At 64.2% G+C, this 55421-nt stretch carries 52 protein-coding genes, 5 tRNA genes and 1 other RNA gene (2 of these 58 running past the window's edge); 30 read left to right on the top strand and 28 right to left on the bottom strand.

The window, feature by feature from the left end; all coding sequences use genetic code 11:
• The 3 genes from H7R73_RS11405 to H7R73_RS11395 form a co-directional block, all read left to right on the top strand.
• Positions 1-130: the end of an HI1450 family dsDNA-mimic protein gene (locus tag H7R73_RS11405; protein ID WP_029314491.1), read on the top strand. Its footprint begins 197 nt before the window's first position; the window shows 130 of its 327 coding nt (coding positions 198-327); the start codon falls outside the window, past its left edge; its stop codon occupies positions 128-130.
• Positions 131-183: 53 nt separating this feature from the next.
• Positions 184-891 (top strand): monofunctional biosynthetic peptidoglycan transglycosylase, encoded by a 708-nt coding sequence (gene mtgA / locus H7R73_RS11400; RefSeq protein ID WP_080988723.1) that lies wholly within the window; start codon positions 184-186, stop codon positions 889-891.
• A 284-nt stretch (positions 892-1175) separates the two neighbouring features.
• Complete coding sequence (locus tag H7R73_RS11395; protein WP_182951715.1) at positions 1176-1499, top strand: HI1450 family dsDNA-mimic protein; 324 nt, start codon at positions 1176-1178, stop codon at positions 1497-1499.
• A 45-nt stretch (positions 1500-1544) separates the two neighbouring features.
• On the opposite strand, the gene H7R73_RS11390 is transcribed toward H7R73_RS11395, so the two are convergent.
• Both H7R73_RS11390 and H7R73_RS11385 read right to left on the bottom strand, forming a co-directional pair.
• Positions 1545-1856 carry a DUF1289 domain-containing protein gene (locus H7R73_RS11390; RefSeq protein WP_103260077.1) on the bottom strand — a complete coding sequence of 104 codons (312 nt, stop codon included), beginning with the start codon at positions 1854-1856 and terminating at the stop codon, positions 1545-1547.
• A gap of 2 nt (positions 1857-1858) precedes the next feature.
• Positions 1859-2728: a CvfB family protein gene (locus H7R73_RS11385; RefSeq protein WP_103260076.1), complete on the bottom strand. Its 870-nt coding sequence runs from the start codon at positions 2726-2728 to the stop codon at positions 1859-1861.
• A 271-nt stretch (positions 2729-2999) separates the two neighbouring features.
• On the opposite strand from H7R73_RS11385, the gene H7R73_RS11380 reads away from it, so the two are divergent.
• The 4 genes from H7R73_RS11380 (at position 3000) to H7R73_RS11365 (ending at position 5379) form a co-directional block, all read left to right on the top strand.
• Positions 3000-4232 (top strand): UPF0149 family protein, encoded by a 1233-nt coding sequence (locus H7R73_RS11380; RefSeq protein ID WP_103260075.1) that lies wholly within the window; start codon positions 3000-3002, stop codon positions 4230-4232.
• A 150-nt stretch (positions 4233-4382) separates the two neighbouring features.
• Complete coding sequence (locus H7R73_RS11375) at positions 4383-4853, top strand: MarR family winged helix-turn-helix transcriptional regulator (protein ID WP_010674639.1); 471 nt, start codon at positions 4383-4385, stop codon at positions 4851-4853.
• Positions 4850-5038 (top strand): DUF4250 domain-containing protein, encoded by a 189-nt coding sequence (locus tag H7R73_RS11370; protein WP_010674638.1) that lies wholly within the window; start codon positions 4850-4852, stop codon positions 5036-5038. The genes H7R73_RS11375 and H7R73_RS11370 overlap by 4 nt, the downstream gene beginning before the upstream one ends.
• 161 nt (positions 5039-5199) lie before the next feature.
• The gene (locus H7R73_RS11365; protein ID WP_041215220.1) at positions 5200-5379 is read left to right on the top strand and encodes a hypothetical protein; all 180 of its coding nucleotides are present in this window, start codon (positions 5200-5202) and stop codon (positions 5377-5379) included.
• Between the two features lie 95 nt (positions 5380-5474).
• Here H7R73_RS11365 and H7R73_RS11360 read toward each other — a convergent pair whose 3' ends face one another.
• Complete coding sequence (locus H7R73_RS11360; protein WP_039039094.1) at positions 5475-6062, bottom strand: FMN-dependent NADH-azoreductase; 588 nt, start codon at positions 6060-6062, stop codon at positions 5475-5477.
• 226 nt (positions 6063-6288) lie between these two features.
• Between H7R73_RS11360 and H7R73_RS11355 the strand changes: the two genes are divergently transcribed.
• The 4 genes from H7R73_RS11355 to H7R73_RS11340 all read left to right on the top strand — a co-directional run bounded on the left by H7R73_RS11355 (position 6289) and on the right by H7R73_RS11340 (position 9559).
• Positions 6289-7179, top strand: a complete 891-nt coding sequence (locus tag H7R73_RS11355; protein ID WP_039039093.1) for a DMT family transporter — start codon at positions 6289-6291, stop codon at positions 7177-7179.
• A gap of 73 nt (positions 7180-7252) precedes the next feature.
• Positions 7253-8431, top strand: coding sequence for a formate-dependent phosphoribosylglycinamide formyltransferase (purT, locus tag H7R73_RS11350; RefSeq protein ID WP_041211381.1), 1179 nt, complete (start codon positions 7253-7255; stop codon positions 8429-8431).
• A gap of 128 nt (positions 8432-8559) precedes the next feature.
• Positions 8560-9219, top strand: coding sequence for a hexitol phosphatase HxpB (hxpB, locus tag H7R73_RS11345; protein ID WP_010674632.1), 660 nt, complete (start codon positions 8560-8562; stop codon positions 9217-9219).
• A 136-nt stretch (positions 9220-9355) separates the two neighbouring features.
• Positions 9356-9559, top strand: coding sequence for a CPXCG motif-containing cysteine-rich protein (locus tag H7R73_RS11340; protein WP_005336871.1), 204 nt, complete (start codon positions 9356-9358; stop codon positions 9557-9559).
• A 78-nt stretch (positions 9560-9637) separates the two neighbouring features.
• On the opposite strand, the gene H7R73_RS11335 is transcribed toward H7R73_RS11340, so the two are convergent.
• Both H7R73_RS11335 and H7R73_RS11330 read right to left on the bottom strand, forming a co-directional pair.
• On the bottom strand, positions 9638-9928 hold the full coding sequence (locus tag H7R73_RS11335; RefSeq protein WP_103244639.1) for a YciI family protein: 291 nt from the start codon (positions 9926-9928) through the stop codon (positions 9638-9640).
• A gap of 102 nt (positions 9929-10030) precedes the next feature.
• The gene (locus H7R73_RS11330; protein WP_048207609.1) at positions 10031-10642 is read right to left on the bottom strand and encodes a riboflavin synthase; all 612 of its coding nucleotides are present in this window, start codon (positions 10640-10642) and stop codon (positions 10031-10033) included.
• 133 nt (positions 10643-10775) lie between these two features.
• Between H7R73_RS11330 and H7R73_RS11325 the strand changes: the two genes are divergently transcribed.
• The 7 genes from H7R73_RS11325 (at position 10776) to H7R73_RS11295 (ending at position 13280) form a co-directional block, all read left to right on the top strand.
• Entirely contained in the window at positions 10776-10982 is a 207-nt protein-coding gene (locus H7R73_RS11325; protein ID WP_010674629.1) for a YaeP family protein, read from the top strand.
• A 151-nt stretch (positions 10983-11133) separates the two neighbouring features.
• Positions 11134-12513, top strand: a complete 1380-nt coding sequence (locus H7R73_RS11320; protein ID WP_029314480.1) for an MATE family efflux transporter — start codon at positions 11134-11136, stop codon at positions 12511-12513.
• A 194-nt stretch (positions 12514-12707) separates the two neighbouring features.
• Positions 12708-12784 (top strand) — tRNA-Val (locus H7R73_RS11315).
• 11 nt (positions 12785-12795) lie between these two features.
• Positions 12796-12872 (top strand) — tRNA-Val (locus H7R73_RS11310).
• A 17-nt stretch (positions 12873-12889) separates the two neighbouring features.
• Positions 12890-12966, top strand: a tRNA-Val gene (locus tag H7R73_RS11305).
• 121 nt (positions 12967-13087) lie between these two features.
• Positions 13088-13164, top strand: a tRNA-Val gene (locus H7R73_RS11300).
• A 39-nt stretch (positions 13165-13203) separates the two neighbouring features.
• Positions 13204-13280: transfer RNA gene (locus H7R73_RS11295), tRNA-Val, on the top strand.
• Between the two features lie 140 nt (positions 13281-13420).
• Here the strand turns inward: H7R73_RS11295 and H7R73_RS11290 are convergent.
• Entirely contained in the window at positions 13421-15823 is a 2403-nt protein-coding gene (locus tag H7R73_RS11290) for a DNA polymerase II (RefSeq protein ID WP_042014367.1), read from the bottom strand.
• Between the two features lie 243 nt (positions 15824-16066).
• On the opposite strand from H7R73_RS11290, the gene H7R73_RS11285 reads away from it, so the two are divergent.
• Complete coding sequence (locus tag H7R73_RS11285; RefSeq protein ID WP_103260062.1) at positions 16067-16945, top strand: pirin family protein; 879 nt, start codon at positions 16067-16069, stop codon at positions 16943-16945.
• 59 nt (positions 16946-17004) lie between these two features.
• Here H7R73_RS11285 and H7R73_RS11280 read toward each other — a convergent pair whose 3' ends face one another.
• The 4 genes from H7R73_RS11280 to H7R73_RS11265 form a co-directional block, all read right to left on the bottom strand.
• The gene (locus H7R73_RS11280) at positions 17005-17865 is read right to left on the bottom strand and encodes a PA4780 family RIO1-like protein kinase (protein WP_029314478.1); all 861 of its coding nucleotides are present in this window, start codon (positions 17863-17865) and stop codon (positions 17005-17007) included.
• Between the two features lie 94 nt (positions 17866-17959).
• A complete protein-coding gene (locus H7R73_RS11275) occupies positions 17960-18955 on the bottom strand; it encodes an LpxL/LpxP family acyltransferase (RefSeq protein ID WP_029314477.1) in 996 nt (331 codons plus the stop codon).
• Positions 18956-19109: 154 nt separating this feature from the next.
• Positions 19110-20099, bottom strand: a complete 990-nt coding sequence (locus tag H7R73_RS11270) for a lipid A biosynthesis (KDO)2-(lauroyl)-lipid IVA acyltransferase (protein WP_010674623.1) — start codon at positions 20097-20099, stop codon at positions 19110-19112.
• Positions 20100-20320: 221 nt separating this feature from the next.
• Entirely contained in the window at positions 20321-21301 is a 981-nt protein-coding gene (locus tag H7R73_RS11265; RefSeq protein WP_042882704.1) for a TDT family transporter, read from the bottom strand.
• 103 nt (positions 21302-21404) lie between these two features.
• On the opposite strand from H7R73_RS11265, the gene H7R73_RS11260 reads away from it, so the two are divergent.
• Positions 21405-22289: a LysR substrate-binding domain-containing protein gene (locus H7R73_RS11260; protein ID WP_103260061.1), complete on the top strand. Its 885-nt coding sequence runs from the start codon at positions 21405-21407 to the stop codon at positions 22287-22289.
• 85 nt (positions 22290-22374) lie between these two features.
• Here the strand turns inward: H7R73_RS11260 and H7R73_RS11255 are convergent, their stop codons facing one another.
• From H7R73_RS11255 to H7R73_RS11245, 3 genes are all read right to left on the bottom strand, one after another.
• Positions 22375-23352 (bottom strand): Gfo/Idh/MocA family protein, encoded by a 978-nt coding sequence (locus tag H7R73_RS11255; RefSeq protein ID WP_103260060.1) that lies wholly within the window; start codon positions 23350-23352, stop codon positions 22375-22377.
• A 35-nt stretch (positions 23353-23387) separates the two neighbouring features.
• A complete protein-coding gene (nfo, locus tag H7R73_RS11250) occupies positions 23388-24245 on the bottom strand; it encodes a deoxyribonuclease IV (protein WP_041215226.1) in 858 nt (285 codons plus the stop codon).
• A gap of 169 nt (positions 24246-24414) precedes the next feature.
• The gene (locus H7R73_RS11245) at positions 24415-26451 is read right to left on the bottom strand and encodes a glycoside hydrolase family 3 protein (RefSeq protein WP_103260059.1); all 2037 of its coding nucleotides are present in this window, start codon (positions 26449-26451) and stop codon (positions 24415-24417) included.
• A 231-nt stretch (positions 26452-26682) separates the two neighbouring features.
• On the opposite strand from H7R73_RS11245, the gene H7R73_RS11240 reads away from it, so the two are divergent.
• Positions 26683-27693: a helix-turn-helix transcriptional regulator gene (locus H7R73_RS11240; protein ID WP_103260058.1), complete on the top strand. Its 1011-nt coding sequence runs from the start codon at positions 26683-26685 to the stop codon at positions 27691-27693.
• Here H7R73_RS11240 and H7R73_RS11235 read toward each other — a convergent pair.
• Entirely contained in the window at positions 27673-28608 is a 936-nt protein-coding gene (locus tag H7R73_RS11235; protein WP_103260057.1) for a LysR family transcriptional regulator, read from the bottom strand. The two genes, H7R73_RS11240 and H7R73_RS11235, sit on opposite strands and share 21 nt — an antisense overlap.
• Before the next feature lie 130 nt (positions 28609-28738).
• On the opposite strand from H7R73_RS11235, the gene H7R73_RS11230 reads away from it, so the two are divergent.
• Positions 28739-29497, top strand: a complete 759-nt coding sequence (locus tag H7R73_RS11230; protein WP_103260056.1) for an SDR family NAD(P)-dependent oxidoreductase — start codon at positions 28739-28741, stop codon at positions 29495-29497.
• A 95-nt stretch (positions 29498-29592) separates the two neighbouring features.
• Here the strand turns inward: H7R73_RS11230 and H7R73_RS11225 are convergent, their stop codons facing one another.
• Positions 29593-31026, bottom strand: coding sequence for a glycoside hydrolase family 1 protein (locus H7R73_RS11225; protein ID WP_103260055.1), 1434 nt, complete (start codon positions 31024-31026; stop codon positions 29593-29595).
• Positions 31027-31189: 163 nt separating this feature from the next.
• Here H7R73_RS11225 and H7R73_RS11220 point away from each other — a divergent pair, with 163 nt between their 5' ends.
• Positions 31190-32107 (top strand): LysR family transcriptional regulator, encoded by a 918-nt coding sequence (locus H7R73_RS11220; protein ID WP_103260054.1) that lies wholly within the window; start codon positions 31190-31192, stop codon positions 32105-32107.
• Between the two features lie 101 nt (positions 32108-32208).
• Positions 32209-33783: a sensor domain-containing diguanylate cyclase gene (locus tag H7R73_RS11215; protein WP_103260053.1), complete on the top strand. Its 1575-nt coding sequence runs from the start codon at positions 32209-32211 to the stop codon at positions 33781-33783.
• 81 nt (positions 33784-33864) lie between these two features.
• On the opposite strand, the gene H7R73_RS11210 is transcribed toward H7R73_RS11215, so the two are convergent.
• Together H7R73_RS11210 and fdhD are read right to left on the bottom strand one after the other, a co-directional pair.
• On the bottom strand, positions 33865-36162 hold the full coding sequence (locus H7R73_RS11210; protein WP_103260052.1) for an FdhF/YdeP family oxidoreductase: 2298 nt from the start codon (positions 36160-36162) through the stop codon (positions 33865-33867).
• Positions 36146-36931, bottom strand: coding sequence for a formate dehydrogenase accessory sulfurtransferase FdhD (gene fdhD, locus H7R73_RS11205; protein WP_045524794.1), 786 nt, complete (start codon positions 36929-36931; stop codon positions 36146-36148). The genes H7R73_RS11210 and fdhD overlap by 17 nt, the downstream gene beginning before the upstream one ends.
• Positions 36932-37092: 161 nt before the next feature.
• Here fdhD and H7R73_RS11200 point away from each other — a divergent pair, with 161 nt between their 5' ends.
• Positions 37093-37971 carry a LysR family transcriptional regulator gene (locus H7R73_RS11200; protein ID WP_103261126.1) on the top strand — a complete coding sequence of 293 codons (879 nt, stop codon included), beginning with the start codon at positions 37093-37095 and terminating at the stop codon, positions 37969-37971.
• Positions 37972-38033: 62 nt separating this feature from the next.
• On the opposite strand, the gene H7R73_RS11195 is transcribed toward H7R73_RS11200, so the two are convergent.
• Entirely contained in the window at positions 38034-38885 is an 852-nt protein-coding gene (locus H7R73_RS11195; protein ID WP_103260051.1) for a type 1 glutamine amidotransferase domain-containing protein, read from the bottom strand.
• A gap of 129 nt (positions 38886-39014) precedes the next feature.
• Between H7R73_RS11195 and H7R73_RS11190 the strand changes: the two genes are divergently transcribed.
• From H7R73_RS11190 to yjfF, 5 genes are all read left to right on the top strand, one after another.
• On the top strand, positions 39015-39968 hold the full coding sequence (locus H7R73_RS11190; RefSeq protein WP_103260050.1) for a LysR family transcriptional regulator: 954 nt from the start codon (positions 39015-39017) through the stop codon (positions 39966-39968).
• Between the two features lie 283 nt (positions 39969-40251).
• Positions 40252-41211: a galactofuranose ABC transporter, galactofuranose-binding protein YtfQ gene (ytfQ, locus tag H7R73_RS11185; protein ID WP_103260049.1), complete on the top strand. Its 960-nt coding sequence runs from the start codon at positions 40252-40254 to the stop codon at positions 41209-41211.
• Between the two features lie 85 nt (positions 41212-41296).
• On the top strand, positions 41297-42805 hold the full coding sequence (gene ytfR, locus H7R73_RS11180) for a galactofuranose ABC transporter, ATP-binding protein YtfR (RefSeq protein WP_103261125.1): 1509 nt from the start codon (positions 41297-41299) through the stop codon (positions 42803-42805).
• 1 nt (position 42806) lies between these two features.
• Positions 42807-43826, top strand: coding sequence for a galactofuranose ABC transporter, ATP-binding protein YtfT (gene ytfT, locus H7R73_RS11175; RefSeq protein WP_010674605.1), 1020 nt, complete (start codon positions 42807-42809; stop codon positions 43824-43826).
• A complete protein-coding gene (gene yjfF / locus H7R73_RS11170; RefSeq protein ID WP_103260048.1) occupies positions 43819-44826 on the top strand; it encodes a galactofuranose ABC transporter, permease protein YjfF in 1008 nt (335 codons plus the stop codon). The genes ytfT and yjfF overlap by 8 nt, the downstream gene beginning before the upstream one ends.
• A gap of 182 nt (positions 44827-45008) precedes the next feature.
• Here yjfF and H7R73_RS11165 read toward each other — a convergent pair whose 3' ends face one another.
• From H7R73_RS11165 to H7R73_RS11120, 10 genes are all read right to left on the bottom strand, one after another.
• Positions 45009-46028, bottom strand: a complete 1020-nt coding sequence (locus tag H7R73_RS11165) for an MBL fold metallo-hydrolase (RefSeq protein WP_232092771.1) — start codon at positions 46026-46028, stop codon at positions 45009-45011.
• Between the two features lie 637 nt (positions 46029-46665).
• Positions 46666-46762: signal recognition particle sRNA small type (gene ffs / locus H7R73_RS11160), an RNA gene on the bottom strand.
• A gap of 102 nt (positions 46763-46864) precedes the next feature.
• On the bottom strand, positions 46865-47653 hold the full coding sequence (locus H7R73_RS11155; protein WP_042014760.1) for a sulfite exporter TauE/SafE family protein: 789 nt from the start codon (positions 47651-47653) through the stop codon (positions 46865-46867).
• Between the two features lie 91 nt (positions 47654-47744).
• Positions 47745-49181, bottom strand: coding sequence for an arginine-ornithine antiporter (arcD, locus tag H7R73_RS11150; protein ID WP_103260046.1), 1437 nt, complete (start codon positions 49179-49181; stop codon positions 47745-47747).
• A 365-nt stretch (positions 49182-49546) separates the two neighbouring features.
• Positions 49547-50308 carry an SDR family oxidoreductase gene (locus H7R73_RS11145; protein ID WP_103260045.1) on the bottom strand — a complete coding sequence of 254 codons (762 nt, stop codon included), beginning with the start codon at positions 50306-50308 and terminating at the stop codon, positions 49547-49549.
• 71 nt (positions 50309-50379) lie between these two features.
• Positions 50380-51300: a 3-hydroxyisobutyrate dehydrogenase gene (gene mmsB / locus H7R73_RS11140; protein ID WP_103260044.1), complete on the bottom strand. Its 921-nt coding sequence runs from the start codon at positions 51298-51300 to the stop codon at positions 50380-50382.
• A gap of 40 nt (positions 51301-51340) precedes the next feature.
• Complete coding sequence (locus H7R73_RS11135) at positions 51341-52441, bottom strand: enoyl-CoA hydratase/isomerase family protein (RefSeq protein WP_103261124.1); 1101 nt, start codon at positions 52439-52441, stop codon at positions 51341-51343.
• 78 nt (positions 52442-52519) lie between these two features.
• Positions 52520-53311, bottom strand: coding sequence for an enoyl-CoA hydratase (locus H7R73_RS11130; RefSeq protein WP_010674596.1), 792 nt, complete (start codon positions 53309-53311; stop codon positions 52520-52522).
• Between the two features lie 118 nt (positions 53312-53429).
• Positions 53430-54587, bottom strand: coding sequence for an acyl-CoA dehydrogenase family protein (locus H7R73_RS11125; RefSeq protein WP_182951714.1), 1158 nt, complete (start codon positions 54585-54587; stop codon positions 53430-53432).
• 82 nt (positions 54588-54669) lie between these two features.
• Positions 54670-55421, bottom strand: partial view of a CoA-acylating methylmalonate-semialdehyde dehydrogenase gene (locus H7R73_RS11120; protein ID WP_182951713.1) — the end only. 760 nt of this gene lie beyond the right edge of the window; only the last 752 of its 1512 coding nucleotides appear in the window; the start codon falls outside the window, past its right edge — the gene reads right to left on this strand; the stop codon is at positions 54670-54672.

Genomic DNA, 55421 nt, shown 5'->3' with positions numbered 1-55421 from the left:
CGCCGACTATGCCGAGATCTGGGTCGGCCTTGGCAACGAACAAGAAGAGTACGAGCACCTGTTTGCCCGCATGCTGCTCTCCCGCCGCGTCGACGAGAAGTTCTGCCACATCGAATGGCTGCCCCAATAATTCCGGATCCCGATGATCCTGGCCACTATGACTGGGACGGCGGGCCCGAGCCCGTGAGGCCTTCGCACAGACGGCGACTGCTGGGCTGGCTCGGCAAGCTGCTGCTGGCCGCCTTTGCGAGCACCATCGTCTCGGTCGCGCTGCTGCGCTTCATCGACCCTCCCATGTGGACCTGGCGCCTCGAACGCGCCCTGTTTCCCCCTGCCAAGGTGGCCGAGGTGAAGCACGACTGGGTGCCGCTTGAGCAGATTTCCCGGGAGCTGCAACTGGCGGTGATCGCCGCCGAAGATCAGCGCTTTGCCGAACATCACGGCTTTGACATGGACGCCATCAGCTCGGCCCTCAGGCACAACCAGCAAAGCGGGCGGGTGCGCGGTGCCAGCACCCTCAGCCAGCAGACCGCCAAGAACCTCTTCATGTGGAGCGATCGCAGCTTCCTGCGCAAGGGGATAGAGGCCTGGTTCACCCTGTTGATGGAGCTGGGCTGGGACAAGTCCCGCATTCTCGAGGTGTATCTCAACATCGTGGAGTTCGGACCCGGCATCTATGGCGCCGAGGCGGCCGCCAGGCACTACTTCGGCAAACCGGCGATACGCCTCACCCGTTACGAGGCCTCCCTGCTCGCCGCCGCCCTGCCCAATCCCTGGCGTTATCGGGTCAAGCCCCCCTCACCCTATGTGCAACAGCGCTCGGCCTGGATCCGTCGTCAGATGGGTCAACTCGGGCAAGTCACCCTGAACCGGGTTCACGGCACAGAGTAGCGCCATCCTGCGGATCAGAGGCGGGCCCCAGATGGCCGCCGACGGTTTCCCGATGAAGGGGCAGATAGTGCCACCACCAGGTTTCGCGCCGCCGCTTGATCTGCCTTCTGTACTGTCGTCGCTTCATCTTGCCAGGCCGCCCCGTCACGCCGCCCCTGCTGGCGGCTCTGTTAACCTTATCCCCTGATCCCGCCATTTGACAGCACGGCGTCACCGCCCCCGGGCTGGCTGCCCATCCCAATACTTGTTAAAGTGGCGAACCTGGACGTATCTGGAGTGATTTCATGGAACAACGTAGCCCGGATCAGCTGGTCGAGTGGGCCTATGATCAGTTTCTGGAGCAGGCCGCCGACATGCTGGCCCCCGAACAAATCGTCGACATCACCCTCGAGTTCGAGCAACGTGGCGCGGTGGAGGCAACCCTGCCCAATGCCGACTGGTCAACCGAACTCGGCGAGCCGGTGGACATGGCACGTTGGGCCGAGGTCTGGGTCGGCTTGCTGGATCATCAGGACGAATTCGAGGTGATCTACGCCACCTTCCTGTTCCCCCGGGATCAGAGCGAGCACGACGTGCATATCCGCTGGCACCGCCAGCAACAGGCATAAGAAAAGGCGCCCCAGGCGCCTTTTTCGTTTTTTGCGATGCCCGAGTCAGGGGCGTGCCGCGATGGCCTTGGCCAGACAGCGGCGACACCAGCAGGCGCTGGCATCGCTCATGGGCAACGCGGGAAGCTGGTTACACCAGCAGCGCTCGATGGGTTCCCCCGCCGACACGGCGCAGAAGGCTGGCTCGCCGCAGCCCGGGCAGGCATGGGTGCTCTTCGAGCCATCGAGCTCGGCCATGCGGGCCAGCTGGGCCTCGCTGTCCATGACGGGCCACTGGCCTATCTCGGTCAGGGTGCGGCCACAGCCGAGGCAGAGCCCCTCTTTGGCCCGGCAGTCACCGATGCAGGGACTCGGCACCTTTATTCGTCCCCTACCGGCGTGTCGGAGCCCACGAGGCGGATGCTGTGCTCCTCGATGACGATCTTGCCCTGCTTGTAGAGGCCGCCGATCGCTTTCTTGAAGGTGCCCTTGCTCATGCTGAACATCTTGTAGATGACGTCAGGATCGCTCTTGTCTCCCACCGCAAGGCTGCCCCCCTGCTTTTGCAGGCGCAGCAGGATGCGCGCACCGGCGTCATCCATCCGGGCCAGTCCCGGCTTTTGCAGGGTCAGGTCCAGCTTGCCATCTTCGCGCACCTGCTTGACCCAGGCGGTCAGCGGTCGGCCCGTCATCACGCGGCCGAACACCTCGTTCTTGAACAGCATGCCGGCGTACTGGCCATTGACCACGGCCTTGATGCCAAGGGGGGTGTGTTCCCCCGGCAGCACCGTCACCTCGTCACCGCTCTTGAAAGGAGGGTCGATGCGCAGGAAGCGCTCCAGACGGCTGGTGCCGACCATGCGCCCTTCGTTGTCCAGCATCAGATGCACCAGATAGACATGGCCCACCTGCATCGGCTTGTTCTGCTCGCGGCTTGGTACGAAGAGATCCTTCTTCATGCCCCAGTCGAGGAAAGCACCAATCTTGTTGGCGTTGACCACCTTGAGACCGACGATGTCCCCCACCATGGCGAAGGGCTTGTCGGTGGTGATCACCGGTTCGCAATCCGCATCCAGATAGAGGAAGACGGACACCTCGCTCTCCTCGGCGACGCCTTCCGGCAACTGGCGCCTGGGCAGCAGCAGCTCGCCGTATTCCCCCGCCGCCAGCCAGGCGCCGCGCTCCTCAATCTCGACGACGGTCAGGGTGTTCATCTTGCCAATCTGTAACATGGTGATCTCTTCTTTCAATATCCGGATGGGCCCATCTCATGGAAGACCCGTCATATAGAGGTGCATCGCCGCCGTCGGATGAGAGAGGACGGGGCCGATTTATGTCATGCAGGCGCGCATGTTACCCCAGAGCGGCAGCAGGACCTAGCCCCTCCCCCCTGTGTCTGACCTCTTTTCCCGCTCCCGGGCGGCCAGATTGACGATATTAGCAGCATTCAGTTTCCCCTTTGCTGCAAATAACCCCACTTTTAGGTAGACTTCGCGGCCGTCAAATCCAGAGGAAGCGCCGATGAACCCAGCCACTCGTACCCGTCATCTCAATCAATGGATCCAGACCCACAGCCAGCAGGAGATGAGTTACCCCGCCCTGCACGGCTTCCTGTGCGCCCGTCTGACGGGGCCCGTTGCCCCCGACTGGCAAGATCCGCTGGCCGGCCTGCTGCCTCATGATGCAGCGCTGGACGAGAAGAGTGCCGAGGCGCTGCATCACCTGATCGCCGAGCTGGAAGCACAGGCCGACGACGCGCAGCTGGCCCTGCCGAGCCAATGTCGCCTCTCTACCGACAACCCGGAGCAGGTGTTTGACAAGCGCCATCCTCTGGGCCAATGGAGCTATGGCTTCAGTCAGGGGGTGGCCTGCTGGCCGGCGCCGACCGATCTGAACGATCCGGCGACCCGCCATCGCTTCAGCCTGGTGGCCGAGCTCTGCCTGTTTCGCGACAAGCCCATGGCCATGATGCTGCACCAGGCTGCGGCCAGCGAGCTCCCCTTCCTCGATTTTTGCAAGCGTCAACGCCAGCAGATGAAGACGGCCCTCAACCTCCTGCTCGGCCAGGATCACTACGAGGCCGAGCCTGAAGAGAGCCCGTCCCTGGACAACGAGCAGACTCGCCAGTGGCAGCAGTGGTTCGAGCTGGCGGCAGAGAGCCGCGATCCCCTCCCTCGCCTTGGCTGGTTCGAGCGCATCATTGCCGATGCCAACCTCCTGTTCGATGAGGCATTCTGGCAAGCCCACGCGGGCCATGGCTGGCAGGTCCCCGAGGCACGCCCTCTGATCGCGGCCAGGGCCGGTCGAGCCGATTGCCTGCTGCGACTTGGGCAGCTTGGGCAGGCACGGGATGAGTACCTGTCCCTGCTCGCCCTCTGCCGCGCCGACGAGCCCGCTTGCCGCCACCCCCTCTCCACCCTCTATGCCTGGCAAGGGGAGTGGGATGCCCTGCAACAACTGCTGGTGCGCTTTGATGAAGCCTCCTGCTGGCTGCTCTACAACAAAGCCTTGATGAGCTTTGTCTGCGAAGGGGAAACGGCGGCGCGCCCTCATCTGGCGGCGGCAATGAGGATCAATCCCCATGTGCCCGCCACTTTGCTGGGCCAGCGCCGCTTGCCCAAGCAGGAGCCTCGCCGCTGGCAGGGAGGCAGCCGTGACGAGGCGGCGCTATACGCCTTGCAGAGTCGCGAGGCCTGGCTGACCCACAACGCCTTGATATGGCTGCGAAAGAGTGCGGGCAAGCAGGCCAGTTGAGACCCCAATTGCCGATTCGATGACAGAACACGTGCGCAAACGCACATTTTTCTGGTGACTGGTCAGACAAATGCCCCTGTGTTACGTATCATCAAGGCCAAAGTATCAAGAGAAACTGCACCCGATGCAGCCGCCACAGCAGGATGTCATATGTCGAAGATCATTGAGCTGCTCGCGCACTACCCTCCTTATCAGCTGGTTCACGCCGCTGAGATGGTGCGCGATACCTTTGAACAGTTTTATCAGCAGCGGTACCAACTCACCGTGCCCCAGTGGCGCCTGATGATGGTGCTCGGCCCCCACTACCCCATCAGCCAGAAGGAGCTGGTGGAGGCGAGCGGCATGGACAAGGTACGGATCTCCCGCGAGATCCATCGTCTGGTGGAGAAAGGCATCCTGTTCACCGAGAACAGCGTGCAGGACAAGCGCATCAGCCTGGTCTCCTTCACCCCGGCGGGGCTCACCCTGTTCCAGCAGCTCAAGACGGAGGCGGGAAGCTGGCAGCACACCCTCACCGACTATCTGCCGGCCGAGGCGCGCCAGAGCATTCGCCTGCACCTGCAGAGCGTCAGCGATGCCATCGAACAACTTCACCTGCTGGACAACGAGCAACCCTCATGAAGCTGAACAACTTTGCCACCATGGATGTCAACATGCTGCTGAGCCTGGTCAACATGCAGCTGCGTGATCACTACGAGGATCTCGATGATCTTTGCCGGGCGCAGGATCTCGATCAAGAGGCCCTGGTTGCCAGGCTGGCCAGTGGCGATTTTCACTATCAGGAAGATCAGAAGCAGTTCAGATAGGGATCCGGATCACAACCCGACCCATGCCGCTGGCTCCGTCGGCAAAAGCTGCTAAGGTGGTGGCTACCCGGTCAGTTGATCTTCGCAAGAGGTATGGATACATCTTGTTGTCACAGACCGCGGTTAGCCTCTCGTTCACCACCCGCAGCCAAGGATGACCCATGATGCGCCTCATTCGACCAACCAGCCTGATCACCCTCTGCACATTGCTGGTGATCAGCCTCTTCCTCCCCCAGGTCCCCAGCAGCGCCGAGCAGTGGCTCACCACCCTGCTGCTGGCCTCCCTGGTGGCGGTCTTTCTGATGGTCGGCAGCGGCTGTCGCCACTTCCTGCGCGAATAACGACGCCAGAGCGTAATGCCTGCCCTGAAACAACAACGCAGCCCGAGGGCTGCGTTGTTGTTTCAGGATACTGGGGGCCAAGACCCCGAGTGGCATCAGTAAGCCAGGGTTTCCAGCTGCTCCTTGGCCTGCTCGATCCCCTTGGCTTGCGCCTCCGGCCCCATGCCCATGCCTTCGGCATAGATGAAGTCCACTTCGTTGATGCCGATGAAGCCCAGCACGGTACGCATGTAGGGGGTCACCAGGTCGGTGGCATTGCCCACGTGCATGCCGCCACGGGGGCTGACCACCAGGGCGCGGGTGTTCTCCACCAGGCCGACCGGACCGGTCTCGGTGTAACGGAAGGTCACGCCGGCACGGGCCACCAGATCGATCCAGTTTTTCAGCTGGGTCGGGATGTTGAAGTTGTACATGGGGGCCGCGATGATCACCAGATCGCTCGCCTTGAGCTCGGCGACCAGCTCGTCGGACTGGGCCAGCACCGCTTGCTGACGCTCGTTCAGGTTCTCGCCACCACGCAGGCCCATGGCCAGCTCGCCGTCCAGCACCGGCAGGTTCAGGGTCGCCAGATCGCGTACCTGGATGGTGTCACCCTGGCGCTCGGCCAGGTAGCCGTCGATCAGGGCGTTGGATTGGGAATACTGGCCCAGGATGCTGGACTTCAGAACGAGGATATTGGCCATGGTGAAACTCCATTTGATTGTCAATTGAACAGCCAGGCTGTCGATGGAGGTCACTATAAAGACTGGCATTAAAGCCTGATAGCGAAAATAGATGCTCAAGTCATTCAAAAAATTTGATGTCTGTGCATTTCCTCGGCAGAGAGGGGCTCATCAAACTCCGCACCCTTGGCATGACAAACGATTGCCGTTATGATCCGCCGCACTTTTTGTACGTGATCCGGATCTCATGACCTCCTCCCGCAGGCACTCCCCCTTTGCCGGCGCCGTCTGGATGATGGTGGCAGGCCTCTGCTTCGCCGCCGTCAACAGCCTGAGCCAGTATGTCAGCTTCACGCTCGGCCTCCCCTCGACCCAGGTCGCCTTTCACCAATATCTGATCGCCCTGGTCTGCCTGCTGCCCTGGCTGGTGCGCCACGGTCTGCGCCAGTCCCTGATGACGAACCAGCTGCGCCTGCACCTGCTGCGGGTCGCCCTGGCGGTGACCGGCATCCAGTTCTGGCTCTGGGCACTGGCGGTCCCCGTCCCCATCTGGCAGGGGATCGCGCTCTTGATGACCTCCCCCCTGTTTGCCACCCTGGGATCAGCCCTCTTTCTCAAAGAGCAGGTGAGCCGGGCCCGCATTCTCGCGACCCTGGCCGGCTTTGTCGGCGCCATGCTGATCCTGGCCCCCTGGACCGACGACTTCACCCTGGCCTCCCTGCTGCCGGTGGCGGCCGCCCTCTTCTGGGCAGGCTACTCCTTGCTGGTGCGCTATCAGGCAGCCAGCGAGTCGTCCCACACCATCGTCGTCTACCTGCTCGTCTTCAGCACCCCGTTCAACGCCATGCTGGCGATCCCTGAATGGCAGTGGCCGAGCGAAACCCAGTGGCTGCTGGTGGCCTCCTCGGGCGTACTGTCGGCACTGGCCCAGATGTCCATCGCCCGCGCCTACAGCGTGGCGGAGGCCTCCTTCGTGCAACCTTTTGATTTTGCCAAGCTGCCCATGAACGTGCTGGCCGGCTGGCTGGTATTTGGCTGGGCCCCCCCCGGTCGCTTGTGGCTGGGGGCGGCCATCATCATCGGCGCCATCACCCTGCTCACCCATCTGGAGCAGCGCGCCCACCCACCCACTTCCTGAGGTACGCCATGCGTGCCTCTTTTTTTGCTCACCCGGATCAGCCCTGCTGACCACCGACCTCAGGAGAGATCAGATGTTTGGAACCGCCACCCGCCCCACTGCGACCCGCGCCCTGCTGCTGGGATCAGGCGAACTCGGCAAGGAGGTCGCCATCGAGCTGCAGCGGCTCGGTATCGAGGTGATCGCCGCCGACCGCTATGCCAACGCCCCCGCCATGCAGGTGGCCCACCAGGCCCGCGTGCTGGACATGCTGGATGGCGCCGCCCTGCGCGCCCTGGTGGCCGAGGTCAAGCCCGACCTCATCATCCCCGAGATTGAAGCCATCGCCACCGACACCCTGGCCGCCCTCGAGCAGGAAGGGGTCAAGGTGGTGCCCAATGCCCGCGCCACCCAGCTCACCATGAACCGGGAGGGGATCCGTCGCCTCGCCGCCGAAACCCTGGGGCTGCCCACCTCTGCCTACCGCTTTGCCCAGAGCAAGGAGGAGTTTGTGGCCGCCGTCGAGGCCATCGGCCTCCCCTGCGTGGTCAAACCGGTGATGAGCTCCTCCGGCAAGGGGCAGAGCCTGCTGCGCGATCTCGCCAGGCTGGATGAAAGCTGGACCTATGCCCAGGAGGGGGGCCGTGCCGGTCGTGGCAAGGTGATTGTCGAAGGCTTCGTTCCTTTCGAGTACGAGATCACCCTGCTCACGGTGCGCGCGGTCGATGGCATCCACTTCTGCGAGCCTATCGGCCATCGTCAGGAGGATGGCGACTACCGCGAATCCTGGCAGCCCCAGGCCATGAGCGAGCTGGCCCTGGCCCGCTCCAAGGAGGTGGCGGCCAAGGTGGTCGAAGCTCTTGGCGGCTATGGTCTGTTCGGGGTCGAGCTCTTCATCAGGGGCGACGAGGTGTGGTTCAGCGAAGTCTCCCCCCGCCCCCACGACACCGGCATGGTGACCCTGATCTCCCAGGATCTCTCCGAGTTCGCCCTGCACGTGCGCGCCATCCTGGGGCTGCCCGTCGGCACCATCACCCAGTACGGCCCGAGCGCCTCTGCCGTGGTGCTGCGGGAAGGCCACAGCCAGGATATCCGCTATCAGGGGATTGGCGAGGCACTGGCCCTGGTGCCCGGAGCCCAGTTGCGTCTCTTTGGCAAGCCGGAGATCGCCGGTCGTCGTCGCCTCGGGGTGGCGCTCGCCCGTGGGCAGGATTGCCAGGAAGCCGTGGAGCAGGCCAAGACGGTGGCAGCCCGGGTCGAGGTACTCTTCTAGGCAATCCGCTTTACCACGTAAAAACAAACGTTTATCTGCGTGATCCGGCGCAAGGGGCAGGTGACTGCCCCTTTCCCATTGAAGCACCGGACTTATAATCCCCCCTTCACCTATGTCAGGAGTACAAGATGTTAACTGCCGTGATCTTCGATATGGATGGTGTTCTGATCGACTCGGAACCCTTCTGGCAACGGGCCCAGATGGCCGTCTTCGCCGAACTGGGCCACTTCCACACCGAGGAGGACTGCAACTCCACCATAGGGGTGCGCATCGATCAGCTGGTGGCCCACTGGTACCGGATCCGCCCCTGGAGCAGCCCCAGCCAGGAAGAGGTGGTACAGCGTATTCTGGATCAGGTGATCGCGCTCATCCTGCAAGAGGGGCAGCCCAAGGCCGGGGTGCTGGAAGCGCTCGACCTCATCGAGGCCCAAGGGCTCAAGATCGGGCTCGCCACCTCCTCCCCGTTTGCCATGGTCGAGGCGGTGCTCGGCAAACTCGGTATCCAGGACCGTTTCATGGCGGTCCACTCCGCCGAGGTGGAGCGCTTTGGCAAACCCCACCCGGATGTCTATATCCACGCCGCCGAGAAGCTCGGCGTCGAGCCTGTGCACTGTCTCGCCATCGAGGACAGCTTCACCGGCCTGCTGGCGGCCAAGGCAGCCTCCATGACGGCGCTGATCGTGCCAGACCCGGCGCTGGTCGGCGATCCCCGTCTGGCCATCGCCAACCACGAGCTGCGCTCTCTTGCCGAGCTGAACGCAGAGATGCTGGCCGGCTGGGTCAAGTAGGCAACATCCTGGCGGACTGACCTCCTGCCTCCCTTGAGCCCGCTCATAAACGTGCGCTTGCTCGCGGTTGCGCCGCCTTGTGGCGACTAGAATCAGCAGGAGCACAGAGACGGCCCACGGGCCCGAGGAGGTCACCATGATCGAATACACCAGCAAGCGTATCGTCTGCCCCCACTGCGGCCACCACACCCGGGTCGAGCTGGATGCCAGCCAGGGGGATCAGGAGTTCTACGAAGATTGCATGGCCTGCTGCAACCCCATTCACCTGCGGCTGCACCGGGATGAAGCTCGCGACTGCCTGCAACTCTTCGTGGATGCCGACGACGAGCAGCTGTTTTGAATCCCCCTGTCCAGACACAGACAAAAACAAACGGGACCCTGTGGGTCCCGTTTGTTCTGGTGCCATCGTCAGGCTGGATCACGCCTCCCTCAAGCACGCCGCCTTCGCCGACGTCATGGTCGGAACAAACTCCACTACCTGATAATCGGCCGCCTCTGCCTGCTTGAAGGGATCCTCTGCCAGCATCGCCTCCAGGGCGTCTCGGCTCACGCCCTGCGCCAGTATGACGCCCCCGACTCGGGGTACCTGACGCCCGAATGCCAGAAAATGGCCTGCGGCATACTGCCGCTCCAGCCACGCAATGTGGGCCGGGATCAGGGCATCGATCTCCGCCAGCGGTTTCACATAAGTCAATGTCACGACAAACATAGGGAAGTCTCCAAGGCTCTGGGGCGGCGCCTCTTCCACAAGAGGGCGCCTTTCCCGTGATGCCGCCCTCCTCTTCGAACCCTGGGGGCAGCGCTCAGGTGGTTACTGGCGCGCCGCCAGCACCCGCTCCACCGTGTCGACGATGGCCTGGGTCTGGGGGTCAATCTCGATGTTGGTCTGCCAGCCGGCCTTGACCCAGCCCAGGTTGGTCCGGGCCAGGGTCTCGGGGATCAGGTTGACGCAGAACTCGCTGGCGCGTACCTCGCCCACGGTGAGGCTGATGCCGTCGATGCCGATGTAGCCCTTGGTCAGCACGTACTTCATGAGCGCAGGATCGAGGCGATACCACACCTGGCGGTTGTTGGGGGTGTCGATGACCGAGGTCACCTCGGCCGTGCCCATGATGTGGCCGGACATGGCATGGCCGCCAATCTCGTCCCCAAAGCGGGCGGCCCGCTCCACGTTGACCTTGTCACCCACCACCAGTTGTCCAAGGTTGGTGAGGCGCAGAGTCTCTTGCATCAGATCGAAGCTGACCAGATCCCCCTCCACCCGGGTGACGGTCAGGCAGCAGCCGTTGTGGGCCACCGAGGCCCCCAGGGCCAGCCCCTCGCCCCAGGCCGGGCTAGGCATGCGGATCACGTGGGTGCGAAAATTGGGCAGTGAATCGATGGCCACCAGTTCGGCGGTCCCTTGTACGATGCCGGTGAACATGAGTCTCTCCAGGCTGTGAAAATTGTCGGCAGGTTACCCCCGGCCACCTTGCAAGACAAGGGTGCCGGCTGACAAGGAGAAGCGCGATCGCTATAGTGACCCCAATCAATCCAGACTGAATGAGGAAACAAAAATGCAGGTATATCAATGCTGTGAAGCCATTCGCATCGCCTACAACCAGATTGGCTCCGGTGAACAGGGTTATGTGCCCCAGGCCATCGCCGCCAGCATACGGGCGCTCAACGCCGTGGCCTCCGACGAGCGGGTACCGGCGGATCTGCGCGAGCAGGCGGCCTATGCCGCGGCCAACCTGCTGATCAGCGATCACGAAGACGCCTGATCCCGGCTACAAATCTGCCGCCGACCTTCCCCGTTGGCGGTTTTTCAGGCTAGAATGACACCCCCGCATTTTGTCTCCTCAGGACGAGGAGGCAAAAGCCCATCTCTCTTGCCCGCTCTTTCTCTTTTATCTGATCCACTCGGAGGTGTCAGTGCAACGTTATTGGTCCGAGGCGAAGCAGCTCGTTCGTCTAGCCAGCCCCATTCTGGTCGCCCAGGTGGCCCAGATCGCCATGAACTTCGTCGATACCGTGATGGCGGGACAGGTGAGCGCCGTGGATCTTGCCGCCGTGTCGGTGGCGTCCAGCTTCTGGCTGCCGATCATCTTGCTGGTGCAGGGCATCATCATGGCCCTCACCCCCATCGTTTCCCAGCTCAACGGCGCCCGCAAGCAGGACGAGGTGCGCCCCGCCGTGCACCAGGGCTTCTGGCTCGCCCTCATCGTCACGCCCATCGCCATGGTGGCACTCTACTTCAGCCCCCTGGCACTGCAATTCATGGACGTGGATCCCGTCATGGCGGCCAAGACTGCCGGCTACCTGCACGCCATCCTGTGGGGCCTGCCCGCCTTCGTGATGTTCCAGGTGCTGCGCAACTTCAGTGAGGGGCTCTCCCACACCATGCCGACCATGGTGATCGGTTTCGTGGGGCTCGCGGTCAACATCCCCGCCAACTACATCTTCATTCACGGCCACTTCGGCATGCCGAAACTCGGCGGCGTCGGCTGCGGCGTGGCCACTGCCATCGTGCTCTGGGCCATGCTGCTGGCGATGATCGTCTATGTGAAGTGCTCTGCCCACTTCAAGCGCATCAACCTGTTCGCCCAGCTGGCACGCCCCAACGGCAGCCGGATCTGGCGCCTGTTCCGCCTGGGGTTCCCCATCGCCATGGCCATCTTCTGCGAGGTGACCCTGTTTACCGTGGTGGCCCTGATGCTGGCCCCCTTCGGCGCGGAGACGGTGGCGAGTCACCAGATTGCGCTCAACTTCTCCAGCCTGGTCTTCATGCTGCCCCTGTCCATCGGTGTCGGTGTGACCATCCGGGTCGGTCACAACATAGGGGAAGGTCAACCGGATCAGGCCAGGGTCGCCGCCCGCACCGGCCTGATGCTGGGCATGGGCGTCGCCGCCGCGACCGCCGCCCTCACCGTGCTGCTGCGCGACCCCATCGCAGGGATCTACACCGACGACCTGCAGGTGATCGGCCTCGCCGCTACCCTGCTCTTCTTCGCCGCCATCTACCAGATCTCCGATTCGGTGCAGGTGGTGGCCGCGGCGGCCCTGCGCGGTTACAAGGATACCCAGGCCATCTTCTACGTCACCATCGTCGCCTATTGGGGGCTGGGTCTGCCCACCGGCATGATCCTGGGGCTGACCGACTGGGTGGTACCGCGCATGGGCCCGCAGGGCTTCTGGATAGGCTTCATCGTCGGTCTCACCTCCGCCGCCCTGATGCTGGGCGCACGGCTGCGCGTCATCTACGGCCGCTTCGCCAGCCCCGCAGCCTGCACCGCCCTCTCTCGGGCGCAATAGGGCGCGGCCAGGGGCACGGGGAGCCGCACTTTTGGGGCGGCTCGCCTGTAAAATCAACAGGCTGCACAAGAACTGGGCAAACAGTCTCCTTTGTGCATGTCCCTTGTTGACAGCCTTGGGGGCCATGGGTAGTATGCCGACCACGCCAGCAGTGCTGGCGGGATAAAACGGGTTTTCAACCCGGTTTATGAAGTGGGTTTATAGCTCAGTTGGTTAGAGCACTACCTTGACATGGTAGGGGTCGTTGGTTCGAATCCAATTAAACCCACCACTTTTCGTGATGCGTCCTTAGCTCAGCTGGTTAGAGCACCACCTTGACATGGTGGGGGTCGGTGGTTCGAATCCACTAGGACGCACCATCACGAAACCCTGTTATGCGTCCTTAGCTCAGCTGGTTAGAGCACCACCTTGACATGGTGGGGGTCGGTGGTTCGAATCCACTAGGACGCACCATAACAGTTTGAATAAATTGCAGATATGAATTTGATGTGGGTTTAAAGCTCAGTCGGTTAGAACAGTACTTTGACATGGCGTAGGCAATGTCGTTGGTTCGAATCCGGTTGAACGCAGATGTGGGTTTATAGCTCAGTTGGTTAGAGCACTACCTTGACATGGTAGGGGTCGTTGGTTCGAATCCAATTAAACCCACCACTCCCCTGCAATGACACACAAAGTCGCCTTGCGCACCCTGCGTCCTTAGCTCAGCTGGTTAGAGCATCACCTTGACATGGTGGGGGTCGGTGGTTCGAATCCACTAGGACGCACCAGATTTGAAAAGCCCGCTTGATAGCGGGCTTTTTGCATTGCTCGGCTCTGACATCCGCTCTCCCCCGTCATCTGCCTCCTGTCCCCTCTGGCCCGCGGGCCGCCATTGTCGTGCCATGGCGGCCGCGTTTACCTCGCGTTGTCAGAAGAGATCGAGCTGCTGGCCGCAGATCCGCTCGAACGACTCCCCCACAAAGGGAAGGATGGCGTCGGCGATGGGCCTGAGCTGCTTGTCGATGTAGTGCTCGTAGTCGACGGCGCTGCGCCGGTACTCCAAAGGCTCGGGGCCGTTCAGGGTCATCAGGTAGGCGATGGTGCCCCTGTGCTGATAGCGCTGGGGCAGGCCGCGGCGCAGGTTCTCCTCGTCCGCCAGGCGCGCCGCCCGCACATGGGGTGGCACGTTCTTCTGATACTCCTCGAGCTTCTGGCGCAGCCGCTTGCGGTAGATGAGCAGATCGTCGTGACGGCCCGCCCGGGTCTCGTCCACCATGGTGCGCACATAGCTGCTGGGATCCTGGTCGTGGAACACCATTTCGTAGAGCCGGGTCTGGAATGCCTTGGCAAGGGGTGTCCAGTCGGTGCGCACCGTCTCCAGCCCCTTGAACACCAGGTGCTCCCCTTCCCCTTCACCCACCAGTCCCGCATAGCGTTTCTTGCTCCCCTTCTCCAGCCCGCGAATGGTGGGCATCAGGAAACGGCGGTAGTGGGTCTCGTACTGGATCTCCAGATGGCTCGGCAGGTCGAACTCCCGCCTGATCAGCGCGGCCCAGTTGTCGTTGATCATCTTCGCCAGCCGTTGGCCAATCTCGTCCGCCTGTTCGAGACGGATATCGCTCCCCAGGTGCACGAAGGTGGAGTCGGTATCCCCATAGATCACCTCGAACCCCTCTGCCTCTATCCACTCCCGGGTCTGCTGCATGATGCCGTGGCCCCGCAAGGTGATGGAGGAGGCGAGCCTCGGGTCGTAGAAGCGGCAGCCCCCCGACCCCAGCACCCCGTAGAAGGAGTTCATGATGATCTTGATGGCCTGGGAGAGGGCCTTGTTACTGGCGGCCTTGGCCCGATCACGCGCCGCCCACAGGGTGGCGATGAGATCCGGCAGGAAGTGACGGGTTCGGGAGAACAGGGCGCCGCGAAAGCCTGGAATGGCGTTATCCGGGTGTTTGAGCCCCTCCACCAGCCCCATGGGGTCGATGCAGAAGGTGCGGATGATGCTGGGATAGAGGCTCTTGAAGTCGAGCACCAGCACGTGGCGATAGAGCCCCGGCTTGGAGTCCATCACATAGCCGCCGGGGCTTGCAAGCCCGCCGTCTGCCGGCAGGTTGGGCGCCACATAGCCACCGCGGTGCAGCCGTGGCAGATAGAGGTTGGTGAACGCCGCCACCGACCCGCCCACCCGGTCGAGCTCGAGACCGGTGAGGGAGGCGCGCTCGATGGCGAAGGGGATGAGGTGGCAGAAATCGAAGATCTCCCACACCAGCCTGCAATCTTCCAGGTTGTAGCGGGCCAGCGCCTCCTTGTCGGAGTGGAACAGCTCGGTGATCTTCTCCCCCCGGTTGGCCACGTCCTCGATGTCCTTGCCCCGCCCGAGCAGCTCGCTCGCCACCGCATCCAGGCTGTAGCTCGGGAACTGCCAGGTGGCGCTCTTGAGGGTATCGATGCCGTCCAGCACCATGCGCCCCGGGATGATGACGTTGCCGCTCTGGGGGTCGTTTCGGGACGAGCGCCAGAAGCAGAGCTCCCGCCCGCGCCCGAGCCGCAGCCGCCGCTTGTGGAGTTCGGCGCGGCGCAGCAGCAGGCGAAAGTCGAAATTCACCACGTTCCAGCCGATGACGAGATCGGGATCGTGCAGGCTGAACCAGCCCTCCAGGGCAGCGAGCAGGGCTGGCTCGTCCGCCACCCACTCGACGGGGGTCTCCCAGTCCTGCGAGCCCGGCTCCGGGGAGCCAATCATGATGACCCGCGCGTCCTCTTCGCTATGGAGCCCCACCGAGAAGAGGGTGCCATCCATGGCGCACTCCACGTCCAGGGAGACCCAGGAGAGGGTCGGCGTCACCGCCTGCGGCGCACAGCGCGCCTCGTTTACCTCCCAGTAACCCTGCCTGCCCCCCTTTCGCCTCGCCTTGCCGTCAAAGCGCATCCCGGCGGTGATGAAGCGCTCCATGAGAAAGCGCTCGGGCAGGCGGATATCTGCCTCGAAGTGCTCCAATCCGCGGATGAGCAGCAGCTCGATGGCGCGGTGAAAGGCACTCAGGGTGGCAAAGTAGCAGCCCACCACCCGGCTCCCCTCGAAGGTGTGCATGGGGAGGCGACGAAAACGCCCCCTCACCCCGGCCCCCTTGAAGAGCTCTGCCGCCTCCTCCAGGTGGCGTTCCGGCAGGAAGAAGACAGGCTCCTGCCCCGGCACCACCACCCGTACCGGTCCCTGTGCGCTCCAGAGCCACATCACGATCTCGGTACGCCCCTGCACATCCCGACCATGGCGGGTCAGGATGAAGCCGTCGAGCGGCGGGGTCACGGGAGGGAGTGGCTGGATGTCGGTCATGCAGGTGGTCGAGCTCAAGAGTGGGATGGGACTATTGTACGTTCATACAGTACCCGGCTGCAATTGCCGGGCGGGGCCCTCAGGGCAGGCGCTGTGCCCCGTCTTTGCCATCCGGCGCCGGATTGGGGCATAGTAACCTCGGCATCACTCACCGGCACCGGGCGAGACGGCATGTCCGTCCCCCTGCAGACGCTGCGGCCTGCTCGCGCGTGCGCCAACCTTTTCCTCGACAAGGAGCACCCCATGACACAACAGTGGCAACGCATTGCCTCCCGCCTCACAGATGTGGGCGGCATCCCGGTGGCTCGCGCCATCCCGGTCAAGGAGCGGCGCACCATCGGGCCCTGGTGTTTTCTCGATCATATCGGCCCGACCCGCTTTGCCCCCGGCGCCCCCGGCATGGATGTGGGGCCCCACCCCCACATCGCCCTGCAGACCTTCACCTGGATGCTGGAGGGGGAGATCCTCCACCGGGACAGCCTGGGCAGCAAGCAGGTGATCCGTCCGGGCCAGGTGAACCTGATGACCGCAGGACGGGGCATCGCCCACACCGAGGAGTCGGTCCCGAACCAGCCCGATCTGCACGCCGCCCAGCTCTGGATAGCCCTGCCCGAGGCGGATCAGCATACCCCGCCCCGCTTCGATCACTACCCGACGCTCCCCCGCTGGCAGCAAGGGGAGATCACCCTCACTCTGCTCATCGGCGAGCACGGCGGCCGGCGCGCCCCCACTCTGCACTTCTCCCCCATTCTGGGGCTGGATCTGCACGCCCCCGAGGGAGGCGAGATCATCCTTCCCCTGGATCCCGCCTTCGAGCACGGCCTCTTTCCCCTCGCGGGGGAGACCATCGTCGCAGGGGAGGCCCTGGCCCCGGAGCAGCTCCTCTACCTGCCCCCCGGCAACCGGGAGGTGGCGCTGACCCTGCGCCCGGGCGCCCGGCTGCTGCTCATCGGCGGCGAGCCCCTGCCCAGACCGCTGCAGATCTGGTGGAACTTCGTGAGCGTCGACAAGGAGGCCATTCGCACCGCCGCCGCCGACTGGGAGAGCGGTCATCCGCGCTTTGGCGAGGTGACGGGTTACCAGGGGCCCCGTCTCAAGGCGCCGCCCCTGACCGGGCTCTGAGCCAGGGTCCAAAACAAAAGAGCGCCCATGGCGCTCTTGTTGATTGGGATGAAGGCCCGTCAGGACTCCTCTTCCTGCTCCGCCTGCAACCTGGCCCGGCGGGCCATGGCCTCCTCCTGAGCACTTTCTATCTCGTGCAGCACGCCATCCAGATCGATGGCCTCCCGGCTCTCTTCGAACAGGCCGGTGAGCTCGGTCTCGGGGCCCAGCTTGCCATCCTCGAACAAGGACCACATCTCCCGGGCATACCGGGTCTTGAGCAGCTCGGGGGCATACATGCCGTAGTAGTTGCGCATGTTGTCGACATCCCGCTCCAGCATGGCCCTGGCCTGGTTGTTGGCGGCGGCATCCACCACCTGGGGCAGGTCGATGATGACGGGCCCCTCTTCGTCCACCAGCACGTTGAACTCCGAGAGATCCCCGTGAATGAGCCCGGCGCAGAGCATGCGCACCACGTAGCGGATCACCTTGCCATGATCCACCAGAGCCTGCTCACGGGTCAGGGCCACGTCGTTGAGACGGGGAGCGACGTTGCCGTCGGCGTCGGTGATGAGCTCCATCAGCAGCACGCCATCGAGGCAGACATAGGGCCTGGGCACCCGCACCCCGGCCGCCGCCAGCTTGAACAGGGCATCCACCTCGGTGTTCTGCCACACCTCTTCGTGCTGCTTGCGACCGTACTTGGAGCCCTTCTCCATGGCGCGGGCATCGCGGCTGCTGCGTACCCGCCGCCCTTCCTGATAGACCACGGCCTGCTTGAAGCTGCGCTTTGACGCCTCTTTGTAGACCTTGGCGCAGCGGATCTCGTCGCCGCAGCGCACCACATAGACGTCGGCCTCTTTGCCGCTCATCAGCCGGCTGATGACATCGTCCACCAGGCCGTCATCAACCAGAGGTTGGATTCGATTTGGAATTTTCATGACCGCCCTTTTACCCTATTTGCACCTTGTTTGCACCTGTTTGCTGGTGGCCTGCCACCCCTGTCAGAAACGGCCCGCAAGGGGGCCGTGTCGATCAAGGTTCCGGTGGCAGCCCCTGGCGGATGCGGCGGATCCCCGCCTCGTAGAGACCGTCCTCGCCCTGATCGTGCTCCTGGGTTTCGAAGATCTTGAGAAACCACATGTACTGCTCGGGGAAGCGGCCAAGCTGCTGCTCCACCATGCGGTTCATCTGGTTGACGTCCGCCACCAGATCCGCGGTGGGATAAGGGTCGAACGGCGCCTCGATCTCCAGCCGGTAGCACCCCTCGTCCTCGTCGTAGCAGGCCAGAATGGGCACGGCGCGGGCACCGGTCAGCTTCACCAGCTTGGGCAGGGCCGGCAGGGTCGCCTTGGGGTGGTTGAAGAAGGGCACGAAGAGGCTCGCCTCCCGGCCGTGATCCTGATCCGGCAGATAGAAGAAGCTGTCGCCGCTGCGCAGGGCCTTGATGGCGGGCTTGATGCCGACGCTGCGCTCGTAGATACGCCCGCCCTTGCTGCGCTCGCGGTTGATGTACCAGTCGAACACCGCATCCTTGGGGCTTTTCATCATGGTGCACATCTTGATCCCCTGGAGGGGGAAGTAGCGGCCAATCATGTCCACCGCCCAGGTGTGGGGCACCACGAAGATCATGGGGCGACCGGCTGCCCGCTCCGCTTCCACGTGCTCCCAACCGCTCACCTTGACGCGCCCCTTGAGGAAGTCGGGGCTGCGCCAGGTCAGCTCGCCAAAGCCCAGGAAGGTCTTGAGCCCCACCCGGATGGATTTCAGCAGCAGGGCCTGACGGCCCGCCTCGTCGAGATGGGGGAAGCAGATCTTGAGGTTGGTGTCGGCGATGTAGGCCTGCTTCCTGGAGACGCGCAGCAGCAGGGGGGCCAGGTAGTCGGCCAGCTTGTCCCGTGCCCTTGCCGGCACCCAGGCCAGCAGGGAGAGCAGGGCGACGGCCAGCCAGCTGCCCCACAGACGGGGGTGCAGCAGGCGCGGATGAAAAGAGGTATCAAACACCGGATCTTGTGCGGACATGGTCGCCATCGAATCATCAAAACAGACCGTCATTTTAGTGATCCTGACAGCTTTTTCTACCCTGCCCTGCACAGCGCCCTCGCGCCAAGTCACTGATCAGACAAGTTAGAAATAAAAAGTGGCCCGCTTGGGGCCACATTTTTGCACCGGGTGAGCGCAAGGCTCAGGGGTGAGGAGCAAGGCCCCGGCGGATGCGCCGGATCCCCTCTTCGTAGAGGCCATCCGGCCCCACCTGATCCTCACGGGTGTCGAAGATCTTGAGGAACCACATGTACTGGCCCGGGTGGCGGCAGAGCTGGCGCTCCACGCTGTCGTTCATGCGGCAGGTATCTGCCATCAGATCCCCGCTCGGGTAGTCGGCGTAGGGAGCCTCGACCTCCAACCGGTAGCCGTGCGCCTGCTCGTCATAGCAGGCCAGCACCGGCAGGGCCCGGGCGCCGGTCAGCTTCACCAGCCGTGGCAGGGCCGGCAACGTCGCCTTGGGGTGGTTGAAGAAGGGGGCGAACAGGCTTGCCTCCCGGCCGTGATCCTGATCCGGCAGATAGAAGAAGCTCAGACCGGATTTCACCGCCTTGATCACCGGCTTGATGCCGGCGCTGCGCTCATAGACGCGGCAGCCGTGCCGGGCCCGCGCGCCGTTGATGTGCCAGTCGAACACCGGGTTGCGGGCGCTCTTCATCATGGTGCACATGGGCAGGCCCCGCTGGGCAAAGTAGTAGCCCGCCGCGTCGATGGGCCAGCTGTGGGGCACCACCAGGATCACCGGTCGGCCAGCGGCCTGCTCCGCCTCGATATGTTCCCAGCCGCTGACCTGGATCCGCCCCATCACGTGGGCGGGGCTGCGCCAGGTGAACTCGCCAAAGCCCAGCAGGCTCTTGAGGCCGACCCGGATGGAGGTCATCAGGATGGCCTCCCGCTCGGCCTCGCTCTTCTCCTTGAAGCAGATGGCGAGGTTGGTCCTGGCGATGTAGATCTGCTTCTTCGAAATGGCGCATACCAGGGGCGTCAGAGCATCGGCCAGGCGATCCCGCCAGCGCGGGGGCACGAAGGCGAGCACACCGATGGCGCCGAGGGCGAGCCAGCTCAACCAGTAACGGGGGTGCAGCAGACGAGGCTGGAATCGGGCGTCAAACACGGGATCAGATGAGGACATGGGGCACGACAAAACAGTGGGAAGATAAAGTGGCGCGCATCGTGACAGGTATTACCAGTTAACGCCAACTGAATGTCGCCTGTATGGGCAACTATTTAAGCCACTTCACGGATTGACAAAATTAATCTGCTTCATTTGATTCCCCTCTGTGTCACTGCATCACGAACGGCAGACCCCGCACGGGCGGGGTCGATGACGAGGGGGGGATGAAAACCTTGTGCCTAGCGGCGTGCGGGCTGCCCCGGCAGGTCATTCTGCACCGCCGGCAGGAAGAACATCAGGTAACGCAGGGCCACGTAACCCACCACCAGGGTGGCCACCCCCAGCTCCAGATAGGCCAGCTGATGGAGCTGCTCGGCATAGCGGGCCGCCTGTGGCCACTGCGACAGCAGGTGACTCACCTTGAACAGGGCGGTGGCCCCGATCACCAGGGGGAAGGTGAAAGCGGCGTAACCCGGCGAGAACGGCAGGCGCAGCAGCTTGATGAAGGCCAGGTAGATGATGCCGGTCATCAGCACGGCGATCCCGAGCAGCACCGCCACCAGCAGCAGGGAGGGGTCCTGGCTCACGGTGAGGTAGCCGGCCAGCGACAGGCTCGCCGGGGCGGCCAGGATGGCGATGGTGGGCTTGGCGGCATCCGGCACCTCGTGGCTGAAGATGAGGCGATAGAGCATCAGCGGCAGCATCAGGCCGTAGCAGGCCATGCCGAACCAGAGCAGGCCGGTGGCCAGGGATGCGAAGGGACCGCCCGGGTAGGCCACGTCAGCCACGATGATCCCCACCGGCGGCACGAACCAGCTCGGCACCATGTGATGGATTTCGAACGCTCTGGCCCTGTGCCAGACGAAAGTGGCGAGGAAGACGAGGTGGATGATGACCGCAAACAGCCAGAGCCCCTGCCCCAGGGTCGGGGCGAGCAGGCCGACCGCCTTGGAGACCACCATGGTCCCCATGGCGTAGGTGGGCACCACGCTGCCCACCACGGGATGGGCGAGATCCTGCCACAGCAGGCGCGGGTGGATCAGAAACTTGAAGGTCAGGACGAGGAGCAGCACGGCGGCGATGGCGGCCCCCAGCAGTTGCAGACGGCCATCGAACTGACCGGCATTTTCCCAGCACCAGCCGAGGCTGGCGATCCCCAGAGCCAGACCGGCCATGGGGGTCGGGGCGGCGGCCAGGGAGCGGCGGGTTCTTGCGATCATGGCGAATACCCTCTTGATGATGACGATGGGCATAGGATAAAGGGGGTCTATCGTTTACGATATCTAAATGAATTGAACTTAGCGTTTAGGAAAATCAAACGATATGAAGCTCACCCTGCAACAACTCAAGGTGTTTGCCACCATCGCCCGCCACGGCAACCTGGGGGGCGCCGCCAATGAACTCTGCCTGAGCAAGGGGGCCGTCTCCCAGTCGCTGCAGGAGCTGGAGCGCCAGCTCGCCACGCCCCTGTTCGACCGGGTGCACCCGAGGCTCCAGCTCAACAGCGAGGGGCGCCTGCTGCAACCGGCCGCCGAGGAGCTGCTGACCCGGATGCAGGAGATAGAACAGCTCTTCAGCCCCGATGCCGAGCCAAGCGGCCAGCTGCACCTCGGGGCCAGCCAGACCATCGGCAACTACCTGCTGCCCGCCCTGCTGGCGGAGGGAGCCCAGGAGCTGGGGGCCGCCCCCAGGGTTACCATCGCCAACACCCACCTCCTGTGCCATGCCCTCGCCCACTTCGAACTGGATCTCGCCCTCATCGAGGGGGAGAACCACCACCCGGACCTGGTGAGCGAACCCTGGCTGGAGGACGAGATGCTCATCATCGCCGCCCCCGGTCACCCCCTGGCGGATCAGCTCGAGCTGCCCCTGCGCCGGCTTGCCGGGGAAACCTGGGTGCTGCGCGAGGCGCAATCCGGCAGCCGCGAGCAGTTCGAGCAGCAGCTCCAGCCTCACCTGCCCCGCTGGCAGGCGGGGATAGAGCTCAATACCCTGGAGGCGGTGATGCTGGCGGTGGAGAAGGGGCTCGGCCTCTCCTTCATCTCCCGCCTCGCGGTGGCGGACCGGCTGGCACAGGGGCGCCTGGTGGCCCTCACCCCGAGTCGCCGCTTCCCCCGTCAGCTCTCCCTCGTCTGGCACAAGCAGAAGTTCCACTCCGTCGCCCTGCGCCGCTTCCTGGCCTTCTGCCGCGCCCAGACCCTGGCGTGAGAACCCCTTCGGATACGACAAGGGCGCCGTTGGCGCCCTTGTCGTTCAGCCGATGAACCCCTCGGCCCTCCGCCCTTCCCCGGCCTCAGCCGGCGAGTCCCCCTTCAATCCAGCCGAGCACCTGCCGGGTCACGGCCTGGGGCACCCAGGGGGAGTCCAGCAGCCGGTGGCGCAGGCAATCGGCGAAGTGATCCGCCTCGTGCTGCATGCCGCCCCCCTCCACCGGCAGGTAGATGTCAGCCGGCCAGATGACGGGAGCAGGCCCCCCTTGCCAGCGAATGTGCTGGGGATTCCACCACTTGCCCTCGATGACCAGGCGCCACCCCTCCCCGGACAAGGACGCTTCCCGCTCGAGATCCTCGATGATGGAGGCCTCGAGCTCGGCCCGAAACGGCTCATCGAACGTGAAGCTGGCGGTGAGATCCACCTCCCCCGGAGCCCGCGTCAGCGTCACCTCGGGGGCGGGGCAGCCCAGCCCCAGCCGATGGCAGAGGGCGGCATGGAGCCAGAGGGGATAGACCCCCACGTCCCAGGCGGCGCCGCCATCCAGCGCCGGATCGAACAGCTTGCCCACCCTGGGCTGGGCCGAACCGAACGCCGCCCGCAGCTCGCGCGGCGGCGGCAGCAGGGGCAGGCGCTGCAACAGGGCGCGCATGGCGGGAAAGCACATCACCTTCATGGCCTCGAGCAGCAGCAGGCCCCGTGCGTGGGCGAGCGCCACCAGGGCGTCCCAATCCGCTACCCGGGTCACCGCCGGTTTCTCCACCAGTACGTGCTTGCCCGCCAGCAGCATCTGCCTCACCAGGCCCGCGTGCTCCGGGTGGATGACCGCCACATAGACGGCCTCCACCTCGGGGCTGACGGCCAGGGCCTCATAGCTGCCATAGGCGTGGGGCAGCCCCAGATCCCGGGCGAACTCGTCCGCCCGTCCCTGGTCCCGGGCGGCGATGGCCACCACCTCGGCTCCCCTGGCGTGCCCGTTCACATCGCGGCAAAAACGCCGGGCGATGGCCCCCGCCCCGGCAATGCCAAAGCGCAGGGGCGCCCTTGTCTCGTCGTGCATCGTCTCTCCTTGCTACCCAATGGTGGACCCCGGCATCACGCCGGGCGCGGGCTCCCGGCCAGGCTGCGCAGCCAGCTTATCTCCTCGCCCCAGATGGACTCGTCGATGGTCTCGAGGATAAGCGGGATGCCGTCGAAACGGTCGTCGTTCATGATGTGGTGGAACACCGCCTCGCCGAGGTTGCCCTCCCGCAGGCTGTGGTGACGGTCGACCCGACTACCGAAGGTACACTTGGCGCCGTTGATATGCATCCCCTTGAGGTACTCGAACCCCACGATGCGGTCGAAGTCGGCAAACACCGCCTCGCACCCCTCGGGGGTACGCAGATCGTAACCGGCGGCGAAGGCGTGGCAGGTGTCAAAGCAGACGCCGACCCGACTCTTGTCCTCTACCCCGTCGATGAGGGTGGCCAGGTGCTCGAACGACCAGCCGAGGTTGGTACCCTGGCCTGCGGTATTCTCGATCACCGCCGTCACCCCTTCACTGCGCTCCAGCGCCCAGTTGATGGACTCGCTCACGAGCTTGAGGCTCACCGCCTCGGGGATCTGCTTGAGGTGGCTGCCCGGGTGGAAGTTCAGGTAGCACAACCCCAGTTGCTCGCAGCGCTTCATCTCGTCCAGAAACGCATCCCGGGACTTGGCGAGGGCGTCGGGGTCGGGATGACCCAGGTTGATGAGGTAGCTGTCGTGGGGCAGGATCTGCTCGGGACGAAAGCCCTCCTTCTCGCAGGCGGCCTTGAAGGCGCGAATGCTGGCCTCGGAGAGGGGCGCCGCCTGCCACTGGCGCTGGTTCTTGGTAAACAGGGCGAAGGCATTGGCCCCGATGGCTTTGGCCCGGGCGATGGTGTTTTCCACCCCGCCCGCCGCACTGACGTGGGCTCCGATAAATTTCATCTCATCTCCTGTGCACTGTGACCGGGTGCCCGCCACACTGGCCACCGCACCCGTTGCCGGGGCGCCATTATGCCCAAGCCAACCCCTTGCGCCAAACCGGGATTGTCGATGGGGGCAATGGAAAAGGCGCCCGCAGGCGCCTTGATGAGAGACAGAACATCCCTGTCCGTCAATAGGCCAGACCGGCCCCGTAGGGATAGAGCGGGCTTTGTGAGTCTTTGGCCACGTCCGGGGACTGGGCCAGCACCGCCTGCCAGCTCGAGGGCAGCTCGAAGGGGAGCTTGCCGCGAGCCTTCTGGGTGCCGCTCATGACATCGAACAGCGCCTGATCCAGGGCACCGAAGTTGGCGAGCAGCACCCGGGCCGCCGGGGCCACCTCGGTCAGGATGGCGGGCCTGTCCAGATAGACGGAGAGCACCAGAGGCACCCCGGCCTGCTCGATGGCCTGGATGGCGGCATAGTCATCCGCGCCGCGGTAGACCCCTTCGTGGGCCGTCTCCTGCACCACCTGATCATTGCTGGCAAAACCGAGCTGGCCAAAGTGGATGCTGCCAAACGGGAAGCGGGGATCCTGCTCGCCCGGGGCGTTGACCCGCACGATGGCAAGCTCCGCGTCGGCCAGGTTCGTCACCACCGTATAGCCGTTGGCCCTGGCCACCTCGGCGTTGACATTGTGCAGATAGACCCGCTTGCCGTCCGCCTTCAGCGGCAGCAGGGCCCCCTCGTTCTTCAGCAGTACGTGGGACGCGGCCTGGGCGGCCTGGGCGGCCTGCTGGAACTCGGTCTTGCCCACCAGGGCCACCGCGGCCTCGGCATCCACATAGGGATTCTCGAAGAGCCCGAGGGCAAACTTCTGGGCCAGGATCCGCTCGGCCGAGGTGGTGATGGCCGCCTCGGTCACCAGACCGCTCTGCACCGCCGCCAGCAAGGGAGCGGGATCTTCCACGCCACCGAACTGATCCACCCCGGCGTCGATGGCCTTGGCATAACGCTCGGCCTTGGTGAGCTTCTCCACGCCCCAGGACATGCCAAAGGGCACGGTCCAGGGGCTCACCCCGGCATTGACCTCATCCTGGGTCAACCCCTGCTCGCAGCGGCTGTCACAGTCATTGACGATGCCCCAGTCGCTCAGCACCACGCCGTCAAACTTGAAGTGGCCCCGCAACAGATCCGTGATGATCTGGCGGTTGAAGCCAAACCCCACCTCCTCGACGGGCTGCCCATCCTGGGTCAGGCCCAGGGGCATGGCGTAATAGGGCATCACGGCCCCCACCCTGGCCTCGAAGGCGCCCTCGAAGGGCACCAGGTGGTAGGCGAACTGGCCGCCGGGGTAGACCTGCTCCTTGCCCCAGGGGTTGTGGGCATCCAGCCCGTCCTTCTGGGGACCGGCCCCGGCGAAGTGCTTGACCACGGTGACCACGCTCTCCTTGCCTATCCCCTCGCTCCCCTGCTGGAAGCCCTCGATGTAGGCCTTGACCAGAGACTTGGCGAGCAGGTTGTCTTCCCCGAAGGTGCCGTTGATGCGCCCCCAGCGCGGCTCGGTCGCGAGATCCGCCTGGGGCGAGAGGGCCTCGTGGATGCCGACGGCCCGGTACTCCTGACGGGCGATGTCGCCAAAGCGCTGCACCAGGGCGGCATCGCCGATGGCGGCCAGCCCCAGGGTTTCGGGCCACTGGGAGAAGGCCCCGGCACCGATGCTGGTGGCGTTGGGATCATGGGTGAAGTGGTTGCGGGGATCCGTGCTCACCGTCATGGGGATGCCGAATCCCACCCCTTCCAGCAGGGCCTGCAGGGTGTTGTTGTCCGCGGCGATGGCCGCCGGATCACCGGCCATGCGGGTGATGAAGGTGTTGACCCCGTCCTCGCGCAGCATCTTGTCCATGGCCGCGAGGTTCACCCGCCCCGCCCCGTCCAGCACCAGGGTGCCGTGCATCATCAGCCCTGCCTTCTGGGCCAGGGTGAGCCTGCCCACCAGATCCCGGGCTCGCTCGGCGGCGCCGAGGCGCCAGTCCTCGTAGGGGGTCAGGGTGCCGCTGCCATCGAGATCCTTGAATTGCAGGCCGTCCTGCTCGATGAGGGTGACGGTGCGGTGGCCCAGAACCGGCTGCTCGGGCTTGGGGGTGGAGTCGTTGTCGTTGCACCCTGCCAGCAGCAGGGCCCCGATGGCGAGGGCGACACGGGTTCGGGAGAGCGAGTGGTGTTTCATTGTTGTTATCTTCCTTGTGTGTGTAGGAGTCGCCACTCTATGCAAAAGCGGCCCCTCTCACTTGCCCGTCGGGTGCAGGAAGTTGCCGGTTGGGAGCAGGATTGAAAAGTGTGAAAAGGATTGCAGGGTTACCCTTGGTTACAAATCTGAAACATGAAAGCGGCGCTGGCTCACGGCAATCCGCCGCCGTTGGCCGATGATGGTGGGCCACCGCTGACAAGGATTTTTGCCGTGAAGACCGTCTCCAACCGGATTGCCCTGCACTGCCTCAACCACTGGCAGGCCCGCGGGCGGGATCCTGCTGCCCTCCTGCACCCCTGCGGCATCGCTCACGAAGAGCTGCTGATCCCCCAGGGGCGGCTCGACACCGGGCGCCACTTCCGTCTGCTGGCCGGGGCAGCCCCCCACATGGATCTGGCCCTCGATTGGACGCCCCCCGCCCTCCCCGGTCTCTTTGCCGACTTCATGTCGCTGGCGAGCCTGTGCTGCAACGCCGCCACCCTTCGCCAGGCCCTGCACTTCTTCCTCGCCTACCGCCCCCTCATCGGCGAGAGCGACGAGATCCGCCTGCAAGAAGAAGAGGGACAGGCCAGGATCAGCTACCACTCGGAGTCCGATCATCCGGACGTCATCGCCCTGAGCAGCCTGGCCAACCTCTGCCATCTCTATGCCCTGCTCCAGTTCTACCACCCGGGCCAGGGGCTGCTGGTGCTGCCCACCCCGGTACGCCCCAGGCTGTGGCGTGAGCTGGCAGGCTGGCTGGAAGGGCGGTTGCAACAGGGGGCGGCCTTCGAGCTACGCTTTCCCGCCGCCTTGCTCGATCTCGCCCACGAGCAGTGCAACCTGCCCCTGCAACCCCTGCTGCTCGGGGAGCTCGACCGGCAGATGGCCCAGCTTCGCCCCAGCAGCCGCTACCGGGACAGGGTGATGACACTCATTCGCCAGCAGCTGTGGCAAGAGAGCACCGAGGCCTCCTCTCTGCTCGATGGGGTGTGCGAGCACCTCAAGCTGACCCGCTGGACCCTCAACCGCCATCTGCGGGAGGAAGGGTGCCACTTCTCGGGTCTGCTGGAGCGGGTGCGCCGGGAGGAGGCCTGCCGCCTGTTGCAGGATCCCGCCCTCCCCCTGCAGACAGTGGGGGAGCGCCTGGGTTTTGCCCGCCAGAGCAGCTTTACCCGCTTCTTTCGCGAGGCGTTTGCCCTCTCGCCCCGCGAGTTTCGCTCAAGGCGCAGCCGCCTCTGAGGCGCCCCCGAGATGGGCCGCGAGCAACCCCGCCAGCCAGTGGATGAAGAGCTGGACCCTGGGGGCCAGTTGGCGGCGATGGGCATAGAGGGCGTGGATGGGGAGCGGCGGCGGCTGCCACTGGGGCAGGATGCTCACCAGCTCGCCCCCCGCGATCAGGGATTCGACCCCCACCCGCGGCATCTGGATGATGCCGAGCCCCGCCAGCGCCGCCGCCAGGTAGGTCTCGCTGTCATTGACCATGAGGGCCCCCGCCATGGGCAGCAGGGCGCGGCGGCCATCTTCCGCCAGGTATTCAAAGCCGGGCTCGCTGCGCCCCTGCCCGGCACCAAACCCGGGACCATAGTGCACCAGCCGGTGGCCCGCCAGATCCCCAAGGGTGCGGGGCACCCCGTGGCGAGCCAGGTAGCCTGCGCTGGCACAGTTGATCTGGCGATAGTGACCAAGGGGCCTGGCCACCAGGCTGGAGGGCTCAAGCCCCCCGACCCGCACCACGCAGTCAAACCCCTCGCGCACCAGATCCACCCGCCTGTCCGTGCTGCTCAGCATCAGTTGCAAGGCGGGATGCTGCGCCAGAAAGTCCGGCAGGGCCGGGATAACCAGGTGGCGGGCCATCCGGCTTGGCATGTCGACCCGCAGTTGTCCCGAGATCTGCCCGCCCTGGCGAAACAGGCCGTCAAACTCCTCCATGTCCGCCAAAAGCTCCCGGCATCTGGCATAGCAGAGCTGGCCGTCCGTAGTGAGCTGCACCCGCCGCGTGGTACGCAGCAGGAGCCGGGTCCCCATGCGCTCCTCCAGCCGGCGGATGGCGGCAGAGAGGGTCGCCTTGGGGATGCCCGTCTGCTCGGCACAGCGGGTAAAACTCTCCAGCTCGGCAACCCGCACGAAGGCTCTCATCGCATCCAGTTGATCCATGGCCTGATTGTCTCGATAAACGGAACAGTGATTCTATTATCACGCTATTTATCCAGTTTAAAAGGAACAATACAGTGATCCGGTCGGCTCGTATCGAGCCTGTGTCCGCCACCCTGACAGGAGTCATACCATGACCAGACCCATCGCCCTCATCACCGGGGCCAGCCGCGGCCTTGGCAAGCACGGGGCCCTGGCCCTCGCCGCCAAAGGCGTCGACCTCATCATCACCTACCGCAGCCAGGCCGCAGAGGCGGAGGCGGTGGTGACCCAGGCCCGCACCCTCGGCGTCCGGGCCCACGCCCTGGCACTGGACGTGGGCGAGAGCGCCACCTTCGCGGCCTTTGCAGAGGAGGTGACGCAACTGCTCGCCCGAGAGTGGCAGCGCACCCATTTCAACTTCCTGGTCAACAACGCCGGGATCGGCATTCATGCCAGCTTCGAGCAGACCACGGAGCAGCAGTTCGACACCCTGCTCAACATCCACCTCAAGGGGACCTTCTTCCTGACCCAGGCGCTCCTGCCCCTACTGGCAGACGGCGGTCGCATCCTCAACCTCTCCACCGGTCTCACCCGCTTCGCCATGCCGGGTTATGCCGCCTACGCCGCCATGAAGGGGGGCGTCGAGGTACTCACCCAGTATCTGGCCAAGGAGCTGGGCCCCAGGGGCATCGCGGTCAACGTGCTGGCCCCCGGCGCCATCGAGACCGATTTTGGCGGCGGCGTGGTGCGTGACAACAAGGGGGTCAACGACTTTCTCGCGAGCCAGACCGCCCTTGGCCGGGTGGGTCAGCCCGACGACATCGGTGGCGCCATCGCCGCCCTGCTCTCCGATGACTGCCGCTGGATCACCGCCCAGCGCATCGAAGCCTCGGGCGGCATGTTTATCTAGGCGGCCATGGTTGCCTGCTGCACAAACAAGGAAGGCCCCCTCCGATGAGGGGGCCTTCCGGCATTGGGCAGACGAGGTGCGGCGAACCGGGACCGTTACAGGGTCTTGCCACCGCTTGCAATGACCTGGCTGTACCAGTGGAAGCTCTCTTTCTTGATGCGACGAAGAGACCCTCCCTGCTCGTCCCTGTCCACGTAGACAAAGCCGTAGCGTTTCTGGTAGCCGTTGAGCCAGCTCAGGATGTCGGTGAAGGACCAGGCGCAGTAGCCCAGGAGCTCAACCCCGTCCTGCATCGCCTCCTGGCACGCCTTGAGGTGGCTGTGCAGATAGGCGATACGGTAGTCGTCGTTCACCTTGTCCCCAGCTTCCAGCTTGTCGAACTCCCCCAGGCCGTTCTCGGTGATCATCAGCGGCAGGGCGTAGCGGGAGGAGAGCCGGCGCAGGGCGATGCGCATCCCGGTGGGATCGATGGCCCAGTCCCAGTTGCTGGTCTCAAGGTGCGGATTGGGGGCCGTCTTGTAGAGGCCGGGAATGCCGCTGGAAGGCGTAGTGCCCTTCTTGCCCGTGGTGTTGATGCGCTGCATCGTCTGGCCGCCGAGGGGGTTGTCGGTGAAGGTCAGGGTGTAGTAGTAGTTGACCCCGATGTAGTCGGGGGTGCCTTCGCGCAAGAGCTCGAGATCGCCCGGCAGGATCTCCGGCGCCTCGCCGGTCTCCCGCAGATAGGCGAGCGCCGCCTGGGGGTAACGGCCGAAGCAGTAGGCATCCAGCCACCAGAGGTTGGTGAACTCCTCGGCATTCTCGAACGCCAGCATGTCGCTCGGGGCGCAGGAGGCCGGATAGGCGGGGGAGTACGCAAAGCTCGGCCCGATCAGGCCGTTTGGCACGTGCTGGCGAAACGCCTTGATGACCCGGGCATTGGCGAGAAACGCGATGTGGTTGGCGGCGAAGAAACGCTTCCTGTCCTGCACGGCGGGAGGATGGGTGCCAAGCTGGTAGGCGTTGGTCAGGTTGTAGTTCTGCTCGTTGAGCGACACCCAGTACTTCACCTTGCCGGCGAAGCGCTGATAGAGGGTCACGCAATAGCACTCGAAGTCGTCGATGATCCGCCTGTCTTCCCAGCCGCCGTACTCATCCTGCAGGGCCTGGGGGAGATCCCAGTGATAGAGGGTCAGCACCGGCTCGATGCCGTGGGCCAGCAGGGCGTCGATGAGCCTGTCGTAGAAGGCGAGCCCCGCCTCGTTCACCTCGCCACGCCCCGTCGGGTAGATGCGCGGCCAGCTCACCGAGAAGCGATAGGCCTTGAGCCCCATCTCGGCCATCAGCGCCACGTCCTCTTCCACCCTGTGGTAGTGATCCACCGCCACGTCTCCGTTGCTCCCTTCAAAGGTCTTGCCCGGCAGCTTGGTGAAGCTGTCCCATACCGAGGGGCCCTTGCCCTCCTCGTTCCAGGCCCCTTCCACCTGATAGGCGGCGGAGGCGGCGCCCCAGAGGAAACCGTTCGGGAAGCCATTGAACTTGTGATGATGCATCTGGTGTTGCTCCTTCTGCGCGGATGGCGGGGGCCATCCCGTGATACGTCGGCCCCGTACAGGGGCCCGAAATGAGTTGGCACCAGCATCCAACACTTCTAGAATTCCGTCCAATGACAATTATGGCCACCTATCATTCCTATCTGGAATCAAGCGAGGCACCATGGAGTTGAGAGACCTGAAAGCCTTCGTCACCCTGGGGGAGGTATTGCACTTTGGTCAGGCGGCGGCGCGCCAGCACGTCACCCAGTCGGCCCTGAGCAAGCAGATCCGCCGGCTGGAGGCGGACCTTGGCGGCGAGCTGTTCGAGCGCAACGCCGGCAGCACCCGGCTGACGGTGCTCGGGCGCGCCCTCTATGCCGACGCCTGCACCCTGGTGGCCCAGAGCGAGCAGCTCGCCCGCAGCGCCCGCGACGTGCTGGCGGGCCACGCGGGTACCCTGCGCATCGGCTTCGGGGTCGCCACCAAGCTGCTGGTGCCCGCCGCCATCGCCCGTTTTCGGGCCAGCCGCCCCAGGGTCGCCATCGAGCTCAACGATCTCTCCACCCATCACCAGTTGCTGGCGCTGGCGGAGGGTCGCCTGGATCTCGGCTTCTGCCGCCTGCCCGCCCCCAAGGGCTGGCCGGTGCTGCCCGTGGTGCGCGCCCATTTCGTCGCCGTGCTGCCCGCAGGCTATCAGGGGGTGGCAGGGCTCGCCGATCTGCAGGAGAAGCCGCTCGCCATCCTGCGCCGGGACAAGGCCCCCTCTTTTTACGATCAGTTCATCCATTACCTCGCCCAGAGCGGCCTGCGCTTTCAGGACATCCAGTACGTGAACGACTTCGCCGCCGGCATCGCCACCGCGGCGGCCGGCATCGCCTGGACCCTGGTCCCCTCCTCCACCACCATTGAGCATCCCGATGTGCTGACCCTGCCCCTCGGGGAGGCCGACGCGAGCTGGATCATCGGGCTCATTCGCCCGCCGGGCAACGACAATCCCCTCGTCGCCCCCTTCTGGCAGACGGTGGCGGAGCTGGCGGATCCCGCCCTCACCGGCCTCATGACGACCGGGGACGGGGCTCCCACCTGGGACACCCCATGAAAGGGAACCATTCGAGAATCACATTAACGATGGCATTGGGCGGACACCCCCCTTAAAATTGCCGCACTGCCCCGACGCCACGACAAGGATCCGTTTCGTTCATGCACTCTCACTGGCTGCTGAGGTTTGATCTGCATCGCCTCATCCTTGCGCTGGCCGTCATCGGCGTGCTGGCAACCTTTGGCAACAGCTTTTACGCCATCTATCAGGCACAAAGACAACTGCTCATCGACAGCACCCTGGAAGCAAACCGGGTCTATGCCACCAAGCTCGCCGCCTCCACCGAGACCATGCTGCGCTCGGCCCAGGGACAGCTGGCCTATGGCGCGGCCCGGCTCGCCCCCTTGCTACAGGGCAACGACCTTCATGGACTCGAGGAGGTGGCAGGCCAGTTGCGCCAGCAGACCAACACCTTCAACTCGGTGGCCATCGTGAACACCGATTCCGTCATCGTCGCCGTCTCTCCCGAGGCGTTGCATGTGAAAGGGGTCAAGCTCACCTCGGCCAATGCGAGCCGGACCCTGGCAAGCCAGCAGCCCCTCATCGCGGATCCCCTGGTCTCCCTCACTGGCAACTACCTCATCAGCCTCTCCCACCCCATCTTCTCGGCAGACAAGCGCTACCTCGGCTATGTTGCCGGCACCATCTATCTGGAGTCCGCCAGCGTGCTCTCCAGCCTGCTGGGGCAGCACTACTACCAGGATGGTTCTTATCTTTATGTGGTGGACCGCCAGCGCACCCTCATCTATCACCCGAACCCGGAGCGCATCGGCCAGAAGATTGGCAAGAACCGGGTGGTGGATGCGGTGCTCAAGGGACAGGATGGCGCGCAAAGCGTGCTCAACTCCCGGGGCAGCGAGATGCTGGCAGGCTTTGCCCCGGTGGCGGACGCAGGCTGGGGGATAGTGGCCCAGCGCCCCCGCAGCGCCACCCTGGCCGGCCTGGATGAACAGATGCTGGAGATCCTCAAGAGGATGATCCCGGTCACCCTCTTCATTCTCTTCGTCATCTGGCTCTCGGCCACCATCATCGCCAGACCCCTGCGACAACTGGCCAACCGGGCCGGGCTCATGGATCAGCAGGGGGCCGCCACCAGCATCTCGGGGATCCGCGCCTGGTATTTCGAAGCGGCCCAGTTGAAGCAGGCCATCCTCAAGGGGCTGGGGCTGCTCAACACCAAGATCGACAAGCTGCACACCGACAGCCACACCGATCCCATGACGGGCCTGTTCAACCGCCGGGCCATGCAGCAGATGCTGGACGAGTACGAGGCCGAACGTCAGCCCCTGACGGTGATTGCCCTGGACATCGATCACTTCAAGGCCATCAACGACCGCTTCGGTCACGACGTGGGGGATGCCGTCATCGTCTCCCTCGCCACCCTGATGCAGCAGGATCTGCGTTCCGATGCCGCCTTGTGTCGAAGCGGCGGCGAGGAGTTCCTGCTGCTGCTGCCCGGGGTCTCCCTTGCACAGGCACAGAAGATCGCCGAGCGCCTGCGTACCCGGGTGGCGAGCCACGACATGGAGATAGCAGGCCACATCACCATCTCCCTCGGCGTCGCACACTGGGGGGCGGATGCCACCAGCATCGCCGCCGTGCTCAAGGAGGCGGACAAGGCGCTCTATGATGCCAAGAGCCAGGGCCGAAACTGCGTGGTGGTGGCCCTGGGCTGATGGCCCAGGCTTTACCGGGCACCGTTCGCCCATAAAAAACCCCTGCCATGGCAGGGGTCGGACGGTATCCATGTCAGGGGATCAGAGCGTGACGGCCAGGCTCTCGACCGAGGCGGCGCTCGGGGTCACCAGTACGGGCACCGATTTGGAGGTGGGGGTGAAAGAGCCCTCCCCTATGCTCTCGATGGCCACCAGGGGGTTGGTCTCGGGGTAGTAGGCGGCGATGTTGCCTTTCGGGATCTCGTAGAAGATGACGCTAAAGCCCCGCACCACCCGCTCGCGCCCATCGTTGCACACCGCACTCATGTCCACCCGCTGCTCCTCGGCGAGCCCCAGCCTCCTGGCATCCTCCTCGTTCATGAAGACCACGTTGCGTCGCCCCTTGATGCCGCGATAGCGGTCATCCATGCCATAGATGGTGGTGTTGTACTGATCGTGGGAACGCAGGCTCTGAAGCAGCAGCACGGGCTGGTCCACCATCTGCTCCGCGTGGCTGGTGCACTCGGGCAGGATGGAGTCCGGCAAACGGCTCGCCCTGAATTCGGCGCGCCCGCTCGCGGTGTTCCAGCACAGCAGGGCGGCGCTGTTCTCCAGATGGAAACCGCAGGGCTCCTCGATGCGGCGGTTGAAGTCGCCAAAGCCCGCGATGGTCTCCTCGATGAGATCCCGCAGCAGCCCGTAGTCATCCCGCAGCGCCAGCCAGTCCACCCGATCGCTGCCGAGCGTTGCCTCGGCCATGCGGGCCACGATGTCTATCTCGGAGAGACAGAGCGGCGAGACCGGCTCGTTCATCCCGGTGGAGGCGTGCACCATGCTGAAGGTGTCCTCCACGGTGATCTTCTGCACCCCGGTGCGCTGCTGATCGAGCTCGGTACGGCCCAGGCAGGGGAGGATCAGGGCATCTTTTGACACCATGAGGTGGCTGCGGTTGAGCTTGGTGCTGATCTGCACGTTGAGCTCGCTCCTTCGCATCGCTTCATAGGTGAACTCGGTATCCGGCGCGGCGGCTGCCAGGTTGCCCCCAAGGCAGATGAGCACCTTGCTCTTGCCGCCATGAAGGGCTTTGAGGGCCTCGTAGACGTTGTGCCCCGGCGTGCGCTTGAAGCCCACCGGGAAGCGGCGCTCCAGGCGATCGAGGAAGGCGGCATTGGGTTTCTCGTTGATCCCCATGGTGCGGTTGCCCTGCACGTTGCTGTGACCGCGCACCGGACAGAGTCCGGCCCCCGGCTTGCCAATCTGGCCGCACATCAGGTGCAGGTTGACGATTTCGCGAATGGTGTCGACCGAATGCTTGTGCTGGGTGATCCCCATGGCCCAGCAGCTGATCACGCTCTCGCTGCTTGCGAAGATCTGCGCCGCCCGTGTGATCGCCTCCCGACCGAGGCCGGATTGCGCCTCGATTTGCGTCCACTCCGTGGCCTTCACCTGGGCCAGGTAGTCGTCAAAGTGCGCGGTGTGCTGCTCGATGAAGGCGAGATCGATGCGCCCCCCCTCCTCTTCCAGGATGTATTTCGCCATGCCGCGAATGGCCGCCATGTCACCGCCAAGTTTTGGCGTGAGGTACTGGTGGCTGATGGTGGTGGCCGCCGGGGTCAGTAGCTCCGCCGGGCTCTGGGGGCTCGCGAAGCGCTCGAGGGCCACCTCTTTGAGGTTGTTGAAGGTGACGATCTGGCACCCCTGGCGCGCCGCCTTGCGCAGGGCGTTCATCATGCGCGGGTGGTTGGTGCCCGGGTTCTGGCCAAAGACGAAGATGGCTTTGGCGGCGTCGAAATCATCGAGCACCACTGTGCCCTTGCCCACCCCGACGGACTGGATGAGCCCCACCCCGCTCGCCTCGTGGCACATGTTGGAGCAGTCGGGGAAGTTGTTGGTGCCATAGAGGCGGCCAAACAACTGATAGAGGTAGGAGGCTTCGTTGCTGGCGCGTCCCGAGGTGTAGAACTCCACCTCGTCGGGGCTGGCCAGGCTCTTGAGTTTGTCGGCGATGAGGGCAAACGCCTGATCCCAGCTAACCGGCTCGTAGTGATCGGTGGCCGGGTTGTAGCGCAGGGGCTCGGTCAGTCGCCCCTGGTATTCGAGCCAGTAGTCGCTCTGGGTGGCGAGGCGACGCACCGAATGCTCGGCGAAGAAATCGGCCCCCACCGTCTTGCCGGTGGATTCCCAGGCCACCGCCTTGGCGCCGTTCTCGCAAAACTGGAAGGCCCCCTGCTTGTTGTCACCCCAGGCACAGCCGGGGCAGTCAAAGCCGTCGGTCTGGTTGACCCGCAGCAGGTTCTTGATGTTCTGGCGGGTCTTCTGGCTGCGCAGCACCTGCTTGAAGGTGGACTGCAGGGAGGAAAAGCCGCCGGCCTTGGCCGGTTTCTCAATATGACTGGACATGGGAGTCTCCAACGTGATCCTGGGCGCGGGGGCTGGCATAGCAGACCGGGGCATCGGATCGGGGCACATGGATCAGGGTCAGGTTGTACTTCAGGGCCAGTCGCACCGCGAGCTGGCTGGGTGAAGCAAGGCTGATGAGGTGAGCGGCGCCAAATTGCACCGCCTTGTGAATGAGTTCGCTGCCGCAGCGGCTGGTGATGACCAGGGTGGCGGCCTGCACCGGCTGGCGCAGTTGCATGCCGATGAGCTTGTCCAGGGCGTTGTGCCGCCCTATGTCCTCCCGGCAGGCCAGGATCTCGCCGCGATCATCCAGCGCCAGGGCGGCATGAAGGGCGCCGCTCTGGCGGGCCTTGCTCTGCCAGGGGACGATGCGCTCCCGCAGATCCTGCAAAGAGGCGGTGTCGAAGGGGGCGCCCGGGGTCAGCGGGGTGAGCACGGGCAACGCATGTTCGATGGCCTCCACGCCGCAGATGCCACAGCCGCTGGCACCGGCCAGGCGGCGCTTGCGTTGACCCAGCACAGCCAGACAGCGGTTGGCGATGGTGACATCGAGCACGATGCCGTGCTCGGACGGGGTGCTCTGGATATCGTGTACATCGTGGTTGCCCCCGATGATCCCCTCGCCAAACAGAAAACCGATGGCGAAATCGTCGAGATCGTCCGGGGTGGCCATCATGACGGCATGGTTGATGCCGTTGATGTTGACGGACACGGCCACCTCCTCCACCAGCTCATCCAGACTGGGCAACCGTGAATTGAAAGGGATCATGCGAGACGCTTATAAGCTGTATTCGGGCCTCAAGTTTAGATAAGCCGCCGCGCCAAAACCAATGAAACAAATCTATTCACCAATAGATAACTTCTATTGCTATAAGGATGTCGATTGATTAAATTTGTCGCTCATTGCCTTTGTCTGCTGCCATTACCACGATGAATATCAAGCAGTTGCGCTATTTCTACGAGCTGGCCCAGCACCGTCACTTCGCCAAGGCGGCCAAGGCTTGCTTCATCACCCAGCCGACCCTGTCGGCCAGCATCACCGCCCTGGAGAAGTCACTTGGCACCGAACTGGTGGTGCGCAACAGCCAGTTCGTAGCCCTGACCCACGCGGGGGAACTGGTGCTGCACCACGCCGAGCGGATGCTTCAGGAACAGGATGCCATGCGCCAGGAGCTCAGCCTCTTTCGGGGCGGGCTGTCGGGGGCGCTGCGCATCGGCGTCGTGCCCCAGTCGAGCATCGACATCATGCCGCTGCTCAAGGGGTTCAACGACGCCTACCCCAAGGTGGGCCTGCACCTCTGCGTGATGACCCATGCCACCCTGATGGAGCAGCTGGATCTGCATCGCATCGACATCGGGCTCGGCTTTGACGAGTTGCTCACCGAGCATCAGCGCCGGGCCCTCGACGTCCAGCTTCGCCACCCCAACCCCATGGCCCTGCTGGGCCCCCTGCCTGCCCACTGCGCCCCGACCGGGCTGCTGACCCTGGCGGACCTGCAAGATCTCCCCCTGATCCTGCCAAGCACCACCATGCAGTTTCGCCGCTACCTGGACGAGGCCGCCGCCCGCCAGCAGATCAGCCTGCGGGTGGTGCTGGAGACCGACTCCCTGTTCCACCTGGTCAACGGGGTGAGCCACGGCCTGGGCTGCGCCGTGGTCAGCGCCGGCATCGCCGCCACCGCCCAGCAGCTCTTCAAACTGCCCTGCCACCCCTTGAGCGATGCAAGCGCAGGCACCATCGCCTTCATCACCCGAAAACACAGTGTCACCCCCGCCATGAAGGCGTTTCTCGCCAAGGCAGGGGCATGAAAAAGGCAGCCCATGGGGGCTGCCTGCACTGATCAAGGGGGGAACTTGCGCCTCTCCTGGCGTCAGTCTGCCCCTTGCTGTTTGTCCAGCGCCGCGATGAAGGCGCTCGCCAGGGCGTGGTCGGAGAAGGGATTCTGGCCTGTGATGAGCTCGCGATCGATCACAACGCCAGGCTGCCAGGGTGCCACGAACTGCATGCTGCCGCCGGCCTGGGCCATGGCCTTCGCCGGGTAGTAGCGCAGCTTGTCACCCCCAAGGGAGCCTTCAAACACCGCCTCTTCCTTGTCGGAGAAGATGGTCATCCTGTAACCGTCGTAGATCCACTCTCTGGCGCCGTCTGCCTTGCCTGCAATGACCGACTGCTCGAACCCGGCCGGATCCGCCTGCGCCGCCAGCAGCGCGATGGGGCCATGGCAGATGGCGGCCGTGGGTTTGTGGTTGTCATGGAAGTGGCGAAGCAGGGTCCCCACCTCGGGATCCTTGGCAAGATCGATGAGGGGTGCGTGGCCGCCGGGAATGAAGAGGCCGGCATAGCGCTCGGGACCGGATGCCAGCACCTCCCTCAGGGAGAGCACCTTGCCGGCGCCAAGCAGCCCCTCCACGACGGCGCCGATGCGCACCATCTCCTGCGGGTTGCCACCAAAGTACTGGGGATCGACGGAGTGTTTGTCGACAACGGGCCGGTTCCCTCTCGGGGTCACCGGGGTCAGGGTATAACCGGCCTCCAGCAGGGCGGCGGCAGGCACCCCCAGTTCATTCTGGTAGAAGCCGGTGGTCAGGCTCTTGCCCCCTTGCAGCGGCAGTTCGGTCTCGCTCGAGAGCAGCACCAGGATCTCGCCTTTCGGGGCGGCGCTGGCCGCAGCGGAGGTCGCCAGCAGCAGTGAGGCCAGCACGGCCTTGAGGGTGTTCTTCATCGTGATCTTCCTTTTGATGGCAGTGATCGATCGGGCGGCCACCGGGCCGCCCTCGATGGGCAATTTACTGATTACCCACGGACGAATAAACTCACACCATTGAACTTGATTATTTACATGGATGAACATATGTCCCGTGCCTTCGACCCCGTCCAGCTCGGCACCATAGAGCTCTTTTGCAAGGCAGCCGAACTTGACAGCTTTACCGCCACGGCTCAGGTACTGGGGGTAACGCCCGCCTCGGTGAGCCGCTCCATCCAGCGTCTCGAGGCCAGGCTCGGCGTCAAACTCTTCCATCGCACCACCCGCAGCGTGCGCCTCACCCATGACGGGGAGCGCTATCGGGAGCAGTGCCAGCAGGCGCTCGAGCAGATTGCCGAGGCCGAGCGGGCCATCACCGGCCGCCAGCGCCACCCCAAAGGAGTGCTGCGCATCAGCGTGGGCACAGTCTATGCCCACCACCGTCTGGTGCCCCTGCTGCCGGGCTTCATGGCGGCCTATCCCGAGGTCGAGCTGGAGCTCAATGTCTCCAACAGGAACATCGACTTCGTGGAGGATGGTTACGATCTGGCCATCCGGCTGGGGGAGCCACGCGATGGGCGGATCATCGCCCGCAAGCTGGAGGATGCCAGCCTCGGGGTCTTCTGCGCCCCCGATTATGCCGCCCGCCGCCCCGCGCCAACCTCCCTGGAGATGCTGTCGCAACATGATCTGATCCAGTTCATCACCCCGAGCACGGGTCGCCCCTTCCCCTGGCAGTTCGTGAACGAGCAGGGGGACCCTGTCGACCTTCATGTTCAGAGCAGACAGCGGGTGCTTGACGATGTGCTGGCGGGCCTGGGCTGGGCGGTGGCTGGGGGCGGTCTGTTCCAGATCTACCATTTCGTGGCGGCCGAGGCGCTGTTGCAAGGCAAGCTGATCGAGGTGATGACCCCCTTTGCGGGGCGATCCCGCCCCTTCTACGCCCTCTATCCACAGCACCGTCACCTCTCGGCCCGGGTCCGGGCCTTCGTGGATTATCTGCTGGCAGCGGTGCACCCAGAGGGGTCGCCTGTGCCAGGGGAATATCCCCCTCTTCGTTGACGAGGGCCCCTCATCTGCGTGCCTGCACCCCCGATACCGGGGGCAAAAAACAGGTGGCACTCTGGACACAATGGTTGCCTAATTAAATAAATATGCATAAAAATCAATACAGGCAGAGCTAGATATATGAACTCTTCTGCTGTTTGTATGAAGCATCATGCTGCCGAAAATTTTCTGTGAGCCACCTCCCGCCGTTTAATTCAAGAGCCTATAACCTTGACCCGTACAATAAAAACCTGACGTGTTCCGGTTTATTTCACCATGCATCACAAAGGAGTGTCATATGTATAAAAAAGTGAAACTGGCGAGTATTATCAGCACCCTTATTCTCTCGGCCACTGCATATTCTGCAGAGATGACCGTGGGCTTCTCGCAAATTGGTTCTGAATCCGGGTGGCGAGCTGCAGAAACCTCGGTCGCCAAGAGCGAAGCCCAAAAACGCGGCATCATCCTGAAAATTGCCGATGCCCAGCAGAAACAGGAGAACCAGATCAAGGCCATTCGCTCCTTTATTGCCCAGGGGGTGGATGCCATCTTTATTGCCCCCGTGGTACAGACTGGCTGGGAGCCGGTATTGCAGGAGGCGAAAGAGGCCGAGATCCCGGTCTTCCTGCTGGATCGCAATATCACGGTAAAAGATGACGGTCTCTTCATGACCGGGGTCGCCGCCGACAGCGTCCACGAAGGGGAAGTGGCAGCCCAGTGGCTCATCAAGCAGCAGGATGGCAAACCGTGCAACGTGGTGGAATTGCAGGGCACAGTGGGTGCCAGCGTGGCGCTGGATCGCAAGAAGGGCTTCCTCGACACCGTCTCGGCCGTGCCCACCATCAAGATCATCCGCACCCAGTCCGGCGACTTCACCCGCAGCAAGGGCAAGGAGGTGATGGAGAGCTTCATCAAGGCGGAAAATAGCGGCAAGAATATTTGCGCCGTCTACGCCCATAACGATGACATGGCCATCGGCGCCATCCAGGCCATTAAAGAGGCCGGGCTGAAACCGGGCAAGGATATCAAGATCATCTCCATCGATGGCGTGCCGGATATTTTCAAGGCGATGATCACAGGCGAAGCCAATGCCTCGGTGGAGCTCACGCCGAATATGGCGGGACCGGCCTTCGATGCCCTGCTGGCCTATAAGAAAGATGGCACCCTGCCCCCCAAACATATCAAGACGGAGTCCAAACTGTTTGAGCCCGGGAGTGCCGAGGCGCAGCTCGAGCTGAAAAAAGACATGGGTTATTAATCCCGCTCCCCCGCCAGACTGTCACATAGCGCGCCATATAAGTGATTGAACTTGTATGGCGCGCTATATCGGAGAGCCAATGTTCATGTCAGAGAACACTCACGATGTCGTATTGAATGCCCGCGGAATATGCAAGGCGTTTCCCGGAGTACGGGCCCTGCATCAGGTGGACTTCTCCCTGCGCCGGGGAGAGATCATGGCGCTGCTCGGCGAGAACGGGGCCGGCAAGTCCACGTTGATCAAGACCCTCACCGGTGTCTATCAGCGAGACGCCGGCCGTATCGAACTCGATGGCGTCCCCATCTCCCCGACGGACACCGCCCATGCCCAGCGTCTGGGGATAGGCACCGTCTATCAGGAGGTCAACCTGCTGCCGAACATGTCGGTGGCGGACAACCTCTTCATCGGCCACGAGCCACGCCGTTTCGGCTTCATCGACCGGGGCGCCATGACCCGGCAGGCCAGCGCCATCATGGCCAGCCACGGCTTCGAGATGGATGTCACCCAGCCCCTCGACCACTACTCGGTCGCCATGCAGCAGATCGTGGCCATCGCCCGGGCGGTGTCACTCTCCGCCAGGATCCTGATCCTGGACGAGCCCACCGCGAGCCTGGATGCCAGCGAAGTCCAGATGCTCTTCTCCCTGATGACGCGCCTGCGGGATCAGGGGGTAAGCCTCATCTTCATCACCCATTTTCTCGATCAGGTCTACGCCATCAGCGATCGCATCACAGTGCTGCGCAACGGCGAGCTGGTCGGCACCCGCGACACCCAGGCACTGCCACAACTGGAGCTGGTCAAGATGATGCTGGGACGCGAGCTGGACGACAATGCCCTCAAGCGGGCGGGCAAGACACTGCGCAGCAACCAACCCATGGTGTCGTTCAGGGACTATGGCAAGCGGGGAGTCATCACCCCTTTCAGTCTCGACGTCATGCCCGGGGAGATAGTGGGCCTCGCCGGCCTGCTCGGGTCCGGTCGTACCGAGACCGCCGAGCTGATGTTCGGCATAGTCCCGAGCGATAGCGGCGAGTGCCGGGTGCGGGACAAGCCGGTGACCATCCGCTCTGCACGCCAGGCGGCCGCCAACGGCTTTGGTTTCTGCCCGGAGGATCGCAAGAGCGCCGGCATCATCGCCTCGGCCTCGGTGCGGGAGAACATGGTGCTGGCCCTGCAAGCCCAGCGGGGCTGGTTGCATCCCCTGTCTCGCAAGGAGCAGGACGAGATCACCGCCCGCCTCATCGAGCAGTTGGCCATCAAGACCCCGGGACCAGAGCAGCCCATCCAGTTTCTCTCCGGGGGCAACCAGCAAAAGGTGCTGCTCGCCCGCTGGCTGCTCACCAAACCCCAGTTCCTGATCCTAGACGAGCCTACCCGGGGCATCGACGTGGGGGCCCACGCCGAGATCATCCGCCTCATCGAATCCCTCTGCGCCAACGGGCTGGCCCTGCTGGTCATCTCCTCCGAGCTCGAGGAGCTGGTGGGCTATGCCGATCGGGTGATCGTCCTTCGTGACAGAAAACAGGTGGCAGAGCTTGCGACGGACGCCCTGAGCGTCCCTGCCATCATGAACGCCATTGCATGTGAGGCCTGATATGACGTCATCCATTCTCCCCCTCGCCAAGGGGTCGCGCGCCCGCAGGGAGTGGCCCACGGGCTCGGCCCAGTGCGCCGCCCTGGTGTGCGTGCTGCTCATCAATGCCCTGGTCGCCGACAACTTCTTCGCCATCCACATCCAGGATGGGCGGCTGTTTGGCAGCCTCATCGACATCCTCAACCGCTGTGCCCCGGTGGCCCTGCTCTCCCTTGGCATGACCCTGGTGATCGCCACTGGCGGCATCGACCTGTCGGTGGGCGCCGTCATGGCCATCAGCGGGGCCACCATGGCTAGCCTGGCCACCGGCGGTCACAGCCTGCCGGTCATCTTCGCCGCCGTCATCGGGGTGGGCCTTCTGTGCGGCCTGTGGAACGGCCTGCTGGTGGCGGTGTTCAAGATCCAGCCCATCGTCGCCACCCTGATCCTCATGGTGGCGGGCCGGGGAATCGCCCAGCTCATCACCGAGGGGCAGATCATCACCTTCAACAACGACGCCCTCGCCTGGATCGGCAGCGGCTCCCTCTTCTATCTGCCCACCCCGGTCATCATCACCCTGGGCATGGCACTGCTGCTCTGGCTGCTGACCAAGCGCACCGCCCTCGGCCTCTTCATCGAAGCGGTGGGGATCAACATCAAGGCTGCCAAGAACGCCGGGCTCAACACCCCCATGGTGGTGATCGCCACCTACCTGTTGAGCGGCATGATGGCCGCCGTCGCCGGCATGATAGTCGCCGCCGACATCCGGGGTGCCGATGCCAACAACGCCGGGCTCTGGCTCGAGATGGACGCCATTCTGGCGGTGGTGATAGGAGGCACCTCCCTGATGGGGGGGCGCTTCAACCTCGCCCTCTCCCTGATCGGCATACTGATCATCCAGGGGGTGAACACCGGGATCCTGCTCTCCGGCTACCAGCCCCAGTGGAACCAGATCGTCAAGGCCCTGGTGGTGCTGGCGGTGCTGGTCATGCAGTCACCGGCCCTCAACCACCTCTTCCAGCGAGGGACTCGCCATGTTTAAACGCAACCTCCCCCTGATGGTGACCATCATGGTCTTCGTGCTGGGCTATCTGCTCTGCCTGGCCTCCTTCCCTGCCTTCATGTCCACCCGCATCATCTGCAATATCCTGACGGACAACGCGTTTCTGGGAATAGTGGCGGTGGGCATGACCTTCGTCATCCTCTCGGGGGGCATCGATCTGTCGGTGGGGGCCGTCATCGCCTTCACCGGCGTGCTGCTGGCAACCCTCATCGGGAGGCTGGGGGTCAGCCCCGTGCTGGCCATCCCTCTGGTGCTGGTGCTCGGGGCAGGCTTTGGCGCCCTCATGGGCTGGCTCATCGACACCCTGAAGATCCCCGCCTTCATCATCACCCTGGCGGGCATGTTCTTCCTGCGGGGGGCCAGTTTTCTCATATCCGAGCAGTCCCTGCCCATCGATCACCCCACCTTCACCTACCTGTCGAGCCTGTCGTGGAAGATACCGGGTGGCGGTCGCCTGAGCCTGCTGGCCCTCATCATGCTGGCGGTGGTGGTCTTCGGCATACTGCTCGCCAACCGCACCCGCTTTGGCAACAACGTTTACGCCATCGGCGGCAACGCCACCTCGGCAGCCCTGATGGGGATCTCGGTGCGCCACACAACCATTCGCATCTACCTGCTCTCCACCACCCTGGCGACTCTGGCAGGCATCGTGTTCGCGCTCTATACCTCGGCGGGCTATCCGCTCGCCGCCGTCGGGGTGGAGCTCGATGCCATCGCCGCCGTTGTCATCGGCGGCACTCTGCTGAGCGGCGGGGTGGGCACCGTCTTCGGTTCCCTGTTCGGGGTGCTGATCCAGGGGCTGATCCAGACCTACATCAACTTCGACGGCACCCTCAGCTCCTGGTGGACCAAGATCATCATCGGCCTGCTGCTGTTCAGCTTCATCGCCCTGCAGCGCCTGCTGATCCTGGTCTCGGAGCACCGCAAGGCCAACAAGCCAGGTCCCTTCAAGCGCCAGGTTGCCGCCCAGCCCGAGTGAGGTATCAGTAAGACTCTGGTGGCAGAAGATAACGCGGCAAGGCGCTCCCGTGCGCCCTCCCCGCCTGGCCGTCGCGGGTCCGGCGCAGAGGATGGGGAGGCAGCGGGGGCGCTCACAGGGCCCGGCCCCAACCTCCCGCACGCCCCTTTGAGGGGTGACACCGTCTTTGGAAGGCACTCAGGTCAATCGCGCCACCAGGGGCTACCCTCATGGGGGCTCAGCACCTCCAGAGGCTCCCCCATGACAGGCGTGGTCAGGGGGATCTGTTGCTCGGCAGCCAGTCGGGCAATCTGCTCAAGCGGGTCGTTCCAGCGGTGCATGGCCAGATCGAAGGTGCCGTTGTGCACCGGATAGAGCCATTTCCCCCCGAGATCGTGAAACGCCTGCGCCGTCTGCGCCGGGAGCATGTGCACCAGCTCCCAGCGCTTGTCGTAGGCCCCGGTCTCGAGGAAGGTCACGTCGAACGGACCGTAGCGCCTGCCAATCTCCTTGAAACCGTCGAAGTAGCCGCTGTCACCGCTGAAGAAGAGGTTGACCCCCTCGCCGCGAATGACCCAGGAGGCCCAGAGGGTCTGGTTGCCGTCCCCGAGGCCACGGCCGGAGAAATGCTGGGCCGGGGTCGCTACCAGGGTGACACCGCCCACCCGGGTCTGCTGCCACCAGTCCAGTTCGCGGATCTTCTCCTTCGCAATCCCCCAGGCCATGAGGCGCGCCCCCACCCCGAGGGGCGTGATGAAGTGGCCGACCTTCTCCTGCAGCGCCAGTATTGCCCCGTGATCGAGATGGTCGTAGTGATCATGGGAGAGGATCACCCCCTCGATGGGGGGCAGCGCCTCCATGGTGATGGGCGGTTGATGCCAGCGCTTGGGGCCGAACCACTGCACCGGCGAGGCCCGCTCGCTGAACACGGGATCCGTCAGCCAGAACGTACCCTGCAACTTCAGCAGCAGAGTGGAGTGGCCGAGGCGCCACACGCTGTTGTCCGGCGCCGCGATGAGCCCCTCCCGGGTCATGACCTGTACCGGAATGGCGCGATCCGGCACCGTGCCCTCAGGCTTGGCAAACAGAAAGTCCCACCAGAGCCTGGCCCCTTCCCAGAGGCTTCGCGCCTCGGGTGTCACGGCATTGTTGAACCGCCCCCCCTGATATTGCGAGGAGTCCGGGTGTTCGGGCAGGCCCGGTTTGAGTAGAGATGCGATCATGCCAATCATCAGGGCTCCTTTGAGCAACCACAGAAAACGACGCCCCTCAGGGGCGCAAAAAGAGGCTGGCGGGGTCTGCATTCATGCCACGCCTGTCAGCTTGGTCTCTGGTGAGTCGAGAGCAGCCCCTGCACGGGGCCGCACCTTCCATAAAACAGAACGGGAGAATCGCACGGTATGAAACCGGTTCCCGACATCTCCGGTAACGGCAAGATAGCCTGCCCGGGCTCCCGCCACCAGAGGGGTTCGCGTTGCCGCGTGACCCCGGCATGGTGTCGCGTCAAGCGCATGGCCTCACCTGCTCTGCCGGCGCCAACAAAAGGAGGCGCCGGATGGCGTATTGCAAGAGCTTGCAGTGCTTAAAGTCAGAAGATGGCTGGGCCATAGAGGCCACGGGAGGTGACTGAGGGAAAGCATGATCTCAAGGGGACAGTGAGGACGTTTGAGCCAGGCGCGGTCTGAAGCCGGATAAACGCCCATGGGGCACAGGCTCACCTTGCGGTAGAGCAAATAGCATGTGAAGAGAGCTGAAAATTCACTTTGAATACTCCTGATTCATCCACACAAAGTGGATTACCAAGAGGTCTGAAGGGGGGCTATTAGCTGTAACTTATTGAATTGCAGAAACAAGTGGTGGCCCTACCAGCCACATCCCGGCACTCGAGTCCCCCGCCTTGGCTGCTACCTTCCGGTCCTGACCAGGTCGACGGGTTATCAATGCGAGAGGACCAATAGGACCACCGGCGAGGAGAATAGGCAAACTGGCCCCTCAATGCAACGGCTTTCTGCCGCAGCGCGAGCTGTTCGCCTTATTTTTCAACAATCTGGCCAAGGGTTCAGCTAAAGAGCATGAATTTGGCACCCACCAGCAACATGAGCAGGGCAAAGGCCTGCTTGAGCCGCCGGGGTGACATTCTGTGTGCCAGTCTGGCGCCCAGACGGGCAAACTGGGTGCTGGTGAGCACGATGCCAAGCAGGGCCGGCAGATAGATGAATCCGACGCTCCACTCGGGCAGATCGGCGTCTCCCCAACCCGCATAGAGGTAGCTGAGGCTGCCTGCCAGGGCGATGGGCATGCTGCAGGCGGCGGAGGCGGCCACGGCGTTGCGCATGGGCACCGAATTCCAGGTAAGGTAAGGCACGGTCAGCGAGCCGCCACCGATGCCGAACAAGGCCGACATCCAGCCGATGACGGTACCCGCGATCCCGGTACCAAGGGGGCCCGGCATGTGTCGCTCCGCTTTTGGCCTCAAATTGAGCCCCATCTGCAGGGCCATGGTCCAGGCGAAGCAGCCGATGATGATGTTGAGGGTGCTGGCGCTCAGCAGGTTGGCGGTCATGCCGCCGAGCCAGGCACCGACCAGCATGCCGGCGCCCAGGCGCCGAATCATCCCCCAGTCCACCGCTCCTGCCTCCTGGTGCGCACGCAGGGAGCTGAAACCGGTGAAGATCATGGTGGGCAACGAGGTGCCGAGGGCCAGATGGGTGATGATCTCCGGCGCCACGCCCTGTGCGTGAAAACTCAGGACCAGCACGGGGACGATGATGAGGCCGCCGCCGATACCGAACAGCCCGGCCAGCATGCCCGCGAAGGCCCCCAACACCAGATAGCCCACAAACAGCATAAACATTCCTTCAATAACGAAACAGCGGTCAACTTGACCGCCATTATCCATAAAAAAGAGATGGCATCTTGCCATCTCTTTATTGTGCCGATTAATGCAGGGGAATGGTACCGTCCATCACCTTGTAGAACGCCAGCACGGCGCAGCCGAGCAGGGCTGCCGTCATCCCCTGCTCCAGCCGATTGAGGCTGCGCAGGCCGTGGTGCTGGCGCGCCTTCCAGTAGATGAAGATCCCCGGGCTGTAGAGCAGCGCCACCAGCAAGAGGTACTCCACCCCGGCGGCATAGACCAGCCAGCAGCCATAGACGGTGGCCACCAGGGCCAGCAGCAGGTCGCGCTTGCGCTGATGGGGCTGGCCCGCGTAGGTCTCCCCTTTCAACGCCAGCTTGAGGCCGTAAGCACCGGAGAAGACATAGGGCACCAGGGCAGCCGAGGTGGCGATGTTCACTAACGCCAGATAGGTGCTGTTCTGGAAGTAGATGATGATGAGGAAGATCTGCACCAGGCAGGTGGAGCACCAGAGCGACACCTTGGGGGAGCCATTCTTGTTCTCCTTGGCGAACCAGGCCGGGAAGACCCCGGTCTTGCCCGCGATGTAGGGCACTTCCGCCGCCAGCACGGTCCAGCTCAGCAGGGCCCCCATCACCGAGATCACCAGGCCGATGTTGATGAGCCAGGCGCCCCAGGGGCCGACCACGGCTTCCAGGATCATGGCGGTGGAGGGGTTCTTGAGGGCCGCCAGTTGCGGCTGGTTCATGACCCCCAGGGAGAACAGGGTCACCATGACGTAGAGCGCCAGGGCGCCGAGCAGCGCCAGCACGGTGGCGCGGCCCACGTCCTTGCGATGGCGGGCACGGGCGGAGACCACCACAGCCCCCTCGATGCCGATGAAGACCCAGAGGGTCACCTTCATGGTGGACTTGACCTGATCCATCACGGAGCCGAGCTCGGGACTCCCCTGCCCCCAGAGATCCAGGGTGAAGGTCTCGATGTTGAAAGCGAGCAGGATGGCTACGCAGAAGACGATGAGGGGCACCATCTTGGCGATGGTGGTGACGATATTCACCAGCGCCGCCACCTGGATGCCGCGCAGCACCAGGGCATGCACCGACCAGATGAGCAGGGAAGCGAGCGTGATGGCGACCGGGGTATTGCCGTCACCGAAGATGACATTGTCCGGCGTGTCGAAGAAGTAGCTCAGGGCACTGAACACCACGATGGCGTAGGAGACGTTGGCCAGCAGCTGGCACAGCCAGTAACCCCAGGCGGCGTTGAAGCCGACGAAATCCCCGAACCCGGCTTTGGCGTAGCTGAAGATGCCGCCATCGAGATCCGGTCGACGCATGGAGAGATTCTGGTAGACCAGGGCGAGGCAGATCATGCCGATCCCCGTGATGGCCCATCCCAGGGCGACGGCCCCGGCACTGGCGTGCGCTGCGATGTTTTGCGGCAGACTGAAAACCCCGGCACCGACCATGGAGCCGATCACCAGCGAAATGAGGGCACCCAGCCCCAGTTTCTTGTCCATCTCAAACCTGTTTTATTAGGCGGCGGCTGAGCATCCGTATTCATACAGCGCGCGACATGGGAGGGGCTAAAAATCCGTACCCCGTGAAAAAGGCGGCAACTATATTGCATGACTATTCCGGCCGCAATCCCTCTTGCCGTCAATCATGAGCCGCCTTGACCGCGCGCAATTTTACAGCACTGACCCGGGGTGCCTGTGAGCTGGTTCAAATTAAGAAAGACCCGTTGATATTTCACGACTTTTCATGATGCCGCCCCGCTTTTCAAAAGCCGGACCTGCATGGCTATGCACCCTTGCACTGGGGCCTTTCCCCTGCAAAAACGCCCCTGCTGGAGGGGCGTCAGAGAGGGTATATGCAGGGGGGACTAGAGCCTCAAGCCGCCGTCCAGCTCGATCATCCGCCCCGACAGATAGTCGTTGGCAAGGATGAACTGCACCGTCTGGGCCAGCTGCGCCGCCTGCCCCAGGGTGCCCACCGGGATGGCCTGTTGCATGCGGGCCATGGCTTCGGGCTTCATCGCCGCCGTCATGTCGGTGGCAAAGACGCCGGGGGCGATGCCCATCACCCGGATGCCGTGACGGGCCAGCTCCTTCCCCCAGGTGACCACCAGCGAGGCCACCCCCGCCTTGCTGGCGGCATAGTTGCTCTGGCCGATGTTGCCGGCCCGGGCGATGGAGGAGATGTTGATGATGACGCCCCCCTCCCCGCCGGTGGCCATCAGCGCCGCCCCCTCGCGCCCGCACAGGAAAGTGCCGGTGAGGTTGACGTCGATGACGCTCTGCCACTGGGCCAGGCTCATCTTCTCCGTCAGTGCCCCCTCCTTCACCTTGATCAGCATGCCGTCGCGCAGGATGCCGGCACAGTTGACGAGACCGTGCAGGGCATCGAACTGATCCTTGATGGCGGCGAAGGTCGCCTCGACCTCCGGCTCGCTTGCCACGTTGCAGACGAACAGGGCGCACTGGCCATCACGGCTGCGCACTTCCGCCTCGGTCACCTCCAGATCGGTGCGGTTGACGTCGATGAGCGCAAGTTGCGCCCCCTGCTCCGCCAGACTCAGGGCGATGGCGCGCCCGAGCCCCCTGCCCGCCCCCGTGATCGCGATGACTTTCCGTGTGATATCCATAAATGCTCCTGGTGAGATGGCTGGTGACTGTCGAGTCAAAGACTATCGGGTAAAAAGGTAGATAGCGGCCCTTAACCCAGCGCTGTCTTGTCCAGATAGAGTTCGAGGATGCTGGAGAAATCCTTGTTCTCCTGGCCCTGGCTCACGTGCAGGTTGAAGAGGTTGCGGGCCAGTGCCCCCATCGGCACGGCGCTGTGGGCATGCTCGGCCAGGGCCATGGCGAGCCCTAGGTCTTTGACCATCAACCGGGTCATGAAGCCCCCCTGATAGTTGCGCGACGCCGGTACGTTTTCCATCACCCCGGGCCAGGGGTTGTAGCGCTCGAGACTCCAATTGTTGCCCGAACTCTTGCCCATGATGGTGGAGAGCACCCCCGGATCCAGCCCCTCCTTGACCCCGAGCGCCAGCGCTTCCGCGGTGCCGGCCATGTGGATGGCGAGCAGCATGTTGTTGCACATCTTGGCGATCTGGCCAGCGCCGAGGGCCCCGGCGTGAAACAGGTTCTGCCCCATGCAGGCGAGCACGGGTCTGGCCGCTTCAAAATCCACTTGTTCGCCACCGACGATGAAGGTGAGCGTGCCCGCCGCCGCGCCGGCCACCCCCCCCGAGACGGGGGCATCGAGAAAACGGATGCCGCGCGCCTGCGCCGCCGCCCCCACCTGACGGGCCGAGGCCACGTCTATGGTGGAGCAGTCGATGACCAGGGCACCGGGCGACAGGGCCGCCAGCAGATCCTGGCCGCCCCGCTCACCGACACTCTCCCCCAGCCAGAGGCTGCGCACGTGCTCCCCCGCCGGCAGCATGCTGATCACCAGCTCGCAGCCGCTCACCGCTTCCCGGGCATTCCCGGCGGCAATGCAGCCGGCCTCGATGGCGCGGGTCAGGCTCTCGGGCACCAGATCAAACACCTGCACCCTGTGCCCCGCCCTGGCCAGGTTGGCGGCCATGGGGCCCCCCATGTTGCCAAGCCCGATAAACCCAATCCTTGTCATGGTGTGCTCCTTGTGTGTGCTCCTTGTGTGTGATCCCGCGTCAGCGGGGGCGCAAGGGGTTGTCCCCCTCGGGCCAGCGATAGAAGGCATCCAGCCAGGCCTCCCCTGCCTGCGGGGCCTGCCAGCGGGGTGATTTGTCCTTGTCGATGAGCAGGGCCCGTACCCCTTCCACAAAATCCCCTTTGAGTACGCAGTTGACCGAGAGGGCCAACTCGTCGGCGAACACCTCGGCCAGGGACTGGCGCCGTGCCTGCCAGAACTGGCGCCAGAGGATGGCACGGCTGATGGGGCTGCCGCGAAGGCAGGTCTCCCGCCCCTGAGCCAGCCCCGGTTCGTCCAGCTCGGCGTCCTCGAGGCGTGCCAGCACCCTTTGCAGGGAGCGGCCGGCCAACAGCGCATCGATGCGTTCCTGGTGGGGCAGCAGTACGGGAGGCGGCAATGCCTGACCAGGGGCCTCCTGCAAATCGGTGAGCAGCACCTCGATCTGCTCGCAGGGGTCGCCTGCAGACCAGTCGAGGGCGGCGAGGCGCATCGGCAGTTCCACCCGCTCGCGGCTCCCCATGGCATGATCCGCGAGCCCCAGGCCGATGGCATCCGCCCCGTTGAAGCGGGCACCGGTGAGGCCAAGCCAGAGTCCGAGCCGCCCCGGCATCCGGCTCAAAAACCAGCTGGCCCCCACGTCCGGATAGAGGCCTATGGTCACCTCCGGCATGGCGAACAGACTCTTCTCCGTCACCACCCGAAAAGCGGCCCCGGCAAAGAGGCCTATGCCGCCCCCCATGCAGATGCCGTCCGCCACGCAGACAAGGGGCTTGCCGTAGCAGTGGATGTGATGATCGAGCCGGTACTCCTGCAGGAAGAAGTCGCGGGCATAGCCGAACAACTCAGAGTGGTTCGCCTCCTGCTTGCGGTAATAAAAGGAGCGGATGTCACCACCGGCGCAGAATGCCTTCTCGCCGGCCCCCTGCAGCAGCACGCAGACGATGGCCGGATCCTGCTCCCAGCGGGTCAACGCCCCCTGCAACAACTGGATCATCTCAAGGCTCAGGGCGTTGAGGGAGGCGGGGCTGTCCAGAGTCAGCATGCCGATGTGGCGGCCATCCGCCGTGGGGCGGGTCTCGATGCGCACGGGCTCACTCATGGGCAGCCCCCGCAGACCGGGTATCTGCCCCTGCGACATGGCGGGTCGCCATCATTACCTCATTCATCCTTCACTCCCTCACTCTTTCGGTTTGGATTGGTCGTAACGCCAGCGCGGGGCCCGCTTCTCCAGGAAGGCCGCCACCCCTTCGCGCTGGTTGGCATCGTCAAACAGGGCGAGAAAGAGGCTGCGCTCGAGTGGCAGCGCCGCGTCCCTGTGGGTGCTTCGCCCCTGATTGATGAGCTGTTTGCAGGCACGCAGGGCGCTCGGGCTCTGGCGCTCCACCAGCTGGGCCATCTGCTGCGCCGCCTCCCAGGCGTGCCCCTCGGTCACCACCTCCTCCACCAGCCCCATCTCGTAGGCCAGGGTGGCGCTCACCTTCTCGCCGCAGAGGATCATCCGCTTGGCCCAGCCCGGCCCCACCAGCTCGGTGAGGCGCTGGGTGCCGCCGGCACAGGGCAGGAGCCCCACCGAGGCCTCCGGCAACCCCAGCTTGGCCTGCTGCTCGGCGATGCGGATGTCGCAGGCCAGCGCGACTTCGAGCCCCCCTCCCATGGCATAGCCGTTGATGGCGGCGATGCTGACCCCGTGAAAGCGGGCCAGCGCCTCGAAGGCGTGACCAAAGGCCTCGGCCACCTCGCGGGCATGCGCCAGGCTGCCGTCGGCGAACATCTTGAGATCGGCGCCGGCGCAGAAGAATTTCTCTCCGGCACCGCGGATCACCAGGGCTACCACGTCGGGGCGACCATCCAGCTCCACCATCATCTGCAAGAAGGCTTTCAGGCTGGCGAGCGTCCAGGTGTTGGCGGGTGGGTGATCGAGGGTGATGTAGGCCACGTGGCCGTGATATTCGAGCCTGATCCTTGTCATTGCGTTGTCCTTGTCAAAAAAACTGCCCCATGATGACAGGGTTGAATGGAGCCAACCTGCACCTGGCTCACAAAGCCTGAGGACGCGCCGACTGCGTCCTCAGGGCAGGCTACTCCCGCTACTCCAGCGACAGGCCGGGGTCGGCCAGCAGGCGGCGGGCGATGATGAGCCGCATCACTTCATTCGTCCCTTCCAGAATGCGGTGCACCCGGGTATCGCGCAGATAGCGCTCAAGCGGATACTCGCGGATATAACCATAGCCGCCAAAGAGTTGCAGGGCGTCGTCGCAGATGCGGTGCCCCACGTCGGTGGCAAAACGCTTGGCCATGGCGCACCAGGCACTTTTGTCCGGGCTGCCCTCATCGAGTTTGGCGGCCGCCTGGCGCACCAGCAGGCGGGCGGCCGCGAGCTCGGTGGCCATGTCGGCCAGGCGAAACTGCACGCTCTGGAATTCGCTGATCGGGTGTCCAAATTGCTGGCGCTGCTGCACATGGGCCAGGGCATCATTGAGAGCCTGCTGGGCAGTGCCCAGCGAACAGCTGGCGATGTTGATGCGCCCCCCATCGAGCGCCTGCATGGCGAACCTGAACCCTTCCCCCTCCTCCCCCAACCGGAAGCGAGCGGGAATGCGCACGGCGTTGAAGTTCACCTCCCGGGTCGGCTGGCTGTTCCAGCCCATCTTCTCCTCCGCCTTGCCGTAGCTCACGCCGGGGGTCTGGGCCGGTACCATGAAGGCGGAGATCCCCTTGGCCCCCTCACCACCGGTGCGGGCCATCACCACCAGCACGTCTGTGCTGCCAGCGCCCGAGATGAACACCTTGCTGCCGTCGAGGAGGTAATCCGCGCCATCGCGCACGGCGCGGGTCTTGAGGGCCGCAGCGTCGGAGCCCGCCCCCGGCTCGGTGAGGCAGTAGGAGCCCAGCAGTTCGCCGCTGGCGAGCCTGGGTACCCACTCCGCGGCCACCTCGGCAGGCAGCCAGCTGCCCAGCATCCAGCTCACCATGTTGTGGATGGTGAGATAGGCGGTGGTGGAGGTGCAGCCCATGGCGAGGCGCTCGAAGATGAGGCTGGCATCGAGCCGGCTCAGGCCCAGGCCGTCATACTGCTCCGGGGTATAGAGGCCGCACAGGCCCAGCGCAGCCGCCTGCTTGATGGTGGGGATGGGGAACTCGTGCTCCCTGTCCCAGCGTGCGGCATGGGGTTTGAGCGCCAAATCGGCGAAGGCGCCGGCCGACTCGACACAGGCCCGTTGGGATTCGGTCAGGGTAAAATCCATCTTGTTCGCTTCCTTATGTACTTGTTCCGTCGATCCGTTGCTGTCAATGGGGGCGCCCCGGCAAAGTGGGCAACTCCTGCCGTCAGCGCAGCTGGATGGTCATATTGGGGCCGCTGGGAATGTCTTCGTCGAACCAGCGCTCCGTCACCGTCTTGGTCTCGGTGTAAAAACGCACCGCCTGCTTGCCGTAGGCATGCAGATCCCCGTAGAAGGAGCCACGCCAGCCGGTGAAGGAGAAGAACGGCAGCGGCACCGGGATGGGCACGTTGATCCCCACCTGGCCCACCGCCACCTCGTGGCGGAACTTGCGGGCGGCGGCGCCACAGCCGGTGAAGAGAGAGGTGCCGTTGCCATAGGGGTTGGCGTTGATGAGGGCAAGCGCCTCATCCAGGCTCCCCACCTCGAGGCAGGCCAGCACGGGCCCGAAGATCTCCTCCTTGTAGATGCGCATCTCGGGGGTCACCCCGCGAAACAGGGTCAGCCCCACCCAGTTGCCCACCGGGTAGCCGGGGACGTCGCAAAAACGGCCGTCAAGCAGGCACTCGGCTCCCTCGGCAATCCCCGCCTCGATAAGCCCCTCCACCCTGACTTTCGCCTCCGGGCTGATGAGGGGGCCATAAGCCGCCTCAGGATCGTGCCAGACGCCGGGTTTCACCTTGGCGAACTCGGCGGCGAGCTCGGGGATCCACTCCCTGGAGCTCCCCACGAACACCGCCACGCTGATGGCCATGCAGCGCTGACCGGCGGCGCCGACTCCGGCTCCCACCAGGTTGCTCAGCACCTGCGCCTTGTTGGCATCCGGCATGATCACCATGTGATTCTTGGCGCCGACAA

It is taken from the genome of Aeromonas sp. WP2-W18-CRE-05 (assembly GCF_014168615.1).
GTDB lineage: Bacteria > Pseudomonadota > Gammaproteobacteria > Enterobacterales > Aeromonadaceae > Aeromonas > Aeromonas caviae.
Note: the sequence above shows the minus strand (reverse complement) of the source record. Positions and strands in the feature narration are given on the sequence as shown.

Coding starts and splice junctions, on each gene's coding strand:
- H7R73_RS11280 (WP_029314478.1), bottom strand. CDS start 17,865: ATGAAAATTCCAAATCGAATCCAACCTCTGGTTGATGACGGCCTGGTG.
- H7R73_RS11135 (WP_103261124.1), bottom strand. CDS start 52,441: ATGAGTGAGCCCGTGCGCATCGAGACCCGCCCCACGGCGGATGGCCGC.
- ytfR (WP_103261125.1), top strand. CDS start 41,297: ATGTCAGAGAACACTCACGATGTCGTATTGAATGCCCGCGGAATATGC.
- H7R73_RS11195 (WP_103260051.1), bottom strand. CDS start 38,885: ATGAAGAACACCCTCAAGGCCGTGCTGGCCTCACTGCTGCTGGCGACC.
- H7R73_RS11375 (WP_010674639.1), top strand. CDS start 4,383: ATGTCGAAGATCATTGAGCTGCTCGCGCACTACCCTCCTTATCAGCTG.
- hxpB (WP_010674632.1), top strand. CDS start 8,560: ATGTTAACTGCCGTGATCTTCGATATGGATGGTGTTCTGATCGACTCG.
- H7R73_RS11330 (WP_048207609.1), bottom strand. CDS start 10,642: ATGTTCACCGGCATCGTACAAGGGACCGCCGAACTGGTGGCCATCGAT.
- H7R73_RS11360 (WP_039039094.1), bottom strand. CDS start 6,062: ATGGCCAATATCCTCGTTCTGAAGTCCAGCATCCTGGGCCAGTATTCC.
- H7R73_RS11220 (WP_103260054.1), top strand. CDS start 31,190: ATGGAGTTGAGAGACCTGAAAGCCTTCGTCACCCTGGGGGAGGTATTG.
- nfo (WP_041215226.1), bottom strand. CDS start 24,245: ATGAAATTTATCGGAGCCCACGTCAGTGCGGCGGGCGGGGTGGAAAAC.
- H7R73_RS11230 (WP_103260056.1), top strand. CDS start 28,739: ATGACCAGACCCATCGCCCTCATCACCGGGGCCAGCCGCGGCCTTGGC.
- H7R73_RS11370 (WP_010674638.1), top strand. CDS start 4,850: ATGAAGCTGAACAACTTTGCCACCATGGATGTCAACATGCTGCTGAGC.
- yjfF (WP_103260048.1), top strand. CDS start 43,819: ATGTTTAAACGCAACCTCCCCCTGATGGTGACCATCATGGTCTTCGTG.
- ytfQ (WP_103260049.1), top strand. CDS start 40,252: ATGTATAAAAAAGTGAAACTGGCGAGTATTATCAGCACCCTTATTCTC.
- H7R73_RS11210 (WP_103260052.1), bottom strand. CDS start 36,162: ATGTCCAGTCATATTGAGAAACCGGCCAAGGCCGGCGGCTTTTCCTCC.
- H7R73_RS11145 (WP_103260045.1), bottom strand. CDS start 50,308: ATGGATATCACACGGAAAGTCATCGCGATCACGGGGGCGGGCAGGGGG.
- H7R73_RS11285 (WP_103260062.1), top strand. CDS start 16,067: ATGACACAACAGTGGCAACGCATTGCCTCCCGCCTCACAGATGTGGGC.
- purT (WP_041211381.1), top strand. CDS start 7,253: ATGTTTGGAACCGCCACCCGCCCCACTGCGACCCGCGCCCTGCTGCTG.
- H7R73_RS11325 (WP_010674629.1), top strand. CDS start 10,776: ATGCAGGTATATCAATGCTGTGAAGCCATTCGCATCGCCTACAACCAG.
- H7R73_RS11290 (WP_042014367.1), bottom strand. CDS start 15,823: ATGACCGACATCCAGCCACTCCCTCCCGTGACCCCGCCGCTCGACGGC.
- H7R73_RS11165 (WP_232092771.1), bottom strand. CDS start 46,028: ATGATCGCATCTCTACTCAAACCGGGCCTGCCCGAACACCCGGACTCC.
- H7R73_RS11365 (WP_041215220.1), top strand. CDS start 5,200: ATGATGCGCCTCATTCGACCAACCAGCCTGATCACCCTCTGCACATTG.
- H7R73_RS11125 (WP_182951714.1), bottom strand. CDS start 54,587: ATGGATTTTACCCTGACCGAATCCCAACGGGCCTGTGTCGAGTCGGCC.
- H7R73_RS11335 (WP_103244639.1), bottom strand. CDS start 9,928: ATGTTTGTCGTGACATTGACTTATGTGAAACCGCTGGCGGAGATCGAT.
- H7R73_RS11355 (WP_039039093.1), top strand. CDS start 6,289: ATGACCTCCTCCCGCAGGCACTCCCCCTTTGCCGGCGCCGTCTGGATG.
- H7R73_RS11155 (WP_042014760.1), bottom strand. CDS start 47,653: ATGCTGTTTGTGGGCTATCTGGTGTTGGGGGCCTTCGCGGGCATGCTG.
- H7R73_RS11200 (WP_103261126.1), top strand. CDS start 37,093: ATGAATATCAAGCAGTTGCGCTATTTCTACGAGCTGGCCCAGCACCGT.
- ytfT (WP_010674605.1), top strand. CDS start 42,807: ATGACGTCATCCATTCTCCCCCTCGCCAAGGGGTCGCGCGCCCGCAGG.
- H7R73_RS11130 (WP_010674596.1), bottom strand. CDS start 53,311: ATGACAAGGATCAGGCTCGAATATCACGGCCACGTGGCCTACATCACC.
- H7R73_RS11275 (WP_029314477.1), bottom strand. CDS start 18,955: ATGGCGACCATGTCCGCACAAGATCCGGTGTTTGATACCTCTTTTCAT.
- H7R73_RS11255 (WP_103260060.1), bottom strand. CDS start 23,352: ATGCACGACGAGACAAGGGCGCCCCTGCGCTTTGGCATTGCCGGGGCG.
- H7R73_RS11235 (WP_103260057.1), bottom strand. CDS start 28,608: ATGGATCAACTGGATGCGATGAGAGCCTTCGTGCGGGTTGCCGAGCTG.
- H7R73_RS11215 (WP_103260053.1), top strand. CDS start 32,209: ATGCACTCTCACTGGCTGCTGAGGTTTGATCTGCATCGCCTCATCCTT.
- H7R73_RS11380 (WP_103260075.1), top strand. CDS start 3,000: ATGAACCCAGCCACTCGTACCCGTCATCTCAATCAATGGATCCAGACC.
- arcD (WP_103260046.1), bottom strand. CDS start 49,181: ATGGACAAGAAACTGGGGCTGGGTGCCCTCATTTCGCTGGTGATCGGC.
- mmsB (WP_103260044.1), bottom strand. CDS start 51,300: ATGACAAGGATTGGGTTTATCGGGCTTGGCAACATGGGGGGCCCCATG.
- H7R73_RS11260 (WP_103260061.1), top strand. CDS start 21,405: ATGAAGCTCACCCTGCAACAACTCAAGGTGTTTGCCACCATCGCCCGC.
- H7R73_RS11270 (WP_010674623.1), bottom strand. CDS start 20,099: ATGTCCTCATCTGATCCCGTGTTTGACGCCCGATTCCAGCCTCGTCTG.
- H7R73_RS11225 (WP_103260055.1), bottom strand. CDS start 31,026: ATGCATCATCACAAGTTCAATGGCTTCCCGAACGGTTTCCTCTGGGGC.
- H7R73_RS11245 (WP_103260059.1), bottom strand. CDS start 26,451: ATGAAACACCACTCGCTCTCCCGAACCCGTGTCGCCCTCGCCATCGGG.
- H7R73_RS11340 (WP_005336871.1), top strand. CDS start 9,356: ATGATCGAATACACCAGCAAGCGTATCGTCTGCCCCCACTGCGGCCAC.
- H7R73_RS11395 (WP_182951715.1), top strand. CDS start 1,176: ATGGAACAACGTAGCCCGGATCAGCTGGTCGAGTGGGCCTATGATCAG.
- H7R73_RS11265 (WP_042882704.1), bottom strand. CDS start 21,301: ATGATCGCAAGAACCCGCCGCTCCCTGGCCGCCGCCCCGACCCCCATG.
- fdhD (WP_045524794.1), bottom strand. CDS start 36,931: ATGATCCCTTTCAATTCACGGTTGCCCAGTCTGGATGAGCTGGTGGAG.
- H7R73_RS11190 (WP_103260050.1), top strand. CDS start 39,015: ATGTCCCGTGCCTTCGACCCCGTCCAGCTCGGCACCATAGAGCTCTTT.